At 65.3% G+C, this 57,671-nt stretch carries 33 protein-coding genes and 2 pseudogenes (2 of these 35 cut by a window edge); 9 read left to right on the forward strand and 26 right to left on the reverse strand.

The features are described 5' to 3' along the window. Positions 1–680 carry the 3' portion of a sigma factor-like helix-turn-helix DNA-binding protein gene (locus W823_RS57380; RefSeq protein ID WP_081729832.1) on the forward strand. The gene continues 271 nt to the left of window position 1, outside the view, so only the last 680 of its 951 coding nucleotides appear in the window; its start codon lies off the left edge, out of view; the stop codon is at positions 678–680. Between the two features lie 1,016 nt (positions 681–1,696). On the opposite strand, the gene W823_RS47835 is transcribed toward W823_RS57380, so the two are convergent. From W823_RS47835 to W823_RS47845, 3 genes are all read right to left on the reverse strand, one after another. Continuing rightward, a complete protein-coding gene (locus W823_RS47835) occupies positions 1,697–2,647 on the reverse strand; it encodes an AMP-binding protein (RefSeq protein ID WP_023960152.1) in 951 nt (316 codons plus the stop codon). Between the two features lie 146 nt (positions 2,648–2,793). Then, positions 2,794–4,629, reverse strand: a complete 1,836-nt coding sequence (locus W823_RS47840) for a siderophore-interacting protein (protein WP_023960154.1) — start codon at positions 4,627–4,629, stop codon at positions 2,794–2,796. A 28-nt stretch (positions 4,630–4,657) separates the two neighbouring features. Further along, on the reverse strand, positions 4,658–10,885 hold the full coding sequence (locus W823_RS47845; RefSeq protein ID WP_023960156.1) for a non-ribosomal peptide synthetase: 6,228 nt from the start codon (positions 10,883–10,885) through the stop codon (positions 4,658–4,660). 24 nt (positions 10,886–10,909) lie between these two features. On the opposite strand from W823_RS47845, the gene W823_RS47850 reads away from it, so the two are divergent. After that, positions 10,910–11,635 (forward strand): formyltransferase family protein, encoded by a 726-nt coding sequence (locus W823_RS47850; RefSeq protein WP_081729833.1) that lies wholly within the window; start codon positions 10,910–10,912, stop codon positions 11,633–11,635. 98 nt (positions 11,636–11,733) lie between these two features. On the opposite strand, the gene W823_RS47855 is transcribed toward W823_RS47850, so the two are convergent. The 12 genes and pseudogenes from W823_RS47855 to W823_RS47910 all read right to left on the reverse strand — a co-directional run bounded on the left by W823_RS47855 (position 11,734) and on the right by W823_RS47910 (position 43,612). Next, entirely contained in the window at positions 11,734–12,702 is a 969-nt protein-coding gene (locus tag W823_RS47855; protein ID WP_023960160.1) for an ABC transporter substrate-binding protein, read from the reverse strand. 56 nt (positions 12,703–12,758) lie between these two features. Then, the gene (locus tag W823_RS47860; RefSeq protein WP_023960162.1) at positions 12,759–13,007 is read right to left on the reverse strand and encodes a hypothetical protein; all 249 of its coding nucleotides are present in this window, start codon (positions 13,005–13,007) and stop codon (positions 12,759–12,761) included. Beyond that, a complete protein-coding gene (locus W823_RS47865) occupies positions 13,001–33,718 on the reverse strand; it encodes a non-ribosomal peptide synthetase (RefSeq protein ID WP_023960164.1) in 20,718 nt (6,905 codons plus the stop codon). The genes W823_RS47860 and W823_RS47865 overlap by 7 nt, the downstream gene beginning before the upstream one ends. 65 nt (positions 33,719–33,783) lie before the next feature. After that, on the reverse strand, positions 33,784–34,191 hold the full coding sequence (panD, locus tag W823_RS47870; RefSeq protein WP_023960166.1) for an aspartate 1-decarboxylase: 408 nt from the start codon (positions 34,189–34,191) through the stop codon (positions 33,784–33,786). Positions 34,192–34,227: 36 nt separating this feature from the next. Next, positions 34,228–34,503 carry an MbtH family protein gene (locus W823_RS47875; RefSeq protein WP_023960168.1) on the reverse strand — a complete coding sequence of 92 codons (276 nt, stop codon included), beginning with the start codon at positions 34,501–34,503 and terminating at the stop codon, positions 34,228–34,230. Continuing rightward, positions 34,484–35,827: a lysine N(6)-hydroxylase/L-ornithine N(5)-oxygenase family protein gene (locus W823_RS47880; protein WP_023960170.1), complete on the reverse strand. Its 1,344-nt coding sequence runs from the start codon at positions 35,825–35,827 to the stop codon at positions 34,484–34,486. The genes W823_RS47875 and W823_RS47880 overlap by 20 nt, the downstream gene beginning before the upstream one ends. Before the next feature lie 114 nt (positions 35,828–35,941). After that, a pseudogene (locus W823_RS47885) lies at positions 35,942–37,568 on the reverse strand ((2,3-dihydroxybenzoyl)adenylate synthase). Next, a complete protein-coding gene (locus tag W823_RS47890) occupies positions 37,565–38,437 on the reverse strand; it encodes a sugar phosphate isomerase/epimerase (RefSeq protein ID WP_235189602.1) in 873 nt (290 codons plus the stop codon). Before W823_RS47890 ends, W823_RS47885 begins: the two are co-directional and overlap by 4 nt. An 8-nt stretch (positions 38,438–38,445) precedes the next feature. Next, positions 38,446–38,751 (reverse strand): phosphopantetheine-binding protein, encoded by a 306-nt coding sequence (locus tag W823_RS47895; protein WP_031332754.1) that lies wholly within the window; start codon positions 38,749–38,751, stop codon positions 38,446–38,448. 187 nt (positions 38,752–38,938) lie between these two features. Then, positions 38,939–40,753 carry an ABC transporter ATP-binding protein gene (locus W823_RS47900; protein ID WP_023960176.1) on the reverse strand — a complete coding sequence of 605 codons (1,815 nt, stop codon included), beginning with the start codon at positions 40,751–40,753 and terminating at the stop codon, positions 38,939–38,941. Further along, positions 40,750–42,549, reverse strand: coding sequence for an ABC transporter ATP-binding protein (locus tag W823_RS47905; RefSeq protein ID WP_023960178.1), 1,800 nt, complete (start codon positions 42,547–42,549; stop codon positions 40,750–40,752). The genes W823_RS47900 and W823_RS47905 overlap by 4 nt, the downstream gene beginning before the upstream one ends. Positions 42,550–42,631: 82 nt before the next feature. Beyond that, the gene (locus W823_RS47910; protein ID WP_152538108.1) at positions 42,632–43,612 is read right to left on the reverse strand and encodes a histidine kinase dimerization/phospho-acceptor domain-containing protein; all 981 of its coding nucleotides are present in this window, start codon (positions 43,610–43,612) and stop codon (positions 42,632–42,634) included. 9 nt (positions 43,613–43,621) lie between these two features. On the opposite strand from W823_RS47910, the gene W823_RS47915 reads away from it, so the two are divergent. Next, positions 43,622–44,200 (forward strand): SDR family NAD(P)-dependent oxidoreductase, encoded by a 579-nt coding sequence (locus W823_RS47915; protein ID WP_023960182.1) that lies wholly within the window; start codon positions 43,622–43,624, stop codon positions 44,198–44,200. Here W823_RS47915 and W823_RS47920 read toward each other — a convergent pair. Next, positions 44,197–44,997, reverse strand: a complete 801-nt coding sequence (locus tag W823_RS47920; protein ID WP_023960184.1) for a HugZ family protein — start codon at positions 44,995–44,997, stop codon at positions 44,197–44,199. The two genes, W823_RS47915 and W823_RS47920, sit on opposite strands and share 4 nt — an antisense overlap. Positions 44,998–45,093: 96 nt before the next feature. Here W823_RS47920 and ligD point away from each other — a divergent pair, with 96 nt between their 5' ends. After that, positions 45,094–46,053: a non-homologous end-joining DNA ligase gene (gene ligD, locus W823_RS47925; protein WP_023960186.1), complete on the forward strand. Its 960-nt coding sequence runs from the start codon at positions 45,094–45,096 to the stop codon at positions 46,051–46,053. Positions 46,054–46,067: 14 nt separating this feature from the next. On the opposite strand, the gene ykgO is transcribed toward ligD, so the two are convergent. Then, positions 46,068–46,190: a type B 50S ribosomal protein L36 gene (gene ykgO, locus W823_RS47930; protein WP_023960188.1), complete on the reverse strand. Its 123-nt coding sequence runs from the start codon at positions 46,188–46,190 to the stop codon at positions 46,068–46,070. A gap of 128 nt (positions 46,191–46,318) precedes the next feature. On the opposite strand from ykgO, the gene W823_RS47935 reads away from it, so the two are divergent. Further along, the gene (locus W823_RS47935) at positions 46,319–47,095 is read left to right on the forward strand and encodes a SagB family peptide dehydrogenase (protein WP_023960190.1); all 777 of its coding nucleotides are present in this window, start codon (positions 46,319–46,321) and stop codon (positions 47,093–47,095) included. Here the strand turns inward: W823_RS47935 and W823_RS47940 are convergent. The 7 genes from W823_RS47940 to W823_RS47960 form a co-directional block, all read right to left on the reverse strand. After that, on the reverse strand, positions 47,009–48,235 hold the full coding sequence (locus tag W823_RS47940; RefSeq protein WP_023960192.1) for an MFS transporter: 1,227 nt from the start codon (positions 48,233–48,235) through the stop codon (positions 47,009–47,011). The genes W823_RS47935 and W823_RS47940 overlap by 87 nt on opposite strands. Continuing rightward, a complete protein-coding gene (locus W823_RS47945) occupies positions 48,232–49,614 on the reverse strand; it encodes a YcaO-like family protein (RefSeq protein ID WP_023960194.1) in 1,383 nt (460 codons plus the stop codon). Before W823_RS47945 ends, W823_RS47940 begins: the two co-directional genes overlap by 4 nt. Then, entirely contained in the window at positions 49,611–50,513 is a 903-nt protein-coding gene (locus W823_RS56735) for a CocE/NonD family hydrolase (protein ID WP_235189603.1), read from the reverse strand. The genes W823_RS47945 and W823_RS56735 overlap by 4 nt, the downstream gene beginning before the upstream one ends. After that, on the reverse strand, positions 50,417–50,950 hold the full coding sequence (locus tag W823_RS59685) for a CocE/NonD family hydrolase (protein ID WP_081729837.1): 534 nt from the start codon (positions 50,948–50,950) through the stop codon (positions 50,417–50,419). Before W823_RS59685 ends, W823_RS56735 begins: the two co-directional genes overlap by 97 nt. Beyond that, positions 50,947–51,660: a hypothetical protein gene (locus W823_RS47955; protein WP_023960196.1), complete on the reverse strand. Its 714-nt coding sequence runs from the start codon at positions 51,658–51,660 to the stop codon at positions 50,947–50,949. Before W823_RS47955 ends, W823_RS59685 begins: the two co-directional genes overlap by 4 nt. A 92-nt stretch (positions 51,661–51,752) precedes the next feature. Further along, complete coding sequence (gene amiA, locus W823_RS59335; protein ID WP_023960198.1) at positions 51,753–51,875, reverse strand: streptamidine family RiPP; 123 nt, start codon at positions 51,873–51,875, stop codon at positions 51,753–51,755. 120 nt (positions 51,876–51,995) lie between these two features. Further along, positions 51,996–52,931 carry an ABC transporter substrate-binding protein gene (locus tag W823_RS47960; protein WP_023960200.1) on the reverse strand — a complete coding sequence of 312 codons (936 nt, stop codon included), beginning with the start codon at positions 52,929–52,931 and terminating at the stop codon, positions 51,996–51,998. 156 nt (positions 52,932–53,087) lie between these two features. Between W823_RS47960 and W823_RS58975 the strand changes: the two are divergent. The 3 genes and pseudogenes from W823_RS58975 (at position 53,088) to W823_RS0129960 (ending at position 55,757) form a co-directional block, all read left to right on the forward strand. Further along, positions 53,088–53,983, forward strand: a pseudogene (locus W823_RS58975) (FecCD family ABC transporter permease). Continuing rightward, entirely contained in the window at positions 53,980–54,975 is a 996-nt protein-coding gene (locus W823_RS47970; protein ID WP_023960202.1) for an iron ABC transporter permease, read from the forward strand. Before W823_RS58975 ends, W823_RS47970 begins: the two are co-directional and overlap by 4 nt. Beyond that, positions 54,972–55,757 carry an ABC transporter ATP-binding protein gene (locus tag W823_RS0129960; RefSeq protein ID WP_031332767.1) on the forward strand — a complete coding sequence of 262 codons (786 nt, stop codon included), beginning with the start codon at positions 54,972–54,974 and terminating at the stop codon, positions 55,755–55,757. The genes W823_RS47970 and W823_RS0129960 overlap by 4 nt, the downstream gene beginning before the upstream one ends. Positions 55,758–55,769: 12 nt before the next feature. Here W823_RS0129960 and W823_RS47975 read toward each other — a convergent pair whose 3' ends face one another. Both W823_RS47975 and W823_RS47980 read right to left on the reverse strand, forming a co-directional pair. Continuing rightward, the gene (locus W823_RS47975) at positions 55,770–56,648 is read right to left on the reverse strand and encodes a siderophore-interacting protein (RefSeq protein ID WP_023960204.1); all 879 of its coding nucleotides are present in this window, start codon (positions 56,646–56,648) and stop codon (positions 55,770–55,772) included. A 15-nt stretch (positions 56,649–56,663) separates the two neighbouring features. Then, a complete protein-coding gene (locus tag W823_RS47980) occupies positions 56,664–56,882 on the reverse strand; it encodes a hypothetical protein (protein WP_023960206.1) in 219 nt (72 codons plus the stop codon). A 229-nt stretch (positions 56,883–57,111) separates the two neighbouring features. Between W823_RS47980 and W823_RS47985 the strand changes: the two genes are divergently transcribed. Further along, on the forward strand, positions 57,112–57,671 hold the beginning of the coding sequence (locus W823_RS47985) for a cytochrome P450 (protein WP_023960210.1). 820 nt of this gene lie beyond the right edge of the window; 560 of the gene's 1,380 nt are visible here — the first part of the coding sequence; it begins with the start codon at positions 57,112–57,114; its stop codon lies off the right edge, out of view.

Below are 57,671 nucleotides of genomic sequence, written 5' to 3' on the forward strand. Positions count from 1 at the left end.
CGCTCGAGTTGGAGCCGGACGCCGTCTCAGCGTTGCACGACAACAGCATTCGAGACGTTTCGAATGTCCTTACACACTCGGCCGGCCACCTCTTGCACTTGCCTGGGGTCGGCCGTGCCATTGTCATCGACGTCGTCGCAGCCCTGGTGGCCGAGGCGACCCGGGCACCGCACGGTGAGGACAACCGGAGCGGCGGCCGGGTACTGGCAGATCCTCACCTGCTCGAGTTCATCGAGTCCGTCGATGAACGCGACCGCGTGATCCTCCACGAGCGCATATTCGCGGCCAAGCCCCGCACCCAGGCCGACCTGGCCAAGGAACTCGGGTTGTCGCGCGAGCGAGTGAACCAGCTCGACCGAAGTCTGCGGCTGCAACTGTCGGAGACCGTGGAGAGTTCGGTGGACCTGCGCCGCTTCTCGCCGAGACGGTGGCACTGGCCGATCCGGTGGCGGACTCTGCCCGGGTGGCCGAGACCCTGCCACTCTTCGCCACCGCGATACCCGCGCTCGGGGTCTCCGTGGGACAGCTGCTCATCGCCGGATCGAACGACCTTGCCGGCGTGGACGGATGGATCATCAGCCGAACCCCCGCGCAGATCGCCGACCTTGTCGAAGACGTCCTCGATGCGCACGCGGGTGAGGAGGCGCTGGTCCCGGTCGGCATCGTGGCCGCGAAACTGAACCTGTCGGAGTCCGAGGCGACGAGATGGTTGAACAGCAGCGGATTCACCGTGCTCGACGACCATGTGGTCAAAGGCTCGACGTCCACTGCGGATCTGGTGTGCGCGGTCTTGTCGATCGCCGGAGCGCCCCGCACATTCGAGGAGATCCTGACCGGACTCGCCGGCAAGCCACGCTCCCGGTCGAGCGTCCGCAATGCGTTGGTCACCGACGATCGGATCGTCAAGACCGATCGCACCACCTATGGACTGCGTCGATGGGGCGGTGATCAGTACCAGCCGGTCCATCGGCAGATCGGCCACATCCTCGACGCTGCGGGCGGCAGTATCGGCATCAAGGATCTGGTGTCGCAGATCAGCGAGAAGTACGACGTCACCGAAACGAGCATCCGGGCGTACGCGGGGGCCGGCGAGTTCGTGACGCGAGATGATGTGGTGACCCGGCGCAGCGAACGCTATGTCCACAGGAAGTCGCCAGCAAAGACCCGATGTCTCTATTGCGAGGGCGACGTCATTCGTTGGGCCACAACGGTGTCCGGCGCGCACCTCAAAGGGTCGGCATTTAACATCCCGTCAGCCCTCGCGGGCCTGATCGGAGTAGGCCCGGGGAATCCGTTGAAGCTGCCGTCGCGACTGGGGCCACAGTCGCTGATGTGGGTGTCCGTGCAGGCCCGAGTGGGAACCATCAAACGCTTCGTCAGCGACCTGGGCCTGGCCCTGGGCGACGAGATCTTCCTCGAGTTCTCACCGGACGGGTTCGACGTCGTACGTCGCTCGGTAAGCGAGTCGGCAGAGCCGGTCGATCAGATCTTTGCTCTGCTGGGCCACCGGAACCCTGCGCCGGCTGATCGCGACGACCTCGTCGCGGCAATTGCCACGTCGCTCTTCCTGCCCGACGACTCGGATGTGGCAACCGTCGTCTCCACACTGGAGCACCGCAAAGAGGTTGAACTGGCCGCACTCGTCACCGCAGCTCTGAGCTGACGATTCTGCGTGGTTGACAATTCGGCGGGGTCTTCAGGAGACCGGGCGCAATTCTGCTGATCTCCGGCCGTAGCCGGCATGATCCGCAGGATGCCGGTCGGCAAGACCAGACCGGTAGACAGGCGGGTCATCGCAGGTCTGACGAGTCAGACCCCGGCGGCGCAGCAGCACATCGGGAAGCACCTCACCGTCGGGCAGGACCATCCGCGGGCGCCTCGGGCCCCAGGTCCAGGGGTCTGCTGCACGCATCAGGTCGTGCATGACCAGCGGCGGGGCGAAGACCACCGACACGTCACCCTCACCCAGCGCATCGTGCACCGTCACGGAGTCATGCACGTGGTCGACAACATGCACGCAGGAACCCGACGCTGCGCAGGCGAGTACCAGCATCACTGCGGAGGGGCAACTCCACGGGCCACAGACCACGGCACGAGCGTCCTCATCCAGGTCGAGATCGGTTTGCAGGCCCCCGATACGTTCGGCCACTTCTCCGTTACCCCAGAATCGGAACCCCAGGTCGTTGAGGATCAGACCGCCTTCGGCCTGCAGGGGCGACCGCGGCGAAATTGCGATCAAACGGAACTCTTCTGCCACATCAAATGTCGGGGGTATTCGGTCGCCGCACATGAGCCCGACATTCTCTTCGTGAAGAAAGTCCTCCGCGCAATGCGTGAGAACAAAATGCAGGTCCAGTCCGGCAGCAGCGGTCACCGACGTTTCGTCATAGGGATCGATCGGCACCACCACGGCGTTCAACCGCACCAATGCGTGGAATGCGAGCAGGAACTCCCATCCGCCGCCTACACAGACACCAACCCTTTGACGTGCGCCGATACCCCGCGACGCCAGGTCTTCGCCGAGCCACTGCACTGATTCATCAAAACGCTCGAAGTCGGTCTCGTGCTCACCGCACGCCACGGCCGGGCGGCCGAAATGGCGAGCAACGGTGTTGTCGAGAAATGTGTTCAGCTGCGCCGCACCCATTGGATACACCCCTCTTCCAAGTAGCTTCGCAAAGCTCAATTCGAAGCCGAGTCGGAAATGGCCTGCATTCACCCGGCTTACGTGGGCCTCCACCCACAATTGAGGTAAGGCTAGCCTTGGAAGAGTTCAAAAGTCTAGACGGGTTATCAATTCGCTCGGTATTCGACGACGTACGCGCCCCACCCCAGTGGCCCGACGTGCAGTGCGCCGACACCGACCGAGTTGATGAGGGCGCACATTTCGGCCTCCGTGCGAGAGCCCGACCCGAACACACACATCCGGAGAAGATCTTCTTCCGTCTCGTAGTCGTTTGTCGTCTCCGGGTCCATCAGCCGAGTCGGGATCACCACCCGGCCGGCAGACTCCGCGTACGCCGTCAGCGCAACCGCCGCGTCACCGTCGGGCAGGGTCTCTACGACGCCTGCCGCCACGAGGAGGTCGACCTTCGTCTGCAGCGGCGCGACGTGACTACCTGCGACGCGCCTGACCAGAGGCCGCCTCTCGGTGGTCACGTCCCCGAGCATGCGCTCGGTGAGCGACGGCATGCCCACAACACTGATCTCGAGCGACGGATACGCGCGCAGCATCGCGTCCACGTAGGGACCACCGCCCTCGCCGACGACTGCGACAGTGCGCACACCGTCGAACGAGATGGCCTCGGTCAACGCCGGCGCGAGATACGTCGGCCATTCGACCATCTCACCGTGAAAGTCATCGGCCCGGTCGGGGTCAATCGTCCAATCCTCGACCGACAAACCCCCGATTCCGACCGGATCACCGGTTCGCACCACGTCGAGAAGTCGGAGAAACGACAGCTGCATCTGCGTCTCGGCGGAGTCCATCCGCAATCCCTCGACCCACGGGGTGTCGGGGTCGGCGAGCACCGCGCCCACGTCGCTGAGTGAGTAGATGTTCCCCTCTCGGACCAGCAGGCCCATCACCACGAGATGACGCACCAGCTTGTGCAGCGGGTCGGGACGTGCCCCGCAAGCAGCGGCGATGTCCTGCACGGTGACCGCACCCGCGTCGACTTCTGCGAACACCCCCAGCGTCACTGCTGCGCGTAACGCACATGCAGGCAACAGCTCCGAATACTCGTGGACGCGCTCGAAGGGGTCCGGCGCCTGCGTGGCGACGTCGATGACCTCGGGATCGCCCGCGACGGTGGCGACCGCTCGCTCACGCCAGTAGCCGGCGATGTCGGTGAACTCCTTCGGTATCCCCTTCTCTCGCTTGGCCCATCTGCGGAGCGGCTTGATCACCATGGCCTCCCCCGCGACCCACAGGTATGGCTGACCGTCACGCCACGGGACCGACTGGAGTGTCTCGGCCAGCCGCGACCTGCCCTCGGCCTCACTGCGATACAGCCAGGTGATGTGTACCTCTGCGGCGCTGGGTAATTCCTGATGATGTGAAGGGTCTGCCACTTCGATCACCACCGTCGCCGGTAGCGATGACGGCAGCATCTCGAGGCAGTGCCCGATCGCAGGCAACGCCGTCTCGTCCCCTCCGATCAGCATCCAATCGGCTGCTGTCGGCAGTCCCGCCGAGTGCTTGGGGCCGGCGACCAGGATCTTCTCCCCCGGCACCACACGACGGGCCCACGTCGAGGCGAGTCCGGTCTCGTGGAGGGCGAAGTCGATGGTCAACTCGCCTGCACCAGCGTCGAAGGCGCGCACGGTGTATGTACGGGTGTACTCGAAACTGCCCGGCGTCCAGTCGATCAGGCCCGCACCGGTGTTACGGGGCACCTCGAAGGGGAACCCTCCGGTGACCGGGTCGGGAGGCATGATCTTCACGTCGTCGTCGAATCCGCTGGTCTGCACCGGGGGCAGGACAACACCGTCGCGTGTGTGCTCGCCGATGGCCGGACCTCCGAGAACCACACGTCGCATCCCCGGCGTCACGTCCCACACACGCAGAACATCGAACTCGCGCAAGCAGATCGGGCTCACTGTCAGATCGCGCACCGAACCGGCCACGGCTCCTCCTTCGTCGGTCGTGCCACACTCACGGGTTCAGGGCGGCGGCCCAACGGTCCGCCATGTCGGCGGCGTCCAGGCCCAGAACATGTAATTCCACGCGATCCCCGTGGATCGCATACCGGCCGACCACTCCGTAGAGCGCCTCGAAACCCTCCCGCCGAGCGGGATCGGCGAGCGGGCCGAAGACTCGGGTCAGCAGCACTCCTGCAGTGGGTGCCCGCCGCAACTTCTTGCGTCCGACGCTGTGCTGGAAGCGCCACAAGTCGTACCAGGGCGCATACGGTGGCCGTTCGAACCCGTTGACCCCCGGCCACACCGGGTACACGGCGGTGAACGCACCCGGTAGGCCGTCGTGTGCGTCGGAATGAACGTCGTTCCCGTACAGATGGTTTCGCAGGTTCCATTCGAGGTCAACCGTGCGTACGGCCGATGGCCCTTGCGCGATGGCCGCGACGAAGGCGGCCTCCACTGCTTCGGCAGACCTGTCCATGTGACCGGGCAGCTTCTCGACACGTACGACGAGTCCAGCGTCTCCGTCCACGTGTCCGTCCACGTCGTCGGCTGACGGCATGCCGAGCAGCAGATCGATGGAATCAGCCAGTGCGGCATCGGCATCGGCAGACTGGGCACGTTCGGCCAACGCGACCGTTGCGTCCGCGGTGGACCCCACGGTCGGCGCACCGGAGTTGGATCCGTCCAGCAGTGCGGCCAAGCGATTTGTCACCTGGTGGACGGTGAACCGGTCTGCGACCACCCCGTGTACGGCCACGATGAGGTGGGTGCCCTGCGAAGACCGCAGGAGTGCGACATGCAGTGGCCGTCCTGCCGTGATGTCCACCCGCTCGACCACCTGGTCACGCGCTGCCCTGACAGCACCTTCGGCGTTCGTACCGGACTGGTCCAGCGTCGCAACGCTTTCCGACGCCAATTGGTCTGCGTACGGGAGTGCGTCGGTGTTCCACAGCAATCGGTGACGTGGGTTCACCTGCCACCGCAGGCACTCGAACTCGCGGAGCACCGTGTCGACCGCCGACGCCAACTGCGCGGGCTCCACAGGGTGCGGCAGATCGATGACCTCGGTGAGCACGTGCTGCTCGATGTCGAGACCGGACTGACGGAGCCGATGTTGCTCAACCGGGGGAACCACCGGCACGGGCTCTGGTCGCACGGACGACTCGGTCGTATCGTCGGGTGCCACGGTTCGACCCTCTGCCAATCGCGCCGGCGCGCGCAGCGCGAACACGTCACCGATGGTGAGGTCCAGACCGCGCTGCCCGGCCCGCCGAACCACCGCGATCGAGGAGATGCTGTCGCCTCCCAGGTCGAAGAAGTCGTCGTCGACACCGACCGCAGGCAGTCCCAGCGCCTCTGCGAATGCCGACACCAAGATCTCCTCGGCGGCGCCACGGGGCTCTCGCGATGCTGTGGTCAGTGAACTGAAATCGGGTGTCGGCAGCGCCTTTCGGTCGACCTTCCCGGTAGGCGTGAGAGGTAGGGCGTCGACGACCAGCACGATCGGTACAACGTGTACAGGCAGAACAGCGGTCACCGCGTCGCGAACCGTCCGGCCGTCCAGGTGCGCGCCCTCTGCCGCCGTCACATAGCCCACCAGCCGGCTCGACCCGCCCGTTTCGTGAACCGTTGCAGCCGCCGCGGCCACACCGGGTACAGCGGCGAGCGCGGCCTCGACCTCCTCGAGTTCGACGCGGACGCCGTTCACCTTCACCTGGAAGTCCCGGCGGCCCAGATACTGCAGCAGGCCGTCTGTGGTCCAGCGGGCCAGATCGCCGGTTCGGTACAGCCGGGTGCCTGCCGGGCCGAAAGGGTCGGCCACGAACGTGGCAGCAGTCAGGGCCCGCCGATCGGCATAGCCTCGGGCCACCTGCGCCCCGCCGACGTACAACTCCCCGGTCACTCCAGGTGACACCGGACGTAGCCAGGGGTCGAGCAGATAGACCTGGCTCCCCGGCACAGGTGCGCCGATGGTGATGGGTCCGGCGATCGCAGCGGATCGCGAGGAGAACGCGACGTCTCCGGCCACCTCGGAGGAACCGTAAGAGTTGATCACCGTTGCACCCGGTGATGCCCGGTTGATCTCGTCAACGACAGCCGAGGACAGCGCCTCACCGCTGCAGATCCATTGCCGGACAACACCGACCCGTGCCGCTCCCACTTCGGCGACGGCCCGCAGCAGGGTCGGCACCCCGGTGAGTTGGGTGATGCCGTGACTCTGCACCAGGTCCGCCAGGCGGTCCGCGTCGTTCGACTCGGATTCGTCGGCGATCACCAACCGACATCCGGCCAACAGCGCACCCAAGATCTCGGTGGACCCGTCGATGAAGCCGATCGAACTCTTGGCGAGCCGGACACCTCCGAGGGGACTGTTGCCGTCGGTCCAACTCGCAGTGGACCATTCGAGACGGTTGACCAACCCGGTGTGAGATCCCACCACAGCCTTGGCGTTACCGGTGGACCCCGAGGTGTAGATGACGTAGGCGGCGTGATCCCCGCGCAGCTCGGTCTGCCTGTCGGCGGCGCCGACGGGCCCTGCCGGCAATGCTGACATCCGGCCGTTGATCGCGACATCGTCCAGACAGATCAGCTCACCCGGGACGTCGACGCCGGCCCTCCGGAGCGTTACCGCACTTGCCTCGGTGGCCAGAACCACGGTCGGGGACGAGTCGGACAGGTGGTGGCTGATCCGCTCGGTCGGATGACGTGGATCGATCGGGACATACGCGCCACCGGCAACGATCACGGCGAGCAGCGCGGTGACCAGATCGGGCGAACGCGGGAGGAGCAACGCCACCCGGGCCTCCGGGCCGACGCCCGACTCGATCAGCAAGCGGGCCAATCGATTGACCCGCTCTCCCAGCTGACCGTAAGTCAGGGTGACGTCACCCTGAACCAGGGCCGCCAGCTCCGTCGATTCGGCGATCCGACGTTCAATGAGCTCAGCCACCGAGCGCGGCAGTTCCGCAGTCTTCGACGGCGGGTTCCAGGTGTGCACCACGGTGCGATGGTCAACCGGGGACGTCGCGGTGATCGCGCGAAAGGCGTTGGTACCCCGATCTGATCCGGTGACGATCAGCTCCACCACACCGAGGTAGAGATCCGAGAGCCGGTCTGCCACCGCGTCGTCGATAGCCGCCCGGTCGTTGGTCAATGCCACCGACACCGACTCGTGCAGCGTGACCAGCGCAGTCAGCCGGTAGTGAGGGGCCTGGACGTACTCGATGGCCCCGAGTCGCAGATCGCCGACATCTTCGGGACGTTCGAGGTTCTCGATTGAGAACAGGGTGTCGAACAACTCGCGAACACCCAACGCCGAATGGAGATCCAGGAGCGGAACATGTTGGTGGTCGAGCACTTCGGTCTCCGCGCGGACGAAGTTCTGGACCACGTCGTCCATGGTGTCCCGCTTGGTCCAGCGCACCCTGGTGGGCACGGTGTTCAGCAGCATCCCGACGATCCGGTCGATGCCGTCCACATCTTCGCCACGACCCGCTGTGGTGGAACCGAACACCACATCGGTCCGACCCATGACGCAGCCCAGCAGAACACCCCATGCCGCGGTCATCACGGCACCCTCGCTGACCGATCGTGATCGGGCGTACGCCGTCAGGGCCTGCCGGTGATCGGGCCCCAGCGTGCGACGGCGCCGACCGAAGCCACTGCCCGGACTGCGCGGCAGGTGGTCGGAGATCAGTGTCGGATCTCCGATGTCGGCGAGGTGGTTCTTCCACGCTTCCACCTCGCTCTGTGGGGTTCGCCCCTGCGTCCACCACCTCAGGAAGTCGCTGAATTGCGGTGCGCTGGAGTCGAACGGTTCGCCGCGATATGCGGCCGTGATGTCGTTCCAGATCAGCGCGACCGACCAACCGTCGGCGATCAGATGGTGCACCGTCTGGATGAGCCGGTACCGCCCCTCCCCGATGGTGATCAGGGTGTAGCGCATCAGCGGCGGCCGAGTGAGATCGAACTTGCGGCTGCGTTCCTCAGACGCAACCCTGTCCACGAATTGCGCTGCCTCCAGCGTCGATTCATCAACAAAACTCAACGTCCGGAACTCCGGTGCGGGCGTCGACCCCACGGTCGAGACGACCCGGCCCGACCGCGTGGTGCGAAAGCCCGCCGCCAGTGCCGTATGGCGGCGGATCACCACGTCTGCGGCCTCGGCGAGCCTGTCGACATCGAGTGGCCCGGACAACTCGACGATCTGCTGAACCATGTAGGGGTCGTGATCATCCACCGCAATCGAATGGAAATAGATGCCGGATTGGACGGCTGTCAGCGGCAGCACCTCACGCAAACCATCTACCTGGGAATGGATCTCGTCCGACTCGTCGTCCTCCAGTTCCACTCGAGGCGCGTCGGTTGTCGGGGCTGTCGTCGTCGGACCCGCCGCTGTGAGTGCCGTGGCCAGATGTTCGGGCGTGCGGTGAGAGACGATGTCCTGTGAGCGCAGCCTGAATCCCTCCGGCCGCAGCGCCAGGGCAACCTTGACCGCCACGATGCTGTCTCCGCCCAGAGCGAAGAAGTCGTCATCGACGCTGACCTTCTCCACCCCAAGAATTGTCGCGAAGATGTCACACAGGAGCTGTTCGTGGGGTGTACGCGGCGCGATGAACGCGCCTTGCCGGGTGGGGGTCATCGCAGGCAGCCCGCGGCGGTCCACCTTGCCGTTGGCGGTGATGGGGAAAGCGTCCAGGACCATCAGGTTCGACGGCACCATATAGTCGGGCAGATTGTCGACGCACCAGGACTGTAGGTTCCCCACATCCACAGTGGCGCCCGGGTTCTCGGTCACATAGGCCGACAGACTGTCGGCGCCGGCGGTATTGCCCGTCAGTGTCACCACCGCTTGCCGCACCTGCGGGTGGCCGGAGATGATCACCTCGATCTCTTCGAGTTCGACCCGCCTCCCGCGGATCTTCACCTGGTTGTCCGCCCGGCCGAGGAACTCCAGCGAACCGTTGTCGCACCAGCGGGCCAGGTCGCCCGTGCGGTACATCCGTGAGCCGTCGGGGTCGAACGGATTGGACACGAACTTCGACGCAGTCATCGCGGCGTTGCCGACATATCCACGGCCGAGCAGGAATCCGGCAGCATACAGCTCACCGCCCACGCCCACCGGAACCGGCTCGAGCTGCTCGTCAAGCACATACAACTGGGTGTGCGGATTGGGACGACCGATCGAGGTGGCGATTCTCTCGGCCTCGTCGCGGTAGATGACGTGCGATACGCCGATCGTCGCTTCAGCCGGTCCGTAGCCGTGATAGAGCGTGGTGGACAGCTGCTGCCGGAATCGCATGAAGAGATCAGGTGTCAGAACCTCTCCGCCACACCAGATGTGCCTGACCGATGCCAGCGCGGACTCCGACCTGGTCGACCGATCGCGATCCAGTGCCAACAGGGTGTCGAGCATCGAGGACACCAGATACAGGTAGGTGACCCGTTCCGAGGCAATCAGATCCAGAAGGTAGTCAGGATCCTTCTCACTTCCGGGCGCCGCCACCACCACGTATCCACCCGAGACAAGGGGCAGCAGTATCTCGTTGATCGAGATGTCGAACGCCAGAGGCGCTTTGAACAGTGAGGCATCGTCTCGTCCGAACATCAATATCTGATCACGTTGCCACACAAGTCGTTCGCAGATCGCCTCGTGCCGGATCATCGCCCCCTTGGGAGTCCCGGTGGACCCGGAGGTGAAGATCACGTAGGCCAACTGGTTCCCCTGCACGCGCAGCGGGGACGCGTCCGGCACACAATCACCGAACCGCCAGTCGGCGAGGCTCACCGAGATCGTCTCCGTGCCCCAGTCCGTGCGGTCGTCGGCAGCTGTCAGTGCGATTTTCACCGATGCGTCGGCGCTCACCTGCCGCCGACGGGTCTCGGGCCAGTGCGGGTCGACAGGAACGAACGCGCCACCGGCTGTCATCGTGGCCAGCACGGAAACGACCATCTCGGCCGAGCGGGACATACCGATGGCGACCACACCCTCGGCGGGTAGCCCCGACTGACGTAGACGTTGCGCCAATTCGCCCACCTTGAACGACAATTCGCGGTACGTGAGTCGGGTACGCCCATCGACGAGAGCAAGCGCATCGGGCGTCGATCGGGCTGCGGCCGCGAACAACTCCGGAACGGTTGCGGTGGTTGTGGGTGTCGTCCGGTCATTCCATCGCTCGTGCAGCTCCGAAATGTCCACCTGGACCGTGGCCGAATCCCCGGGGTGCCCGAAAGTCGTCATGAAGTTTAGGCTACCCTAGGTTCGATGGGGTTCGAAGACCGCGGGCGAAGGGGAGTTCTCGTGATTCTGGTCGGCTCGGGAGCTCTGCTGTGGCGTGCCGCGGGTCATGCCGCCTCGGTGGGCACACCGGTCGACGTTGTCATCCACCCAGAAGGCGAAGCGGTCCCCACGTGGGCGACCGATCTCGAATGCGCCGGCACCGACGACGTCAACGAGCTGGCTGACGGCATCGACGAGATCTGTACGGACGGACTGGTGTGTTCGACCGGCAATCCCTTCATCTTCCGTCAACCGATCCTGCAACTCGGCGTGACCATCGTGAACATTCACGGCGGGCCGCTGCCGCAGTATCGAGGCCTGCCCATTGCCGCCGCAGTCTTCGCAATTCTGAACGGCGAGAGCGAATTCGGAGTCACACTTCATCGCGTCGACGCGGGAATCGACACCGGCGACATCATCGACAGACGGGCTATCGCACTCACCGAGTCCGTGACGCTGGAGGAACTGTCGATGGAGGTGACGCAGGCTTGCCACAACATCTTCGTCGACAACATCGACTCTCTCGGTCGAAGCCCGGTGCCGGCGTCTGTGGGCCACTCCTCGTCTCCCGCAGGCTATTACGGAATGAAGCAACTCGCCGACATCGGCAACTATCGGGACCATCCGAACTTCGTCCGGGCCACGGAACTCGGCGTACTGGAGGACCACTACCCGGCGTACCGGGATCTCTTCGCGCCATACCGGGCCTGACCTCCTCCCACACCGCAGTTTCCGGCAGTGGCCAATCCCGGCGGACACAACGATGGCGCCGGCAAACGCCGGCGCCATCATCGATCTGACTCAGGTACTCACTTCTGCGGGAGCTTTTCCAACTGCGCTTCCAAACTGTCCAGGCTGGCCATTCCTGATGCGTAGGTGAACGGATCCGTGTATGCCACAGCCAGAACCCGTCCGGCCTGTACTGCGGGCAGACTCTTGAACAGCTCGGAGTCGAGCATCGCCTGCACCTCAGGTGTGGTGGTCCCGTCTGCGCGGGTCGGGTAGACGATCACGTCGTAGTCGTTGAGCATTCCCAGCTGCTCATACGAACGTTCCTGTCCCTCGCCCGTGGGGAAGGTCAGACCCGCGGCCTCGAGCTTGTGTGGCACATACGTTCCGGCGTTCTGATCCCAGAAGGTGCCCGGCGACCACGAGGCAACCGCGACGAACTTGGTGCCGTCGATCTTGTCGGCGTACTTCTGGTGGATCTCGTCGGCGCGTGCGTGGAACTGCTTCTTCTGCTCCTCGGCCTCGGACTTCATGCCCGCGATGTCGGCCGCCTCGTCGAAGGTCTCGTACCAGTCGGTGACCAGCAATGACCCGCCCTCGAGGTTCACGACCGGCGCGATTGCCTTCAGCTTCTCCTTGTCGATTGCTTCCCAATGCTTTTCGAGAACGTTGCCGACGATGAGGTCGGGCTCGAGCGCGAGAATTGCCTCATAATCCGGTTGCGCGATGGTGCCGACCTTGGGCAGGCTCTGGTACTTCTCCCAAGCGGCCGTGTCGTTGCCGAAGTAGTCGGCCGTGTAGAGATCCGGTACGCCGACGACCTTGTCGCTACCGAGGCTGAGCAGCGCTTCTGCCGAGCCACGCAACGCCACGATGCGCTGAGGGTCGGTCGGGATCTCGACAGGACCGTCGACGGATTCCACCGTGCGGGTCTCGCCCGAGGCCGAATCTTTGTCGGAATCGTCCGAGCATCCGGTCAGCAGGACCACAAAAAGCAGTGGCAGCGCGGCCAACAACGCCCACAGCCGCAGTCTTCGAGATTTCTTCATTGTCAGTTCTCCATTCTTGCTCCGGAGATGTTCCGGAGTGTTCATCAATAGGTCTTTCAGCTTCGGGTATCAGAGATGAACCGGCGCAACCGATCTCCCCAATCCGCGACGACGTCGTCGTCAAGCATCTCGCGATGCCCCTTCATAGTCGATGAATATTCCACCTTTCCAACGATGTGATGACGCCAGTTAAAGGTGTCTAGATTGCCGTCCACCCCTGCCTGCAACAGCAAAGCATCCGCGTGTACCTGTCCTTGCGTCGGCCTCGCCAGATGCTCGGTGGCGGTCGCGCCCGACTTCAACATGCCTCGTACGTCGGACTTTTGGATCCCCGGCCACAGGGGCGCCACATCGACGGCGTGATCGACGAGCTCTTCCACCGTCGAGAAGCTCCAGGGTGGTCGATGCTGAATGCGTAGCAGAAGTCGTCGATCGACTCCTGTAGCGACATCGCTCCCGTGATGTAACCCGGTTCCGGTGTCGGGCCCGAGTCGAGCAGCGTCAGGCTGATCAGTCTCGAGTCGCTCTGCTTCTCTATCAGTTTGGCGAGCGCAAACGCCAAGTGCGCGCCGTACGACCAGCCGAGCAGATGGATGTCGCCACCACCGGCCACACGGTCGACGAGGTCGAAGTACCAGCGCGCCGTCGCATCGAGATCGCCCATGTCCATCTCGGGATCGAACAGCGAAACGTTCTGCAGCCCGTACACGGCCACGCCGTCCGGTACGTGGGCCACCAATCGGTCGTACATCACGGCTGACCCCGACGCGGGATACGCACAGAACAGGTGCTCGGTGTACGCGGCCTCGGCCGTCGGAGAAAGCCTCAGCAGCACAGAGTCCCGCAGATGATCGGTATCCGAGTGATCGGTGGACCGGTCGATCAGGTTCGCTATCGTCGAGACCACCGGGCTCTCGAAGATGTTGCGAACGCCCACCTTCACACCGAACTCCGCAGCTATTCGGGATGCCAGCCGCACAGCGGTGAACGAATGCCCCCCGAGATCGAAGAAGTTGTCGTCGGCCGACAGTTCGACGTCACCGAGTCCCAGCACCTGCGCAACCAATTCTCCGACGGCTCTTTCGGTTCCGGGGGACAGAGCCCGCCCGTCACGGCCGTGTCCGCTCACCTCCACCGCGGGAAGAGCGGACCGGTCGAGCTTCCCGTTCGCCGTCACCGGCAACACGTCGAGCATGGTGAACGCCGTGGGCACCATGTGAGCCGGCAGTCGAGAACCGCACCAGTCGCGCAGATCATCGTCGAACGCGGTCGGGTCATCAGTGACCTCGCCCGTTGTGTAATACGCGGCCAGCGTCTTTCCCGACGATGGGTGGTCGACTGCGATCACGGCGGCCGACGACACCAGGGGGTGGCCGTCCAGGATTGCAGCGACCTCGCCGGGCTCCACACGCTGGCCTCGGATCTTCACCTGGTCGTCCACGCGCCCGACGTACTCCAGCACACCCTTGCCGTCGGTTCGCACCAGATCCCCTGTGCGATAGAGGCGTCCACCGCTTCCGGTCGGATCTGCGACGAACCGAGACGCAGTCAGCCCAAAACGATCGTGGTAACCACGGGCCAACTGCGCGCCTGACAGGTACAGTTCGCCCACCACACCTGCCGGGACCCGGCGTAGCCACGGATCGAGCACCGTCACAGCGCAATTGGCCACCGGCCATCCGATCGGGACAAATCCCTCACGTTGTTCACCGGGTACCGCTCCACAGTCGAAGTACATCACCTCGCCCGACTCCGTCGGCCCGTAGATGTTGAGGACGTTGGCGCCCAGTGACGACTCGACCGAGTCGGCCAGACTCCAGCGAAGTGCCTCACCGGCGAGCAGGACCTCCGCCACCTGGACCCCGGCGTCCGCGTCGACGTTCTCCACGAGGATGTCGGCCATCGACGGCACGAAGTTCACGCGTTCGATGTCGTGGCGGGTCACCGCGTCGACGATCTTCCACGGATCGCGATGATCACCTGCCGCGAGAACCACCACGGCGTGCCCCTCCACCAGCGGCGAGAGCAGTTCGGGCAGTGACACATCGAACCCGATCGGCGTCTTGACAAGAATCGGCCCGGTCAACGGGTACTGCCGGCGGCCCCATTGCAACCGGTTGGCCAGCGCCCGGTGCGAGACCACAACGCCCTTGGGCTGCCCGGTTGTCCCCGAGGTGTAGATCAGGTAGGCGGCGTCATCGGCGAAAAGAGCTCGGCTCCGGTCGTCGTCCGTGATCGGCGCAACCGATTCCCCGGCACCGCTGCCGATTGCCAGGACGTCGATCACCGGGATGTCGTCGGCACCGGCCGAAGCGTTCCAGTCCGGCGAGTTGGTCACCACCACAGTCGGAGAGGAGTCCTCGAGCAGGTAGGTGATCCGCTCGTCGGGATAGGAGGGATCGATCGGCAGGTAGACGCCGCCGGCGCGCAACACCGCGGCCATCATCACCGGCAGCCATTCGTCCCGTTGAGCGACCACGGCGACGTGGTCGCCGACGCGTACGCCCGCGCCGATCAGATGGCGGGCCAACCGGTTCACCCGGCCGTCGAGCTCTGCGAACGACCACTCGATCGCGCCGTGTACAACTGCGATGCTCAAGGCGAATTCAGTTGCAGCACTCCGCAACAACCCGTCGACCGTGATTTCCTCGTGGACGGTCGTCACCCCAGGGGCCTGAGCGGATCGGGTGATGTCGACGTACTCGACGGGTACCAACTGCGCAGCAGCGAGCGAGGTGTCGAGATCCTCGGCCACCACTTCGAGTACCTGCACCAGTGTCTTGATGAAACGCATGATCGTCGATTCCTCATAGAGGTCGACCGCGTATGACAGGTTGGCATCGATCCGCTCGCCGTCGTCGACGAAGAAGACGTCGAGGTCGGCCTTGACCACTCCGAGACTGCCACCCAGTGGATCGAGCAGGGCCAGACCGGCTTTCGCCAGGAGGTCACGCTCGTGCGATCCGCTGGACTGGGCGACATAGCTCACCAGCACCTGCACCAACGGGTTCGCGCCGGCGACGTGTGCGCCGTTCCCCGCGGCGACGATCTGGTCGAACGGTACTCGTTGGTGTTCGAACGCGGTCAACACGTTGTTCCTTGTGCGCTGCAACACGGTTCGTAGGCTGTCCTGCGGAAGCAGTCGATGCCGTATCGGCACCGTGTTCACGAGATAGCCGACCGTATCGGCGACGGTCTCCTCTGATCGGCCGCCCGTCGGCGATCCCAGCACGAGGTCGGTGCCCGAACCCAGCCGGTTCATCGCCACGGCGACCGCCGCGTGCAGGGTCATGAACATCGAGACGTCCAGCCTGGCCGCGGTCTCGCGAACACGCGACACCAGTCCGTCGTCCAGCGAGATCTCGAGATCGATCCCCTTGAAGCTTTGCCTGCTCGGCCGGCTGTGATCCGGAGGCAGGGTGGACAGTTCCGGTGCACCGGCCAACTGGTCGTTCCAGTAGCGCACGGACTCGTCGAATCGGCCGTTGTCGAACAGCGATCGCTGCCACACCGCATAGTCGGCGAACTGCACTGCGAGAGGCTCGAAGACAGGTGCCTCACCGCTGCGACGTGCGCAGTAGGCATTCCAGAGATCTCCGGACACCGAGCCGATGGATCCCTCGTCGACAAAAGCATGGTGCAACGCCATGCCCACAACGAACTGGTCGTCGCCGCGGCGAATGATCACGCCTCGCAAGGTCGAGTCCGCAGCAACGGACAGTGGCCTGCTCCCCCACTGCTCGATGCGCGCCACGGTCTCGTCGTCGCTGCATCCGACCGCGTCGACGTGGTCGATCTGCAGCCACCGCTCGACTGAATCCGGCGACGTGATGACCTGCACGATCGAGCCGTCGTCGGCCTCTGACAGTCGGGTCCGCAGCGGCTCGTGGCGGACGACGAGGTCACGCAGGGCGGCCGCCCACGCGATGGGTTCGAGGCGGCCGGAGACGTGCCACAGGATGGTCACCGTGTAGGTCGACCCCGCGCCCGCCATCTCGTCGATCACCCACAGTGCCTGCTGCCCATAGGAAGCCGGGATCTGGTCCGGCCGTTCGATCTCGCCGATCCGCGGCAGTCCGGGTGCCTTCTCGACGCCGCCAGGATTGTCGTGGCCGTCGATGGCGGCCGCCATCTCCGCCACGGTCGGGTGATCGAAGATCGCGCGCACGGAGATCGGTTGACCCAGTGAGTTGCTCAATCGTCCGGCCAGACGCATCGCGAGCAACGAATGACCACCCATGTTGAAGAAGTCCGCATCAATCGACACCTTAGATATCCCGAGGGTGTCTGCGACGGCGGCGGCGATCGTCTTCTCCAACTCGCTCCGGGGCTCCCGCGCAACCTCTTCTGCCAGTTCGATCTCGGGTAGAGCGCGTACGTCGACCTTGCCGTTCACCGTCAGCGGGATGTTCTCGACAACCCCGATCGCTGCGGGGACCATGTAGTCGGGCAGCCGGGCCGCGAGATGATCACGCAGGTCGGAGACCTCGATCTTCGCCTCCCCCGCAGCAACGACGTAGGCGTGCAACGCCTTACCTGACGAAGTCTTGCGAACCACAACCGTGGCGCGCGACACGTCGTCACGGTCGACGAGGGCACTGGCGATCTCCGCCGGTTCGATGCGGAACCCGCGGATCTTGATCTGATCATCCGAGCGCCCCAGGTACTCCAGCGACCCATCGGGCTGACGCCTCATCAGGTCGCCGGTCCGGTACATCCGTTCGCCCGACCGCCACGGGTGGGCGATGAACGACGCGGCCGTCAGATCAGGCCGTCCCTGGTAGCCCCGGCCCATTCCGGCACCGCTGAGATACAACTCGCCGGCCACGCCGTCCAGCACCGGGGTGAGCGACCGGTCGAGCAACAGTGCCATCGTGTTGAAGATCGGCTCGCCGACATTCGGGCGGTCACTGTCGGCGAGATTCGCGCCGAGCGCATTGATCGTGTATTCCGTTGGGCCGTATAGGTTGTACGACCACAGACCGGGTCGCTCACGCAGCGTCGCCCACAGCGTCTCCGGGACCGCCTCTCCTCCGAGCGAGAAGAACGAGATGCCGTCGTAGCCGGGTTCGGTATGGGTGAACAGGCTTGATTCGACCAGGAGTTCACCGTAGGAGGGCGTGACGTCGAATCCGTCGATGCGGTTCTGCGCGTAGTAGGACAGCAGCGCAGCAGGATCTTTGCGCATGCTCTCACTGATGACGTACACCGAATGTCCGTCCAGCAGCCAGAACAACTGTTCCCACGAGGCATCGAACGAGAACGACGTGGTGTGCGCGATCTTCATCGGCGCGCCGCCCCGGCCTTCGGTGGCCGGGCGGAAGATGCGCTCGACGTGGTTGTAGAACATGTTGATCAATCCGCCGTACGGGACCGCAACACCTTTCGGCGTACCGGTGGAGCCCGACGTGTAGATGATGTACGCCAGGCCTGCTGGATCGACGGCGCGCTGCACCGTCTCGGGCACCGGTGTATCGGCCCTGGACAAGGTCTCACCCACGAGCAGCAGTTCGCGCGTTGTCTCGGGAAGCGATGACGCCAGCATCGCCGAGGTGCACACGATCGAAGACTCTGAATCATCGAGGATGTATCCCACCCGGGCAGGAGGCAATTCGGGGTCGATCGGCACGTAGGCAGCGCCGATCTCGAAGACGGCGAACATCGCGATGGCCATGTTGTGGTCGCGCTCGAGGTACAGGGCGACCCGGTCCTCCGATCCGATACCCCGTCGGACCAGTTCGGCCGCCAGCGTGCGGACGTGCGCCGACATCTCCTCGAACGTGAGGTGCGTGCGGCCCGACACCAGCGCAGTCCGGTCGGGATGTGCCTGCACCTGACGGGCCAGCAGCGACGCAATGGACTCCGTCGGGATGTCCTGGCGCACCAGGCCGGCGGTGACACCGGCAACAGCCTCGTCCTCGGACAGGACCGAGATCCTGGCCATCGGTGCATCCACATCGTCGACGAACCCGCGCACGACTCGCACGAACCGTGCCATCAGGGTGGCGACCTCGTCTGCGGTGAGAAGGTCACTGCGATAGGCACATCGGAGATGAATGGTTCGGCCGGGATGACAGGCGATCGACACCGGGTAGTGCGTCGCGTCCTGCAGCGACACATCGTCCACCGAGACCGAGCCGTCCGGACCGATCTGCGACCATTGCGCGTCGGTGTCGATCCACTGGTGATTCTGCATCACGAACAGCGTGTCGAACAGCTGGTCCACGCCCACCGCGCTGTGCAGTTGCGACAGCTGCACATAGGGGTGTTCGATCGTCTCGAGCTGGCTGTGCTGCTGAGCGCGTAGGTGTTCACGGACCGTGTTTCCCGGGCGCACCGTGGTGCGCACCGGAACCGTGTTGAACAGCAGGCCGATGATCTGGTCGGAGTCCTGCAGATCCGGGCTGCGGCCTGAGGCCACCGTGCCGAACACCACGTCGTTCTGGCCCACGAGCTTGCTCAGCAGTACACCCCACGCTGTATAGAGCAGTGTCGCAACGGTGACGCCGGCATCAGCTGCCACGGCGCGTATCGACGCCGACAGCGTCTCGTCGAGATCCATCTCGTGGTCCCGCGCATGCGAGGCGCGGGCGGGCTCGGTGACGCCCGGACGGATCAGGGTAGGCGATTCGATGCCGCCCAGTTCGCGAGCCCACACTGCGTAACCGGATGGGGTGTCACGGGTCTGGAGCCATTGCAGATAGTCCCGGAACGACGGCTCTGCGGGGGTGATCCGATCGGGCACCACATCGGCGGCGATGTCGATCTCGTTGTACAGCCTGAACAACGCCTCCAGCATCAGGCCGCTCGACCAGCCGTCCATGAGCAGATGCTCGAAGACGACGGACAACGTCCACCGCTCGGAGTCGTTCTGCAACAGGGCGAACCGCATCAGAGGCGGAGCGTCCGCAGCAAACGGCCGGCGACGTTCTTCCCGGAGGATCGAGTCGCGCCCGAGCCGGGCGGTATCTGCCTGCCGATACCACGTCCAGGGCACCTCCACCTTGGCCTGGACGATCTGGAAGGTGGATTCACCGTGCACATGGAATCCGGCCCGCAGGTTCGGGTAGCGGTACAGCAATGCCGTGACCGCGGCGTGGAACCGATCCGGGTCGACTGCGCCGGCGAAGTCGATGACAAACTGTGACGAATAGACGTCCGTCGAGTCGGCAGCCTCCGCCGTCAGCAGGTGGAAGAGCAGACCCTCCTGGAGTGGACTGACCGGAAGGATCTCGGCGACCTGGCCGAACGTGGCCGACAGTTCTTCGGTGAGGTTCGCACCGACCTCCACCAGTTGCGGCGCGGCAATCTGTTCGTACACAACACCGTCGGCCCACGGGTCGGGTGAGGTCGAAAGGCCGACCGCCGACCCGGTTGCTGCCAGGGCGGCGGCAACTCGTTCTGCCAGGCCCACCGCGTCGACCGCCAACGTTGTCACGACGTCCACGGCCACGGCCACCCCGGAACTCTCCGTACCGGCCACGACCACATCGAGCACCAGCGGGTGGTCGCCCGGTGATGCGGTGATGCCCGGCGCCACAGGAGAACCCGCGTGATGGAGCCGTATCGCGATCTGCGCGTCCGGAAGGTCATCGAAGACGCCGATGGTCGCAGGGCTGTGGTCGCGCAGGATCACATAGCCCTCGGCCTCGGCGGCGGTCATCGCCAGGGCGTCGAGGGTCTCGTCGGCCAGGCGACCTGTTTCCGAAGCCCACCTGACCAACACGGGGAACGTCCGCCGCGCTCGCCCGATGATGTACTGCCGCATGTCTTCGCGCGACGGTTCTTCGATGTCGATGATGACACCTTTGGAGACGAGGTCCGCAGGGGTCAGGACATCGATGGAGGTCAGAGCGTGCACCGTCGACGACACCACCGACGCACGCAGATCTGCCAGGGCGACCGGTCCGGTTGCGGCATCAACATTCACGATATTGCGTCCGCTGCGCCGGTCTCGGTCGTCGCCGGTCAGGGTGATCGGATCGGCGAGGTCGACATCATCTGCGAAGGCCAGCCATCGGTCACTGTGGTCGTCGACGCGGTCGCCCGCGGCGTCACGCTCGGCGTCGATAAGGCCGGCCGGTGGCAGATCGATCTGCAAGTGATCCGCATCAGGGGCTTGTAATACCGCAAACAGAAAAGTCTTGATCACGCCGACCGATTCGAGGTCGAAGCGGCCGTCACCGGGCACACGGATCTCGAAGTCGTAGGCGTGCACGCCGTCGGAGGTCGAACACACGATCAACGGAGTTGTCGCCGCCGGTCGCGGTCCGTCCCGATCCACGGCGAGCGGCATCTGCACCACGCCGGACCCGGTCAGGCCCCAGCCGAGGACCCGTAACGCAGCCTCGCGTACGTCGCTGACGGTGAACCGGGAGGCGGGCAGCCGGACACTCTCAGAGAGAACGGCTTCCGCTTCCAGGTCACCGGTTGGCATTCCGCCGGGTCGCGACCGCTCGGGTGCGATGTACTCCGAGCACAATTGCTGCACTGTCGCCGTCGGCGACTGACTGCCGGCGATCAGCAGGAATGCGGTGGTCGCCATCAGGTTCTCGATGGTCGCGGGCTCGAACAGGGCAGATGCGTAGCTGAACCACAGAGTCCAGGCGCCGTCGTTGTCGATGATGGCAACGGTGAGATCAAACTTCGCAACCGACTCGGAGCGCCCGGCATCGAGGACATCGATCGCGCGACTGAGATATCGGTGGGACTCCTCAGGTGCCGCTGCGCGGTACGCGGTCAACACCTGAAAGACCGGCGATGTGCTCTCGGCACTCACGCGCAGGCCGGGTGACGATGCCACGAACTCGAACGGCACATCTCGGGCGTCGAGGGATTCGAGCAGGAGCCGACGCGATTCAGCGACGTTGTCGGAAAAGCTCGCGGATGGTTCGGTCGACACCGGCACCGGAACCGTGTTGAGGTAGTACCCGATCGACTGCTCGGCATCGGGACCCTGGCGCAGGGTCGCCGGCGTGCCGAAGACGGATCTGTTCGCGGCGCCGTGCGCTGCCAACGCAGCAGACAGTGCGGCGTTGAGGAGCATCAGCGGCGTGACACGACTCCGGGCGGCGAATTGTTGTACCTGTTCGACGAGTTGTTTCGGCACAACACATTCGGCTTCCGCCGCCGTCGATGCCGCAGGCCGGCCAGGGCCCGCGTGGTCGTAGGGCAGGTACGGGTATACCACGTGGTCCGCGAGCCGCGTCGTGATCCGATCGATGAGTGCAGAGTGCCCGCCCGCTGCCGAGTCGAGCACGGACCGTTCGTGGATCGCCCAGTCGGCGAACTGCCGCAGACGTCCCTGACTGTCGGCAAGCTGTTGTCGCGCAGGGTCATCGTCATTCTCAGCCCGCAGAGCGAGGTCGAGATCGGACAGGAAGACGTCGAACGACGTCTCGTCGAACACGATGTGGTGCCCCGCCACTAGCAGCCACTGACGACCGGCACTGCGCAGGTGCACGAACTCGACAAGCCACTCCTCCGAGCCGTCCCGTGGCCGTCCGAGGCGCTCGCCGGCCGTGCGCGCAACGTCAGCCTCCGCGACGTCGACCACGTCGTACGGGACACCGTCGGCGTCGCGTGCGTCACGGATGACCTGAACCAGGTCTCCTGCACGCCAGTCGAAGTGAGTCCTCAGCGCTTCGTGACGCCGCACCACCGACACCACAGCCCGTCGCAGGGTCTTCGCATCAAGACCCGGGTCCACCTGTAACGCATCACCGATGACGTACTGGCTGCTCGGCCCGGTTGCCTGGCCGATCGCCCAGAGCGCCTGCTGGCCATACGAAGCCGGGATGTGCGCCGGCCGTTCGCTCTTGCCTGGCCGCGGATGCGCGGCCGGTGCGGCGGTCTTCATCGCTGCGTCCACGGCGGCGCTGAGCTCGGCGATGGTCGGGTGATCGAACACCGACCGCAACGTCAGATCAGATCCACACCGGTCGTTGAGCAACGCGACCAGCCGTGTTGCCGTCAACGAGTGCCCACCGAGGGCGAAGAAGTCGTCGCCGGCGGCCATCGCGACGTCGGCGTCCACACCGAGAACCCTGGCGACAGCCGTCGCGACCACACGTTCTGTATCGGTTTCCAGCTCGCGTCCCCGGCCGATCGGGACACCCGCGTCCACGGCAGGCAGGGACCTACGGTCCACCTTGCCGTTGGCAGTCGTCGGCAGCACGTCCAGACGCATGAAGACCGACGGGACCATGTGGGCCGGCAAACGGGCGCCGACCCACTCGCGTAGGTGTTCTGTGAATACCTCGTCGGCGAGATGCGCACCATCGCCGAGCGCGGTCACGTACCCCGCCAAGGTCACTCCGGCGACAGGATGTTCGACCGGCACCACTGCGGCGGATCCGACCCAGCGGTGGCCGCCCACCACCGCGGCAACCTCACCGGGTTCCACCCGCTGGCCCCGAATCTTCACCTGATCGTCGACGCGTCCCAGATACTCCAGAAGGCCATCGGCATTCCATCGGGCCAGATCGCCCGTCCGGTACATGCGACCGCCGGACCCCCGTGGGTCGGCGACAAAGCTCCCGGCCGTCAGTCCTGGGCGGCGGTGGTACCCGCGCGCCAATTGCACGCCCGACACGTACAGTTCGCCGACGACACCTGCCGGCACTCTTCGCAGCCACGAATCCAGCACGACGGCAGTGGTGTTGGTGAGAGGACGCCCGATCGGAAGGGTCCCGTCCGAATAGTCGGCCCCGGGGTCGAACTGGCCGAGCACAACCTCGATCGTCGCTTCGGCCGGTCCGTAGATGTTCCATGCCCGCACACCGAATCGCGTGTGCAGATCACGGGCAAGCGACAACGGCACCGCTTCGCCACCCAGCGACAGAACATTGGGGGCCAGCTCCGTCAAGGTGCCCTGCCGCAGCACCTCCTCCATGAGCGACGGGGTGAAGTCGATCCAGGCGAAATGGTTGTTGTTCAACAGCTCAGCGATATACGCCGGGTCGGCGAACTGGGTGTCATCCAGATAGTGCACAACACCACCGAAGACCAGCGGCCAGAACAACTCTGCCGCCGCCGGATCGAAACCTATTGCCGTTCTGGCCATCACGACATCACCAGGAGCCAGTTCGCAGAGCTCCTGGCGACGACGGATCAGCTCACCGAACGCCCGGTGCGTGATGTCGACCCCTTTGGGTCGCCCGGTGGTGCCCGAGGTGTACACCACGTAGACCGAGTCGTCGGCATGCAATCGACGCGAGCGTTCGTCATCGCCGACGGGCGAGGAGTCCATGATGTCGATCCGCGACGTCACCGCTGGATCGGCCAGATCAAATGGGTTGGTGTGGCCGTACATCGAACCATCGTCGTCGCGACCGGCGGTGATCAGCACCGCAGCCCCGCTGTCTTCGATCAGAAACCGGATTCGTTCGAGTGGGTAGGCGGGGTCGATGGGAACAAACGCGGCGCCGGCACGCACCACCGCGGCCATTGCAAGGGGCAGCTCCGGGCGCCGGTGGATCAGGACCGCGACACGGTCCCCGACCTCGACGCCGGATCGGATCAGGTGGCGCGCCAGCCGGTTGACACGCTGATCGAACTGCGCCGAGGTGCAGGTCTGTTCGCCGAAGACCAGCGCAGGTTCCGACGGACGCTCACTGGCGGCGGCCTGGAGCATGGCGTCCACGGTCAGGTGCCCGGCGGTCAGGTCCTCGGCAGCCAGGTTTTCGCTGCGTCCGGCATCCTGCAGCGGCACGGGGCCGAACTCGACGGCGCTCAGCGGCTTGTCAGGAGCGTGGACCATCACGTCGAGGACGGCGGTGAACACGTCGACAAAACGGTCGATGGAGGCCGGTGTGTACAGCTCGGCGGCGTACGAGACACCACCCGTCAGAACGCCGTTCAGCACTTGGAACTCGAGTTCGAGGTCGGCCTTGACGGTCTTCAGGACACCGCCGACCCGCTCGAAATGGGACAGGCCGGCGGGCTGGAGGGTGTCGTCTCTGATCTGTTCGTGCTCGGTCACGAAGTTGAGCAGCACCTGACACAGCGGGTTCGCTCCCGGAATCCGGCCGACGCCTGATTCCGCCACAACCCTGTCGAAGGGAATCAACTGATGGTCGAGAGCTCCCAGCACTGTTTCCCGGGTGGCGCTCAAGAATTCCCTCGGCGTCCACATCGGTTGCAGGCGGTGCCGGACGGCCACGGTGTTGATGAAGTAGCCGACCGTGGACATGACTGCCGCGTCCGGACGTCCCGCGGTCGGCGAGCTGAGCACCATGTCCGAATCGGCCCCCAGCCTGTGCAAGGTCAGAGCGACCGCGGCGTGGACGAGCACGAACATCGAGGCATCGATGTCGGCAGAGAGTTGCTGCAGGGCAGCGGTTGTCGCCGATTCGACGACAAGTCCGGTGTGGCCGCCCTGGAAGGTGGGTGTTGCCGGTCGCGGCCGATCGGATGGAAGGGTGGACAACTCGGGGGCCCCAGCCAGGGTATCGGCCCAGTACTGAGTGCCTTGCTCAAAGGCAACGGTATCGACGAGCTGCTGCTGCCAGACCGCGAAGTCCGCATACTGCAAAACAACCGGCGGCAGAGCCGGTTCCCGGTTCTCGCTCAGGGCGCCGTACGCCGCCCAGAGCTCGCTCGCGACAGTGGACATCGACCACTCGTCGACAAACGCGTGATGTATCGCAACCGCGAGGATGTAGCCGCCATTGTCACGCGGTGCGACGAGCGAGCGGATCGGCATGTCCGTATCGAGGGAGATCGGACTCTGCACCCAGTTCTCCACCGTGTCCCAGTCGGTGCCGACATCGGACCCGTCCAGGTGCGAATGGTCGGTGGTCAACCACCGGCCCACGGAGTCAGCGGGTTCCACGATCTGGACAAGACCGTGTTCCCCGGCCTCCACCAACCGGGTCCTCAGCGCCTCGTGGCGGCGGACGACCACTTCGAGGGCTCGTTCCCAGGCCGCCTGGTCGAAATGCCCCTCCACGTACCACTTCACCGGTACGACGTACCGGCCGCTCGCTTCCGAGAGGCCCTCGATGGCCCAGAGAGCCTGCTGGCCCGAGGAAGCCGGTACGTGCTCCGGGCGGTTCACGGCCACGAGCCGAGGCAACGCCGAAGAATCACCGGGGCCACCCGCCGCATCCACTGCCCCGGCCAGGCCGGCGATGGTGGGGTGATCGAACACCGAGCGCAACGTCAATCCCCGGTCGCATCGCGCGTTGAGCAACGCGATCAGCCGGGTTGCCAGCAACGAGTGCCCGCCCAGGACGAAGAAGTCATCCTCGGCCGACAACTGGACTTCCCCGAGCCCGAGGACGTCGGCCACCAGCGCGGCAACGGTGTGTTCGGTCTCCGTCGACAATGGACGGCCACGTCCACCGCCTGCCCCCAGATCGATTGCCGGCAGCGCACTTCGATCCAGCTTCCCGTTCACGGTCACCGGGAGCTCATCGAGCCGAACGAACGCCGCGGGCACCATGTGGACGGGCAATCGCGACGCTGCCCACTCGCGCAGGTCGTCGTCGAACCCGTCGGTCACCGACGCGACAGCGTGTGCGTCGGACGTCTCGGTGCCGGACTCTGTGTAGTAGGCGGCGAGTATTGTGCCCGACACCGGGTGTTCGACCCCCACCACGGCCGCGGACGAGATGCGTGGGTGCGAGCCGAGTACCGCAGCGACCTCACCGGGTTCCACACGCTGGCCCCGGATCTTCACCTGGTCGTCGGCACGGCCGGAGTACTCCAGGACGCCCGCGGTGGTCCACCGGGCAAGATCGCCTGTCCGATAGATTCTCTCGCCCGAGCCGACGGGGTCGGCGACAAACCGGGATGCCGTCAGACCGGATTGCCCACGATAGCCGCGAGCCACCTGGACACCCGACACGTACAACTCACCGACGACACCAACGGGTGTCGGTCGCAACATCGGATCAAGCACCAGCACAGCCGAATTGGCAACGGGAAGGCCGATGGGCACCGAACCGTGCCCGTCCGGCGACAACAAATGAGTGGTCACGTCACCGGTGACCTCGGTGGAGCCGTAAAAGTTCGTCACCGCCGCATCCGGCCACGCAGACGTGAGCTGCTCGACGGTCGGGACATCGAGTCGCTCACCCGACACCGTCAATCGGCGCAGACCGGCCTGTGCCGCACCGGAAGCGGCGATGTTGCGAGCCAGGGACGGGACCATCACCGCATCTGTGACACCCGCCCGCGCGCACAGCTCCGACAGTTGTGCGGGGTCTTTCGCCTCGTCTGCGGTCGCGACGATCAGGCGACCTCCGACCACAACAATGTGCAGCATCTCGGTGAGTGCGTCGATGAAGCCGAGACCGGATTTGGCAACGCCGACCACATCGTCGCTGTTGCCGATGAGATGGGCGCCCCAGGACAGGCGGTTCACCAGGGAGCGGTGCGACACTTCCACCCCCTTGGGTGCACCCGTGGTTCCCGAGGTGTAGATCACGTACACCAGGTCGCCGGCGAGCAACGGCCGGTTTCGTTCCGACTCGCTGAACGGTTCGCTGGACACCGCAGCAATCGTGTTGAGGGTCAACTCATCCCGGAGGTTCACGAGTCGCCCGTCGCCGAACAGATCGTCCTCGGCACCCGGGAAGTCGGGGCCCAGGGAGTCGGGGGCCACCGTGCTCAGGATGGCGGTGGGTGTGCACTCGGCCAGGATGTGGTTCCGGCGTCGCCGGGGATGCTCGGGATCCACCGGGACGTAGACCGCACCCGCGCGGATGATGGCCGCAACACAGATGGGTAGCCATTCATCGCGACCACCGATCAGGGCCACTCGGTCACCGACCTGGACACCGGAGGCGAGCATGTACCGGGCCAGCCGGTTCACCTGCGCGTCGAACTGCGCGTAGGTCATCTCCACACCCCGGTAGACCACCGCGGTCTGGTCATGATGGGACTGTGCAGACGCGACCAGCAGCGAATCGACCGTCGTGTCCGGAGGTACCTGTAACGCGGGTCCGGCCGAGAGCTGTTTGATCACCGAAGCTTCCGAGGCGCCCACGGTGTTCAGTCGCGCGATCTGTGTATCTGTCCCCGCTCCGAATGCCTCGAGAACACGGGTGAAGATGTCCAGGATCCTGCGGGCGGAATCGGCGTCCACGCCGGCGGGGTGGTAGGACAACTCGACAGACAATTCGTCGGCGGGAACGACGCGAAGTGTGAGCGGATAGTTCGTCGAATCGCGCCACTGCCGTAGCTCGAGAGAGAGTCCGGTGGCGCGTTGCAGTTCACCCAGCACGGCGTCGTCGTTGACGTAGTTCTCCATCACCACGAGCGTGTCGAACAATGCCGGCATCGCGCTGAGACGGTGGATGTCGGTGAGCGAGACCTGATGACCCTCGAGCACCGCCACGTTGAAGGCGTGCACGGTGTCGAGCACTGCATCGATTGTCATGTCGGGTGACACGGTCACGACCGTGGGAATGGTGTTGACGAACATTCCGACGGCGGTGTCGATGCCGTCGATGTCCACGGACCGCCCGGAGACCACCGACCCGAAGACCGTTGTCGCCGAACGTGTATGGATCTGCAGTGTCAGCGCCCACGCAGCCTGGACGACGGTGTTCAGTGTGATCGATCTACGCTTGGCGAGGTTTGCGAGTTCGGCGGTCACGGGCGCGGAGAGAACCGTGTCGGCAGTGTCGGGGAAAGACGTGTCATCCGGTTGCCAGCCACCGGCCACCAGGGTCGGTTCGGTGACCGCGGACAGCGGACCCTGCCAGACATCGATGGCGTGCTGCGCGCCCGACTCCGCCATCCGGCGCACGAAACGGAAGAACGTGTCGTCCACGTGCAAGGCAACGGTTTCGGGCGCTTGGTAGGCCCGCAGCAGGTCTTGGACGAGCAGCGGAGTGGACCAACCGTCGAGTACCGCGTGGTGCGACGTGAGGACAAGAACACCTGCCGCGTCGGCGGTGAGCAGCAGTGTCAGACGAATGGGTGAGCCATGCTCCACATCGAAACCCCGTGCCCGATCGTCCTCGATGAACGCGGCGGCATCGTGTTCCGGATCGGCACTCGCCCGGAGGTCGATCACCGTCAACGGCTCGTCCACGGTCACCGGGATGACGGCGACGGGAGTGCCGTCGTGTGCGGTCCGCACAGCCATCGTCAACTGCGGATATCTCGTCAACACCGCTCGCCATGCGGCGCGGAGCCTGTCAGGCTGTACCGGGCCGGCAACGTCGCGAACGTGTTGCGCCGTATACAGATCGACGCCGCCGGACGCATTGAGGGCTGAGTAAAAAAGGACACCGCGCTGGGCCGGCGTCAGTGGGTGCACCCCGAGAAGTTCCCCGTGATCGCGCTCCCACGTCGATATGTCGTCCGCCGACACGTCGACCAGGGGAAAGTCGCTGGGCGAGTGTGCCACAACCGCTTGCGGTGAGGTGGCGTACTCCGCGAGTGCCGCCAGCGCCGTCGTCCATCGGTCGGCAAGTGCACGCACTGCGGCTTCGTCGATGACCGACTCGACGTAGGCGAAATCTGCGTGCAGCTCGACGCCGGAATCGGAGACGACTGCCCTGGCGGTGATGTCGACGACCGCCGGGGCCGGCATCTCGTCGGCCGCGTGCAGACCCAGTCCAGCTGTCTCCGGGGCGGATTGCCATGGCAACTCGCTGTCGACGCCATTAACACCGGCGCCTCGGAACTGGCCGAGGTAGTTGAACGCAATCTGCGGGTGGTCCAGGGCGGCAAGCTCAGTCGCCGGTCCGGTGGCGAGGTGGCGAAGAACTCCGTAACCGATGCCCTTGTCGGGTATCGAGGAAAGCGTCTCCTTCACGGTGAGGACTGCATCCAGCGCGCGCTTCCCGTGCAACCCGTCGGCTTCGGATCGTCCGAACTCGCTGCTAGGTAGCGGAAGCCGCACCGGGTACCACGATGTGAACCATCCGACTGTTGTCGACAGATCCGCGCCGTCGACGACTCCCTCTTCGCGGCCGTGACCCTCCAGTCCGATGACCATCCCGTCGTGCGACAACTCATCACGATCGGTGAACAACTGGCTCAGCGCCGCGGACAGCGCGCCGAGCAAGACGTCGTCGACAGTTCCCGCGGCGATCCGCGGGACGTCCGCCAGTACCGCGGACGCGGTGAGCGCAGGTATCGTCACACTCACTCGCCGCACATGGGCACAGGTGTCACGCTGCGGATCGAGTTGCCGATGCCCGAGGACGGCCTCGGTCTGCCCGGCCATCGCCAGCCACAGCGGTCTCTGATGATCGAAAGCGCCTGCGGCGGCCTGGGTTGTCAGCGCTTGGGCCCACGCCACCAGTCCGGTGCCTGCGGTGGACAGGCCGACATCAGGCGAGTGCACATCGGACGCGGCAGCCAGGTCGTCGGCGAGAATCCGCCAGGAGACCCCGTCCACGACGAGGTGATGGATCACCATGACGAGGCGCCCTGTGGTGCTTGCCGAATCGGTGACCCACCGCGCTCGCCACACCACGCCTGCTGCTGGATCCAGCGCGCCCGCGAGGTCGCTCGCGACTTCTCTCAGGTGCTGCTGCCACTTCTCGGTGCTCCACCGAGTGAGCTGTCCATCGATGCGCTCGTCACGATCGAGCCTGTCTGCCGCATCCGCGGCGACGGCACCGACCTCGAGTTGGCGTGCTTCGCCCGATCCGACGACCCGCGCGCGCAATGCCCCGTGTCGTCCGACCACTCGGTTGAGCGCGTCGTGGAGCTGCTCCCATGTCAGATCCTCGGGGGTCACGAACACAAATGTCTGTGCGAAAGAATCGAATCCGGGTACATCGATCAGACGGTGGGCGATCGGCATCAACGGAGCGAGGCCGCCGTGGCCGCCTCCCGCCGCCTGGTCCCGTCCGAAGATCTCACGGCCATCAACCGCAGGAACAGCCGAGGCCGCGATCGCCGCAACCGTGCGTTGCTCGAACACCATCTTGGCTGTGGTCACCAGTCCTGCGCGCCTGGCTCGCGATACCACCTGGATGGAGACGATGCTGTCGCCACCGAGGGCAAAGAAGTCGTCGTCGGCCGACAGCTGGGTCGTCGAGTCGAGGCCGAGTACGTCGAGGAAGACGGCGGCGATGTTGTGCTCTGCAGCAGTGCTGAGTTCGCGCCCGTGGCCGCTGCGCGCGCCGAGATCTATTGCGGGGAGAGCTTGGCGATCGAGTTTGCCGTTCGCTGTCATCGGCAATGCGTCCACCCGGACGAACACCGACGGCACCATGTGGGCGGGCAGCGCAGTCTCGGCCCAGACGCGCAGTGCGGCATCGAGTGGCTGTCCTTCGGAGTCGGACTCTACCGCCGCGCAATAGTAGGCAGCGAGAACCGTTCCTGCTGCGGCAGGTGGGTTCGCGCCACTCGATTCGGCACCCCGATCGACGGCGACCACAGCAGCTGCCGTCACATCCGGGTGCGATTGCACAGCGGCGGCGACCTCACCCGGCTCGATACGGAATCCGCGGATCTCGACCTGGTCGTCGATGCGGCCCAGATACTCCAGCTCGCCCGCGACGTTCCACCTCGCAAGATCGCCGGTGCGGTACATACGGGTTCCGGACCCGTTCGGGTCGGCGACGAATCTTGTTGCGGTCAGCGACGGACGACCGCGGTATCCGAGACCGACCTGCGGTCCGGTCACATACAGTTCTCCGACGACGCCGATCGGCGTCGTCTGTAGATGAGGGGTGAGGACGTCGGCACGCAGGCCGGGCAGCGCCCGCCCGATGACCGACGCTCCTGCGACATCGCCGTGCGACGACACCACGGTGTGCGTGACGTGCACCGTGGTCTCGGTGATGCCGTACATGTTGATCAACGTCGGCGTGGTCGGGTGGCGATCCAGCCATGGCGCGAGTCTGGCCGCATTCAGTGCCTCGCCGCCGAATACGACCGTTCGCAGTGCGAGGTCTGGGTCGTCGGTTCGGTGCTGTTCGGTGTCGATCAGAACATAGAACGCTGACGGTGTCTGATTGAGGACGGTGACCCGGTGCCTGCGGATCGCATCTCCGATGAGGACCGGATCGCGCAGGACATCCTGGCCGACGACTACAAGCGCAGCCCCGGTGGTCAAGGGCACCCACTGTTCCCAGACGGAGAAGTCAAAGGCGTACGAGTGCAGCAAGATCCATACGTCGTCGGCGCGGAAGTCGAAGTGTGTGGTGGCGTCGAACAATGCGACGACGTTCGCGTGACTGACCATGACGCCCTTGGGACGACCGGTCGTGCCCGAGGTGTAGATCAGATACGCCGCATCTGCGGGGAGCAGTCTGCGAGTGCGGTCGGCGTCGCCGACCGGTTCCGGCGACACGGTGTCGAGGTCCCGCACCACCGAAGGGTCCGCGACGTCGATAATCTGCGTCCCCACGATTTCGGCGAACCGCCCGATGTCGAGAGCGTCGCCACAGTTGGTCAGCACTGCACTCGGTGCGGCGTCCTGCAGCAGGAACTCGATCCGGCCGTCTGGATAGTCCGGGTCCACCGGAACGTACACGGCGCCCGCGCGCATGACTGCCGCGAGCATGACGGGCAGCCATTCGTCGCGCGCCGCCATCACCGCGATCCTGTCGCCAGTGCGCACACCCGATGAGAGAAGGTGCCGGGCAATGCGGTTCACCCGCGAATCGAACTGCGCATAGGTGAGGTGCCGATCATCGACGGCCACCGCGACGCGCTCCGGATGCTCCCTGGCTGCCGTCTGCAACAGCTCGTCGATCGTCACCTCGCGGTTGACCTCGGGGTGCCCGGACACCCACTCCGACAACAGGTCGGTGTCGACCGGGTCGGCAGGTGCCAGCGCGCGCAGACGATCGTCGGCCGACAGCGACGACAGCCTGCGGACCGCGCTCTCGATCCGTCGCAGATGCACCCGCAGTTCTGATTCGTCGTATCGGGTGGGGTCGGCCTTGAGTTCGAGCGCGAACCCCTTCACCTTGTCGTTGTAGACGAACAGATTGAGGTCGTCGGCCGGCCCGGTGCCGAGTTCCTCGGTGACCGCGGCCGTTCCCGCGAAGTCGGCGTGGTAGTCGAACACATGCAGATTGATCTGCGAGAGAGCAGGTTTGACACCGTCGGACACCTGGGTGAGGCGCTCACCCCGGTATCGCTGATGCCGGCGCACGCCGTTGAGTTCGGCCGCCGCACGGGTGATCCACTCGCCCACGTTGTCGTGTGGATCGATCTCCAGCGACACGGGCAAAACGTAAACGTTCACCTGCATCATCGGGGTACGCAGGCCCACCCCGCGCCGCGCCATCATCGGGATACCGATTGTCGCCTTGGTACTGCCCAACCGATGAGAGTCATACCAGGCCCAGAGGGCGATCATCGCCTCACCCCAGGTGGCGCCGACCGATCGAGCCAGTTGATCGACCCTGTCGATGACCTCCCGGTCGATCGACACGGAGACGCCGATGGGCATGTTCGCGCTCGGCGACGCCGGCACCAGCGATGCTGCGGAGTCCGCCAGCGATTCGGCGAAGGCACTCCAGTACTCACCATCGCGCTCGGCGACATCACTGCGCTCGTATTCGTCCTCCGCCGTGATCATCTCGGCCACGGTGCCGAACGTCGACTCCGGTACGGCCACACCCCGCGACAGCGCGGTGTACACCTGCGCCACCCGACGGGTCAGCAACGACAGCCCGTACGCATCGAGCAGTATGTGGTGCGCCTTGAACTCCCACACGATCCGCCCATCGTCGAGCGACCACACCGTGGCGGCGAACAAGGGACCGTCAGCGAGGGGCAGCGCCTCGGACATTCGCGTGCGAGCCTGTGCCCGAAGTGAATCGGCGGTGCCCACGTGGTTGCGCACCTCGATCGACGGCGGGGTAGCCGGCACCTGGACCGACTGCAGCGGTCCCTGCGGCCCGGTGTCGAAGCGGCACCACAGAACGTCGGCGTCGTGAACGGCGATGCCCACGGCGCGAGCCAGGGTTTCGCCATCGCACCCCGCAGGCAGCCACAGGAGCTGCCCGATCGAGAACACCGGCGACCGAGGCGCCAATTCCTGAGCGAACCACACGCCCCACTGCGCACTCGAGAGCCTCATGCCACGTCCCATCGCCAAACCACATTCCCTTGCGCTCGCCGATGCGAGACGGTCGTCGATCGTGTCTAACGGCTCGACAGTTGATCGGTCGCACCCGGAACCGGTTGCGCTGGATCATTTCCCAGAGCCACGATCGCGTTGTCCGAGTCGACGTGGACGACCTTGGGTTCGTGCACGATGACCTCGGCCTCGTCGAGTTGCAGGAACGACATGATGATCACCAGGTCACCCGGGTTCACCAGATGAGCCGCTGCCCCGTTGATGCAGATGACCCCTGAACCGGCGGCGCCGGTGATCACGTAGGTCTCCAGTCTCGCGCCGTTCGTGACGTCGACGACCTGAACCTTTTCGCCTTCCACGAGATCGGCGGCCTTCATCAACGTCTCGTCGACCGTGATGGAGCCGACGTAATGCAGGTCGGCCTGAGTGACTGTGGCACGGTGGATCTTACCGTTCACCAGAGTGCGGAGCATGTTTCTGTCCTCGGTTCGTCAGAAGCTGTGAGTTGTTCAGTGAGAAACGCTGTGGCGTGCCCGCGAATCCGTGGCGCCCAAATCCGTGGCGTCCGCATCCATGGCGTCACGCAGGCTCTTCGGCCGCATGTCCTTCCAATGCTCGTCGACGTAGTCGAGGCATTCCTGCCGGCCGGCGTGACCGTTCGCTCCGTGGACGATCCGCCAGCCCTGCGGCACCTCCGCGAACGTCGGCCACAGTGAGTACTGTTCTTCATCGTTCACGAGCACATAGAACGTGCCCTCGTCATCATCAAAGGGGTTGGTAGACAAAGTCGCCTTCTCTCTGCTCGCTCGATTCAGAAGTGATGTGGACGGTGGCCTCCGCCTCGGTTCGCCTGACCGAGGCGACAATCGAGTCCACCAGCTCTCCCGAACGCACTGCCAGGTTCGACAAGAGGGTCGACGTGAGGCCGTGGGTGTGCTCGGTGTTGCCTTGCAGGTAGATCCCGCCCTTGATGCGTCCGCTGGTGGTCACCCGGTATTGACGGTCCACGACGGGGCGACCCTGGTCGTCCACATCGCAGGCCGCTGCCAGCGGGCCGAGCAGCTCGGCGAGACTGACCGGTTCGAAACCTGTCGCGAAGATGACTGCGTCGCAGCTGAACTCGTCGACACCCTGGGACGGTCGATGGCGGATCTGCACGGATACTCCGTCATCCGTCTCGACCAGTGAGCTGATCTCCGACGCACCACGTACGAACAACCTCCGGCGCCCTGACACCCGCTCGCCGTATTCGCGGCGGTACAACTCCTCGATCAGCGGTGGATCCACTGCCGAATAGTTTGTTCCACGGTGATAGCTGAGCAGTTGCGCGCGGAGTTCGTCGGACGACTGATGGAAGTCGACAACAGCGTCCGGATCGAAGATCCGGTTGGCGTAGGGACTGTCGTCGGCAGGTGTGTACCCGTATTTGCCGAAGACCGCATGGATCTCGGATTCCGGATACGTCTCGTGCAGATAGGCGGCCACCTCTGCAGCACTCTGTCCGGCGCCCACCACGATCAGCCTCTGGTGGCGCATGCGCGGCAGTTCCCGGAGGTGCTCGAGTAAGCGGTGGTTGTGGAACACACGCGCGCTCTGCGTGACACCCGCGGGCACCTTGGAACGCAGGCCGCCGGCGAGAACCACGTTGTGCCCGCGCACCGGGGCCGAACCCGGCACCTGGACCTCGAACACGTCGCCGGTCCAGTTCACCGAGCTGACCTCGGTCCCGTAGGCGATGGGCAGCGACACCTTGGCGGCCGCCCACTCGAGGTAGTCGTGGAACTCGAGCCGGGTGGGAAAGAAGCTCTGCTGGTTGATGAAGTCCGTCAGTCTGCCACGCTCGGACAGGTACTTCAGGAATGAGTAGGGACTGCAGACGTCACGTTGGGTGGCAAGGTCTTTGAGGAAGGAGATCTGCATGGTGGTGCCGGGGATCAACATGCCCCGGTGCCAGCCGAACCGCTGCTGTTTCTCCACGAACTTCGCCGTCAGGCGGTCTGCCGGACGGGCCCGGTCGTTGTACTCCTCGATCGCGATCGCCAGCGCGAGGTTCGCCGGTCCGAAACCGACGCCCACCACGTCGAACGGAGCACTCTCATCGGTGGTCATGAAGCGACTCCTCCTGCCGGGCTCCCAGCGGAACCGACAACTCGAACGATCATTGGGATCACGACCTCACATCTCACTCGGGTAAGTATAGGCTAACTTAAGTACAAGGTGAAGTCAGCGTGCACGTTGGTGGCGTTTGCTGACCTTGCCCACCGCGGTCCGTTCGAACTCGTCGACCAGTTCCACGACGTCCGGGATCTTGTACGCGGCAAGACCTTTGTCGGTGAGGAATCTCCTGATGGCCGCGAGCGACAGCGCCGACCTGTCGCTTCCCTCCCGTGGGATGACAAACGCTTTGGTGCGCTCCCCGAGCAGCTCGTCGGGCACTCCGACCACCGACACATCGTGAACCGATTCCGATGTCAGAAGGACGTTTTTCGACCTCCTCGGGGGCGATCTTCTCTCCGCCCCGGTTGATCTGGTCCTTGGACCGCCCCACCACCGTGAGGTAGCCGCGCTCGTCCGCGCGGACTATGTCGCCCGTTCGATAGAACCCGTCGGCGGTGAAGTTGGCGGCGTTGTGCTCGGGCGCGCGGTAGTAACCGCGGATGGTCGACGGTCCGCGCGTCAGCAGATGGCCGGAGGTGCCTAGCGGCACCTCATGTCCCTCGTCGTCCACCACCAGCACCTCATCGGCCTCCAGCGTCGGGCGGCCTTGCCGGGTGGTGATCGTCTCTTCGTCCTCGTCGAGCCCGGTGAAGGTGGTGAGCCCTTCGGCCATCCCGAAGCTCTGCTGCACGGTCGCACCGAGCTCCGAACGCACCCGGCGGGCGGCCTCTGCACTGAACTTGGCCCCACCCACCCGTAGGACCTTCAGAGTGCGCAGGTCATACCGGTGTTTGAGCGACGAATTGAGCCACACAAGCGCGAGCGGTGGGACCACCGACACGTCCGTCACCCCGTGTTGCTCGATCAGAGGGAACGTGACGTCGGGACTTCCGTTCGGGGCGGGCACCACGGTGCCGCCTTTGTAGAGCACCCCGAGGAACCCCGGCGAACGCATCGCAAAGCTGTGGCACATCGGCAGGACCACCAGTTGGACGGTGCCATCGGTGATCCCGCCGATGTCCGCACTGGCCCGGACGGAGGCCAGGTAGTCCTCGTGGGTGTGGGGAATCACCTTGGGCTGACCGGTGGTACCGCCCGACAATTGCAAGAAGGCGACGTCCGACGGCAGAGACCTGCGTCGGTGCACCGACAGTCCGCGCGAAAGCAATTGCTCCACATCATCACCCGCGCCGTCCTCGGACAAGACGACGGTGTGGAGCCGGCCCGCCGACGACTGTCTCAGCTCCCTCGCCAGTGACCCGAAGTCGTTGCCGGCGTGGGATTCGACGGTGACATAGGCGACCGCATCGGTGAACCCCACGAAGTACTCGATCTCATGCCTGCGCAGCGCGGCAAGGGCAAGGACAGGAACCGCCCCCAGCTCGAACAGAGAGAATAGGATCGGCAGGTAGTCGGGCACGTTCGGCAGGTGCACCACCACACGGTCGCCACGACCGACACCGAGAGCTTCGAAGCCCGCCGTGAACGCCAGCGTCCGCTCCCCGAGCGCGCGATAGGTCATCCGGGTGTCTCCGGCGATGATCGCGATCTGATCGGGCGACCGTTCGATCGTCTCGAACAACATCTCGGACAGCGTCTGGTCGGTCCAGTAACCCTCATTGCGGTACCGGTCGGCAAAGTCGGCAGGATACGGTACGACCCCGTCCAGTTCCAGCGGTCGCAGCCCGCTCACAGCGAACCCACCTGTGCCGAAAGACGTTGCACACCATCGCCTGTCCACGTCGAGGGCGGGATGTTCGCCTGTGTTCCCAGCTCATCGATGAACTCGCCGAGCGCCATCGCCCCGGCCCTGGCCACATCGTGCGTATCGCGTTCGCGATAGCCAGGATTGAAGATCTCGAGCGAGAGGGGTCCGTCATACCCCGATGCCAGAACGGTGCCGATCGGGGCGAGGAGATCCATCTGCCCCTCGCCGGGGAAACAGCGATGCCCACGGCTCCATTGCATGAGGTCCATGGAAAGCAAAGGCGCATCGGCCAGTTGGAGAAATCCCACCGAACCGGCTGGGAGTTCGGACAAGATGGTGATGTCCTCGCCGCGAGCGATCAGGTGGAACGTGTCGACCACCAGGGTCAGGTTCGGATGATCGGCGCGCTGCAGCACTTCCCACGCATCTGCGACCCGGCTGATATGGGTACCCCACGCCAGAGCTTCGAACATCACCGTCACGCCGTGCTCGGCGGCCACGTCGCCCAGCGCCGACAGCTGAGCCACCGACATGTCACGGCTGCTGTCGGCGTCATCGTCGGTGTTGGAGACCACGAGTATGGAGTCGGCACCGATCTCGCCCATCACCTCCAGCTCGCGTCGAAAACGAGCTTGCACAGCACCGAACTCGTCGTGGGACACGCCTTCGGCTCGTCGGAACGGCTGATACAGGTCGATGGTCAATCCGAGGTCCGCACAGCGGCGTGCACATTCGCCCGGGGACATCGCCGACTCTCGAAGGTCGGCATCCAGCAACTCGATACCGTCGAACCCGGCGGCGGCAATCGCATCGATCTTCTCCTCCAGGCCGCCGCCGAGAGACACCGTTGCCATGCACGTCTTCATGAAACAACGCCCTGGCCGGCGTCGTCAGCACTCGTCTCGGCTTCCGCCGACACGAGATCCGACAGCAGGACCTCGATCCACGTGCCGACCACCGGGTCGGAGGCGAGAACGGGAAAGTCGACGTGGGCCGAGCCCGCGCTGCGCCACTTCTCCACCAACGACATCAGCCGGATCGAATCAAGACCGGCGTCAAGGAGATCCAGGTCGTGCGTGACCTCGGCGGGAGCCATGCCGAGAGCTCCCGCGATGTCGGCAACGATCTGCTCCTCCGACAAACTCGTGGACACATCTTGCTGACTCAACTGCAGCTCCTCACTCGCGATGTCGGGGCGAAACGCCACCGGGACAACGGCATTGCCGCCATGTCAGGCGCGAGAAGTCGCAATCGACTCCGACGATGGGGCGACACATCGTACCGCCGCGCTTACAACTAAGCCTATACTTATCTGGCGAGTTATGGAAGCGTGCGAAATGTGAGGTGGGCCAAGCTCAGCCCTGCGTGCGGCCCCGTGACCATGCCCGCCAGAGGTTGCCGTAACGACCTCCGAGCGAGACGAGTTCGGCGTGTGTGCCCACTTCGACGATCCGTCCGCGTTCCATGAAGACGATGCGGTCGGCGCGAGCCGCCTGGCTGAGGCGATGCGCCACAATGAGTGCCGAGCGTCCACGCAGGGCCGCTTCCGCCGAGGCCTCGAGGACACCCGCACCTGCGCTGCCGGCGTCGGCGGTCGCCTCGTCGAGTATCGCCATCTCGGGATCGAGCAGAACTATCCGGGCCAGGGCCAGTTGTTGCGACTGCATCGGTGTGAGGTGGTGCCCCTGTTCGCCGACAACCGTCTCGATGCCATCGGGCAGCGCACGTACCCACGGACCTGCATCGACGAGATCCAGTGCGGCCCAGAGCTGATCATCGTCGGCGTCCGGCGCGGCGATTCGAAGGTCCGAGGCCAGCGTTCCGCTGAAGACGTGCACCTCCTGGGTGACCAGCGCTGTCGAACGCGCCAGTTCGGTGCGGTCGATGGACGTGATGTCCCTGCCGCCCAACAGCACACATCCTTCGGACGGCACGTGGATACCGGCGACGATGGTGGCCAGTGTTGTCTTCCCGGCGCCCGATGACCCCACCACGGCGATGTGTTCTCCCGCTGCGATCGACAGCGATATGTCGTGCAGCACCTCGTGCTCCGGCGAATACGAATAACTGACGTTGCGGATCTCGACCAGCGGTGCCCCCGGCGCAGGCCGGCCCGGCCGGGTGTCGACGGCCGTCGTGGTGGTCGCCGCGCGGTCCGCCTCCTCGATCACGCCCACGATGCGACCGAGAGCGGCTGCGCCGGACTGCAGGTCGTTCACCAGCAACATGACCCGACCGATCGGGTCGAACAACAACAGGAAATAGAGCATGGCTGCGGTCACTGCGCCGACGGTGAGCGAGTCCGACCCGACCAGCACGAACCCGATGATCAAAATGGTTGTCATGCCGACGAACTCGCCCAGGTTGATGCGGGCACCGAGTCGGTTCTGCAGCACGATCGCACGCATGAACCAGCGGACCACCGACCAGGAATGACGCTCGATCCGGCCGTTCAGCGACTGCGACAACTCGAATGCGTGCACGGTGTCCAACCCGCGGATCGAGCCGAGTACGTGATGGGCCCGCTCGGCGGTGGCAGCCCGCTCCGCGGCAAACATCGCCGGTGCCTTCTTCAAGAACATCCGCACACCGTTCACATAGACCGGCATGACCACCACGAGAACCAGCAGGAAACGCCAATCCAGCAGCGCCAGGCCGACAAACGTCACGGCTATGGTGAAAGTGGCTGTGAGAAGGGCGGGTACCACCGATCCGATGGCCTGGCTCACGGTGCTGACATCGTCGGTGGCCCTCGACACCAGGTCACCACTGCCGGCGGCCTCCACGCGCGCAAGCGGCAGCCGCAGCGAGGCGGCCAGCATGGTCTCTCGCAGATGCGCCAGAATCGTCTCGAAAATCTTCGCGGACAGACGGACTCCGAGTCCGGCGAGCACCGCGGCACCCACCGCCGAAGCGGCCATGACCCCGGCCAGGCGCCATATCTCGCCGGTGGCGCCACCTTCGTCGGCGATGTCGACGATCTCCCCGAGGGCTCTCGGCGTGACGAGCCCCAGTGCTGCTGCAGCCGTCATGATTCCGGCGAGCAGCACGAGGGGCCAGATCTGTTTACGCACCTCGACGCCCAGGTAGCCCATCGTGGTGCGAAAGTTCGCAATCGCGAGTTTCTCCGTCGAGACCTCTGGTGTGGCATCCCCGGTTTTGGCGCTCATCGGCCGGCCTCGGTCGATCCGGCGGGCAGCAGGCCCGCGCCGGCCAGATCGCCCTGGTAGACCAGTGACCCACCGGAGATGATCACCACGTGTTCGGCCGCTTCGAGGAACGCCGGCGAGTTGGTGAACACCACCGTGCTCAGACCCTCACGGGTGAGATGGAGCCGCCGCGCGACTGTGGCCTCGGTGACCGAATCCACTGCTGTGGTGGGGTCGTTGAGGATCAGTACCTTCGACTCCGCGGCCAACGCGCGGGCCAGACCCACACGTTGGCGCTGCCCGCCCGAGAGCATGCGGCCGGCCTCGCCCACCGGCGTGTCGAGGCCCGCGGGCAACACCTCGACGACGTCGTCGCAGGCGGCCGCGAAGATCGCGCGGGTGACGCGGGAATCACGGTCAGCGACATCGTCGTCCACACCGGCCTCGATGTTGTCGAGCACCGAACCCTCGAACAGATCCGCAGAGTGCGGCACTGCTCGCACCAGCTGATGTACGACGTCGTGGCCGAGGTCGAACAGGTCCACATCACCGAGCCTCACGACGCCGGACTCGGGTGCCTTCTTGCGTGCGAGAACGGCGACGAGTGCTTCGGTTTCCTCAGGGGCGCAGACAATCGCGACCAGTCCCGCCGGGGGCAGTTCGAGGGTCAATCCGGCGACCGGCCCGGCCGTCATATCGTCGAAAAACAACGGACCTTCGGCGTTCCGGACGGACCCGGACTCGATCGCCGATTCGGCCTGCAACACCGACAGCACCCGTTTAGCACAGGGAACCGCACTGTTCCAGAGAGCGCCGAAGTTGGTACCCAATGCGTTCAGCGGCCCCATCACGAATTGGGTGAGTCCGACTACCGTGATCAATTCGCCGAAGCTGATCTGCCCTTCGACTGCCATCAGGCCCGCCGCGATCCCCACTCCCACAACAAACAACGCGGAGACCATCTGCATCACGCCGATGTAGGTGCCCTGCGATCCGGCAGCGCGGATTGCACCGACGCGCGCACGACTGCTGGCCATCCGGTATCGCCGGCCGGCCTCGGGTTCGGCACCCAGTCCCTTGACGATCCGCAATCCGGCGACCAGATCTGCGGCCGTGCCCGCTGCGTCGCCGGCGAGTTCTTGTTCGTGCTCGGTCCGCGCCCGGAGCGGTCCACCCGCCAGGTCGAGAATCCACAGGAGGGTCGGCGCCCCGAGAAGGATCGCCAGCCCGAGCGGCCAGGAGATGAACAGCAGGACGGCGCCCGCCACGATGACCGCGGCGAGTTCCCCGATGGGGAAGACGGCGATGAACACAGCGCTCGACAATCGCATCACGTCGGAGGTGGCGATGTTGAGGGAGACGCCCGGCAGTCGTGCCGGGCCGGCCATCCCCCGAGGGTCGAGAAGACGATCGGTGACCCGCATCCGGAACTGGTGCTCCACCAGACCGTGCGCGTACATCGTCAGACGCTCACCGAACCGCCAGGTGTGCGACAGCACGAGGAATACGGCGGCCAGTGCGACAACCCAGGCGATGAGCGACCCGACATCGCCGGTGGACACCGCGCGGTCGATCGCCAATCCCATGACCACCGGTACCAGCGCTTCACCGACGAAGTGCCCGACCATCAGGATCATGCCCGGCAGCGTGTACTTCCCGGCTCCGAAGATGGTGCGGATGACCAACGTTTTGGGTGTGGTGTCGGCATCGACTCGGATCTGCTTGCTGCGCACCGGCTCTGCGGGCGGCACGAAGAACACCGGGAGCCGCGAGCCGGTGTCGATCGTGAGCCGATCGGACCGCCCAGAGTTCAACACGTGATTAGGCTATCCTATCTTCGGGCGGCCGAGCGACTCCCCGGTTGAAGATCTTAGGATGCCCTAAGTAGCCGCGATCACCTTAGGAACGCCCCATCGACGGCGGCCGTGCCACGTCCACCAGGTCGGCGACCAGCGCAGAGAACTCCTCGATCTGATCGATCACATCCGACCGCAGTTCTGCCATGTCTTCTTCGGACATCGCCGACGCACCGGGCTTGCTCGCGGCGATCAGCAACTCGAGGTTTGTCCGCAACGAGGTGAGCGGGGTCCGGAGCTCGTGGCCGGCGTCGGCGATCAGCTGCGACTGCCGATCACGCGAATCCGACAAAGCGGCCAGCATCGTGTTGAACGTGGAGGCGAGGCAGGCCAGTTCATCGTTCCCGGCCACCTGGATCGGGCGGAGATCATCGGTTCGGGCAACTCGTTCAGATGCTCGTATCAATCGGTCGACCGGGCGAAGGCCTGCCTGCGCGACCGTTGTACCCGCCACCCCGGCCAGGATGGCACCGCACCCGCCGATGATGCCGAACACCCAGGCGAGCCGGGTCAGCACTGCATGCGTGGAGGTCAGGTCTTTGGAGAGGACCAGCGTGACCCCATCGGTGAGCCTCTGGGCGAGAACGCGATGACCGTCGACATTCGACAGCGACGATTCCCGCTTGCCCTCGATCACATCGCGTTGACCGGGCCCGATCGGAATGGGGCCGGTGCGAACGGTCAGCCCGTTCTGCAGCACGAGTCCGAAGTAGATGCCGTTGTCGCCGTACCGGATCGTCTGCGCGACCATCTCCAGTGATGCCTGGTCCTCGATCTCGATCCCCTGGTTCACCCAGGTCGTCACCGACAGAGCCCGCGACTTCAGGTTGTCGTCGACACGTTCGTTCAGCCCGTCGCTGACCACCAGGTAAGCGGCCAGGGCCATCACCGCGGCGGCCACCGCCACAACCGCCCCTGCCAGCACGGTTATCTGCCAGCGCAACGAACGTCGCGGCGCGCGCCCGGCGCCGCGACGACGCACGGCGGTTCGACGCGCGAGGCGACGCAACGGACTGACGATCACGATCCCAGTGTGGTCCACGAAGGTAAGAGGGAACTGAACCTTTGCACTCGACGTCACCGACGACGGTCCATCCGAGCTGCCGCCGAACTCGCGAGCGACACCACGATCGTGATCAACAACGCCGGAATCCTGGGCGGCGACAACCTGAGCACCACATCGATCGAGACCATCCGCGCAACCTTCGAGGTCAACTTCTTCGGCGCCATCCAGGTGGTGCGAACATTCGCGCCGGTTCTGGCCGCGAACGGCGGAGGAGCATTCCTCGACGTGCACTCGGTACTGAGCTGGATCGGACTCGCCGCGGACTACAGCGCGTCCAAGGCCGCGTTCTGGTCGGCGACCAACTCGTTTCGGATCGAGCTCGCACCGCAGGGAACGCACGTGATGGGGCTGCACCTCGGTTACACGGACACCCCGATGACCGCCGCCGTCGACGCAGAGAAGAACGATCCCGCCGACATCGTCCGGCTCGCCTACGACGGGCTCGCGGCAGGCGATTACGAGGTGATCGCCGACGAGATCAGCGCGAGCGTCAAGGCCGGCCTGTCGGCAGGCATCGAGACGCTCTATCCCCAGCTCGCCGGCTAGAGAGCAGCACGTGCGCGGCGTGCGAGTTCCACCGTGGCCGAACGAAATTCGTCGATCGAGTTGATCGGCGATGCGTACCCCGCGCGGGTGTAGGCCACGCCTCGCGGCGTGGTGACGCGCAGATCGAGTCCGTAGCGGTCGGCGCCGGTACAGGTCACCTCGGTGGTGTCGGGGAAACCACCGAGTGTCTGGGCCATGGCGAGCAGGGAGTCGCGGTGGTCGTTGTTGAGGTGTTCGATCGCGCCGGCCGCGTTGGGGATCACCGGGTCGGGTGACGCTGCGGCATAGGCCTCGGCGGATGCCGAGTCCATGCGGCCGTACCCGCCTACCCACCGCACGCGCTCGACGCGCAACACCCAGAGGGAGAAATCGCTGTAGTCGACGTAGTACTTCGCAGCGGGCACTCCGTCCAGGTGCGCTTGGCGGGCTGCCGCGTACTCGGCCTCGCTCGGCTTCTCCACATGACCGGCCAGCGTGATGCGGGCGCTGGCCAACGGGTCCGCCTCGGCGTTGGGCGTGACCACGGCGATGCTGGCCCGGGGATTGCCCGCGAGATTGCGTCCGTGTTCGGCCATGTGCGAGACGCACAGAACCGGCGACCCGTCGAGCAGACCGTAGGTGATGAACGAGGCCCACGGGTCGCCCTCTGCGGTGAGGCTGGCGAGCGTGCCGATGTTCGTCGACGCGACAAGCGTTCGCGCTTCCTCTGCCGCAGACGGCCGCGTGGTGTCGGCGATGTCTGCCAGTGGAGGTGGCACAGAAGGAGCGTCGCCGGGGTCACCGTGATCGAGAGCCATACGCCGAACGCTACTCGACCGGACCCTGACCGGGTCAACCTTTCCCGCTGGATGCGGGCTGGTGCCATCCCTCGCCTCACGGCAGACTCGAACGGTATGACAGACGCACCGCTTCCGATGCTTGCCACCCTCGGCACGCCGCCCGCTGGTTCCGGCTGGGCGTACGAGATGAAGTGGGACGGGCAGAGGGCAATCGCGGTTGTCGACTCGGCCTCGGCGAGGCTCGTCAGTCGCAATGCCAACGACATCTCCGGCAGTTTTCCCGAACTCATCGACGCTCTGCCCGAAGCAGTGGCCGGCCACACAGTTGTACTCGACGGCGAGATCGTGGCGCTCGACGACAAAGGCCGGCCGTCGTTCGCGCGCCTTCAGCAACGTATGCACGTACTCAGACCCAGCACACAGCTCCGCAAGGACGTACCCACGACCTTCTACGTGTTCGACATCCTCGAGCTCGACGGCGACGACGTCGCGGGCCTGCCCTACCTCACGCGGCGCCGACTACTCGACGACCTCGGGCTGGAATCGAAACGGGTTCGCGTTCCACCCATCTGGACCGAGGTCGACGGTGAGACGATGCTCGACATCGCCCGGCAGAACGGCCTGGAGGGCGTGGTGGCCAAGAAGATCGATTCGGTGTACAGACCAGGCCGCAGGTCACCCGCCTGGATCAAGACCCCGCTGCGCAGCAACACCGAAGTGGTTGTCGGCGGGTGGGTTCCAGGTTCTGGCGCCGCTTCGGGCGGAATCGGCTCGCTGCTCCTGGGCGCTCACAACGCAGATGGCGAACTCGTCTACATCGGCCACGTGGGTACCGGATTCTCTTCTGCGATGCGGCGGGAACTACTCGAGATGCTCAGCGAGATCGAGACGTCGACTCCGCCGTTCGCTCAGACTCCCCCTCGGGCCATCGCAAAAGACGCTCACTGGGTGACGCCGAAATACGTCGGAGATGTCGAGTACCGCGAGTTCACCGGCAAACTCCGACATCCCAGCTGGAAAGGATTGCGTGACGACAAGTCACCCGCCGACGTCGACTGGCCAGGCGACCACTGAATTCCCTTCGTCGGCTACCCCTGCCGAGCCTTGAACCGCGGGTTCCCCTTGTTGATCACATAGATTTTGCCGCGACGGCGCACGACCTGCGAGCCGGGCTGGTTCTTCAACGACTTGAGTGATGCACGGACCTTCACGGTGCTCCAATGTCCATGCGCGGCAGGGTGTCCTGCTGCGCGCCTTCATCCGCGACCGACTTTCGGTGCATTCAGGACACTACCTGCCCGGCGAACTAATGACAATCGTTGTCATTAGACTACATGCCATGGATGGTCTGGTGGGTACAAGAGTCGAGCGCGCACGGGCAGTCCACAGCGCCCTCACCGACCCCGGCCCTCCGGTGTCGCCGATCCAGCTGTCCGAGGGCGACGGGGTGATCACGCTAAGTGAACCCGCGGACGCGCCATCGGTTCCCATCGACGGCGTCCTCCGCGACCGGCGCTCGCGGTACAGCTACGGCCCACTCGGCCACCCAGACCTGTCGGCATTGCTGCGGTGGGCGCTCGGTCCACAGCGCGCCGTACGAACCGGCGACGGCGAGGAGCGCTTGTTGACTTTCCATCCCAGCGCCGGTGGCCTGCCGTCGACCACCGTTTACGTGGTTGCGCTGCAAGCACTCGACGAGATACCCGTGGGTGTGTACGAATTCGACCGCGGCCACCACCGGTTGCTCCGGCGCAGAACAGGCGACGTACGCGGCGCACTCGCACAGGGTCTCGTTCAACCGCAGTTCGCCCGACGCGCTCCGGTTGTCGTCATTCTCGTCGGCGAACTCGACGCGACACTGAACAGATATTCTGAGCGGCACTATCGCACCTTGCATGTCGATGCCGGCCTGGCTGCAGCACACCTGTACCTCATCGCCACCGCACTCGACCTCGCCGGCTGTGCGATATCCGGGTTCTATGACAACCGGATCAGCGAGATGCTCTCGTTGCAGCGCAGCCAGGTCCCACTACTCGCCTTTGCCGTGGGCGCCCGGTGTGAGGTCGGCAAGCAGCGGGAGCCGGGCGACCCCCATCCGCCAGCCGACGAAGGCTGAACACAGCAGGGCCACCGCGCCGGCGGACACCGCCACACCGACACCGCCGACCTGCGCCACCGCCCCACCCATCGCAGCGCCGAACGGGGTACCGCCCATGGCGATCATCCGCGCCGTCGTGTTCACCCGCGACTGCAACTCGTCAGGCGTGATCGATTGCCGCACAACGATTCCGTTGACGATGATCATCGTGTTGGCAGCCTGGTACACAACCAGGATCACCAGCGAGACGACAAACCAGGGCGTCTGTGCCCACAGCAGCATTGCCCCGGCGGACACGGCGATCCCGGCGAGGGTGATCTTCCCGGTGTCCACGACACGCTGGATCTTCGCGCTGACAAGGCTGATGAGGAACGCACCGAGCGCGGTGGCCGCGTACAACGCACCCAGTCGGGCGTCGCCATCGTCCAGGCCCAGTCGCCGGACACCCACCACCACCATCAGTCCGACCACCACGCCGTTGGCGAGGCTCACACCGATTCCCACCAGAGTCAGTGCGCGCACCACCGGCTGCTGCCAGATGTATCGCAACCCCTCACCTATCTGGTCCGAGATACGACGGCCCGGAACGGCTTCGATGGCTTTCGGGGGGATCGCAATGGTGGCGGTGAGTGCCGCTGCAGACAGATAGCAGCATGCATCGATCGCGATCGCACCGGCGGGACTGAGCACAGTGGCCGCCACACCACCCAGCAACGGTCCGGCGATCCCGATGACGGTACCCACAGACACCAATGTCCCTGTGGCGTCGGCTATCCGGTCCCGCCCGACCAGAGCGGGCACCACCCCGAACGACGCCGCATCGTAGAACACGAACAGCGTCGACACTCCGAAGGCAACGGTGAGGGCGTGCACGATCAGGACGTCCCCAGCGACATTCGCCAGCGGAATCGACGCCAGCGCAACCGCACTCAGCATCTGGGCGGCAACCAGGATGGACTTGCGGTCGAACCGGTCCGCCACCGCGCCGGCGAAGAACCCGAACAGCAGATAGGGCAGCGACTCGACGGCGAACGTCACACCGGACAGCAGTGCCGAGCCGCTCTGCTGGTAGACGAGAAGGGGCAGTGCCACCAGCGTGACGGCGTTGCCCGCCCAGCAGATGGCGCGCGCGACCACGAATGTGCGAAACGGGTTCATAGACTCGGAGGAGCCACCAGCAGCAACGAGTTCGGGTCGTCCGGATCGCGGCCCGTCGCCTCTGCTCGCGCGACCTCCCGCCAGCGCGGCAGACCGAAGTAGGGGAACCCCGCCGGGGCGTTCGGAATCAGACCGGCGGCGCACACCCGCGCCACCCGCAGCGGCGTCAGTGCGATGTCGGGCGTGGTGATGTCGCAGACAACGATCTGGTGACCGGCAGCGCGCAGTCGGTGCTTGAGATCGAGGAGGTCGCCGGTGGGCAGTTCGTCGATACCCACCGTGGTGGCCGGTTCGGTGAAGCGCGGCAGCAACGCTTCCTGCGTCAATGGATCCAGCCACACCTGCGCCTGCGCCCCGAGATCGCGGACATGCTCACTCCGCACACCGGCGGCATCGAGGTAACTGCGGTCCGCCCGATGGTCCAGATACAACCCGCGGGAGAGGACCCCGGCCTCCATGGAGCCGAACACCCAGCCGTCGGGCTCCAGCAGGCCCCGCGTGAACACCCAGCTGTGAATGGCCTCGAGGACCGCCTTCCGTGCGGTCTCGGCTGGGTCGAGCTTGGCGGAGAAACCCCCCGCCACGATGCCCAGTTCCGGGTCGTGGATCACCGCAGCGACCACCGGGACACCGAAGTATGCGGGCAATTCGAGCAGGTGACAACGTAATCGCGTGTCACCGAGGTCGTCGGCCAGGCCTGGCACGCTACCGATGTCGATACCGCGGGCGGGCAGGTTCAGATGCCACCACAACGACAGTGAGTCCCGTTCCACGAGTTCGAGCAACCCTCGGGCGGCAGCGTCGTCCAGGCCTGCTCCGGTGGCGATGCCCGCGTAGTTCAGATGGTGTAGCCACGGGTCGCGCTTACGGGTACCGGTTCGCCAGTTGAGATAGACGTACGACGCAGGCACCAGCGTCGGTTCTCCGTCGTCACCGCGGCCCTCACACCAGGCGATCACCGTGTCATGGGTGAACCGCGCGAACGGGAACCTCGGCGTCTCGAGTTGCCACTCGGCGAAGAAGTTCAGTTCATCGGGCCCCAGATGGCGCACACCCGCGCTGCGTAACTCCCGAGATGTCGCCCGCGGCAGGTCTTTCGGCACGTAATTGCCGCAGTACCGCTCGACGGCCTCGCCGATCGCCGCGATACGGGCACCCGCCTCGTCGGCGAAGGTGGTTCCGAGGGACACCAGGTCACTCGGCCAGTTCCCATGCGTTCTGGTGTCGGCGATCTCGGCGGTCAGTCCCACATACCGTTCGGGCATCGCGTCGAGCCGATCCACGGGGTGCAGGGCCCGGATGACGCCGGCGTACGGATCGATCAAGTCCTCGGCCGACAGGACGGTTGATGTGTTCTGTTCTGCCGCAGGCGGGTTCATGCGGGCATGTCCAACGTCACGGACTCGACCTCGCGAAGGACTGCACGCGTTTCGGTGCCGGCGAGGTGGTCGTTGCGCGACTGGAGATCCCGCGCGTGGCGAGGGAAGGAATGCGCCGAGAGGATGAGGACCATCGATTCTCCTGTGTCGAGGTGGGCGGCCACCGGGGTGAGGTGGATCGTCGTGTGCGTGGACATGCCGTGCGCCGCCTGTTCGAGTCGACCGTCGCGGCGCCGGATGGCGAGCAGAGCGCCCCAGTGTCCGGCTCCGTGAGTCGGATGCACTCGTACGGTGGGTGTTCCGATGAGTGCGGCAGAACGGTTCGGCAGGTCGAGAACAAGGCAATCCGGCCGCGCGGCCGCCTCGCTGAGGTCTGCCCCGTGAGCCATCGAAGGGAAGGGATCGGTGGGGTCGGCGGGAAATCGCCCGCCTGGCAGAACAGTGGACGCCTCGGTGCTCGGCCACCGGGTCAGGTCAACCGTCCCTCCAGGGAGGCCGAGCACCTGCGCTCCGGTTGTGGGGGTGCCGGCACACACGTCTTCAATCCACGACTCCATGCGGCGGGCTCGGTCGGAGCCGCGCAGACTGTGGTCCCAGGGACCCATGACCAGCGCCGCCGGGCCACCCCAGGACGTCCAGAGGTCGACAGTGTCCTGCGCAAACCAATCCGCCATGCCACCGACGGCAAACAGCGGACAGCGAAGGCGCGAAATCTCCTTGCCGCGTTCACGATCTCGACGATCGGCCAGAATCACTTTTTCCCATGCCGAGATCAGCGGTGTGGCGCGGCGGCCGATGTCGGTCACCGGCAGCGTGTCGAGCAGGCCGTCAGGGATTGCGGCGCCGGGCGATTCGGATCCTTCACCGTGTTCGAGCCACCAGCCCACCCGCGACTGCAAGTAGAAGCATCCATCGATGTTGCGTGCCGTCTCACCGAGCCGAGCGCGGGAACCGCCACCGACACCCCGCCGACGGCGTCGACCCCCGCCTCGGCCGCGGCGATCGCCGTCTCCACCGCGCAGTGCGCGGAATACGACGTGCCGTACAGGATCACCGGTGCGCCGGCCCACGATCGGCTCGCAACCCACTGCAGGGTCGCGAGCCCATCGGCCCCCTCGTTCTCGAACGGCCGAAAACGACCGCGGGAACGGTGACGTCCCCGGACATCCTGGGTGACCACTCCGATTCCCCGACGAACCCACGCGTGCGCTTCTGCCCGATAGGCGCCGGCATCGTAGGGCGTGCGGATTATGAGGACAGACCTCGGCGCGGTATCCGGCAGGAAGACATTTGTGTGAAGTCCGTCGACTTGGGTCTCGGTCAGTGAACAAGTCATTGCGGCACAGCGGGAATGGGCAACACGGGTCGCGGGACCACCCGCAGGGTGCGTAGGTCGACAGTGGTCAGCAGATGCCGCGAGCGGCTCGCCGCCGACTCGGTGATCGACCGATCCTGTCGCTCGTCGATCTCGGTGACGATGAGGTCCGCGATCACATCAGCTGCCCGATCAGACACCGGATGCAGGGACGACTCCAGCCGCAGCCCGCCGTCAACCGGCCGGTGATGCGACTGCATCCGGTCACGATGAATGGCGCAGGCACGACGCCGGCCGACCACGTCCGCGATACCGACCGCCTGCGGAGTGATCACCTGGATGATCCCGTCGCGATAGCTGGCCAGGTCCACGGCGCCGACCTCGGCCGGATCAACGGGATCGTCGCTGACGTGACAGACGACGTCAGCGCTCACGCTTTCACCGGACACGCGCGCTCCCAGCCTCTTCGAGGTCGCAGCCGCGATCTTGCCCTGCCCACGCACTGCCACGGTCGGCCGCGACACGGCGGTGACCACGTGACCTGCGTCGACCAAAGCACTCAGGGCGGCACGGACCCTGCCCGAGGCAGGTGACGCGTTGCCGGACAGCACCGACAAGAGCTCGTGCACCTCGGCACCACCCAGAGTGAGTTCGAAGTGCTCGTCGTCGGCGGTGCGCAGGACAAAGCCCTGATGTGCTTGATATATGGCGGTATTCGGGGACAGCTGCACGGGTCTCGCTTCTCATCCAGTCCCGCGTGCCACCCGGGACGTCACTCGGATGGCACGCGGGCTCTTGACACATCAGGGGATGCGAGGACCTATCAGTCCTCGGAATCCTGTGCGTCGTCGAACGGGTTCTCGACGAGCGCATTGCTGTGGCCCGCGGAATGGGTCGCCAGGCTCACCGGCGCCTGGATGGAACGGAAGAACTCATTGTCGTTCATGAATCTCCTTCGCTTTGTTGTGAATTCGGCTGCATCGCAACCGAATCGGCCGCTCGTTGAACAGCCAGGACTCACGCTAGGCTATTTGACAATCATTTTCAATAGCGTGGCCGCCATCCGTCAGGACTTTGCCAACTCGTCCGTCACCTCATCGAGAACAATGCCCAACGACACGGTCCCGCGGCCGGTGGCCCACACGCTCGCCTCCACCTCGACCACGCGGTTGTTCTGCGCTGCCGCGATCGAGGGCCAGATCGGATTCGTCGCCAGCCTCGCCGACAGCGGTTCCGCGTCATCGCCGGACGAAAATGCCTGCGCGAAGATGACATCGGGGTTGACACCGGCGATCTGTTCAACCGACACGGTTGCGAAGGCGTCGGTGCCGGCCGGCCACGGGTAGTCACTGACCTCGGCGAGAAGCGAACCGACCGGCGTCTCGACGGAGTCGACACCGAGACTGCCCGGCTCCCCGTACATCGACAACGTGGTGAGGTCACTGCGCTTCTGGTGCGCGGTTTCGACGCGCTCGACAAACGATTGGGCCGCAGCGTCTGCCTCTGCCTGCTTGCCCGTCAATTGCCCTACGGTGCGCAAGAACTCGACCGAGTCCTGCCACGAGGACGGATCGACCAGATACAACGGCGCGGACTCCTCGACAGCTGCTCGCAGCCCGTCTTGTACGCCACCGAGCCCGATGACCAGGTCGGGCTCGGACATGGCGATGTCTTCTACGTTCTCCTCACCGAAGCCGCCGGTGATCTTTCGCATGTCCGCGTCGGGCCCGAAGAACCGCTCATCGAGGGCCAGATCCTCCCGGTAGGCAACGGGGGTGATCCCCACTTCCTTGAGAGCGTCGACGCAGATCATTGTCAGACAGGCGATTCGGTCGGCCGGGCCCGCCAGGGTGACCGTGGTGCCGGTTGCGTCGGTCACGACGATCGACTCCGCGGCCGGCTCGTCACCGTCGGTGCCGCAGGCTGCCACCCCCAGTAACGCCAATGCCGATGCGGCCGCGACGAGACCTCGAGTGGTGGACAGAGCGATGGACTTGCGCATTCGATCTCCCTTGCAGATGATGTTGAGTGAAATGATAACCATTGTCAATACGACTGCCCAGAGGCGACCCAACCGACGGCTCATCGGCTCGTTGCTGCTGGGTACGGCCGCGATCGCAGCGTGGTGGTGGTCGCCCTGTGCGCCGGAGACCCGGTGGTGACGCCGCTCAAGGCTCTCGCCGCACTCACCGACGCTTCCGATCCCCTTCACCCTTACGTGGCGGATTCCCGGTTGCCACGAGCACTGCTCGGCGTGATGTGCGGGGCCGCCCTCGGCCTGACGGGCATCTTGATGCAGGACGCGATGCAGAACCGCATCGCCGGCCCCGAACTCCTGGGCGTGTCCTCGGGCGCTGCCGTGGTGTTGACCGCGGTGACCGTGCTCGCGCTGCCGGTGGGGCTGCACCAGCTGCCGTACGTCGCCCTGCTCGGCGCCGCAGTGGCCGGCTCGACGGTGCTCGTGGCAGTGGAAAAACCCACGACCCCACCACGATGCTGCTGATCGGCTCGGCGGTCACCGCGTTGGCGTCTGGACTCGTGATCGCGCTCGTGAGCCTGGGCACCGAGGGCAACCTGCCATTGCTGTTCCGCTATCTGTTGGGAAGCCTCAGCGATCGCGGCTGGCCACACGTCGCGGTGGTCGCTCCCTGGCTCGCCGTCGCCGTGCCGGCAGCCCTGTTCCTACGGCACCGCGTGGCAGCACTGCCCCTCGGCGACGATGTTGCGGCGGGTTTGGGCATCAACGTGTTTCGTGCACGGCTGTCGGCGCTCGGGTGCGCCGGTGTCCTGGCGGCGGTTGTCGCCTGCGTGTGCGGCCCGGTGGCGTACGTGGCCCTGTTGGCGCCGCACCTGTGCAGGTGGGCGTTGCGCACCACCAGTGCCCGCCGGGTCTTCTGGCTGACACCGGTCGCGGGCGCACTGTTGCTCACCGCCGCTGACCTCTTGTCCCGAATTACGCTGTATCCCATCGAGATCCCGGTGGGTATCACCACCACCCTGATCGGCGTCCCGACCCTGCTCATCGCACTACGCCGCCAGGACTCGGCGGCATGAGGGAACCGATTTTGCTGCGCCCCATCCCCCTCCTGGCCGGCGGCGCAGTCGTGCTCGTCGCACTCGTGATGGCGCATCTGATGATCGGGCGTTCCGACCTCGGCGCCGCCGACACCTTCCGGGTACTGAGCGGCACGTCGGAGATCCGCGCACACGAGGTCATCGTCCTCAAGTACCGCCTCCCCCGGGTACTCGTCGGCATGGGTGCCGGTGTCCTGCTTGCTCTCTCGGGCGCACTGCTGCAAGCCGTGATCGGTAATCCACTCGCCGAACCGGGAACCACCGGAGTCGGGGCGGGCGCGGCACTCGGTGTTGTCGTGGCCATACTCGCGTTCCCAGACCAGGACATGGCGGCCATCGCCTCGTTGGTCGGCGCAGTCGCCGCCGGTGTCTTGCTGTACCTGGTCGGCCGACGCTCACTGGCGGTGGCGGGAATCCTGTTGGGCGCCATCCTCGGCGCAGTCACCTCGTTGCTGCTTGTCGTCGACGCGCAGCCGATGGGCGTGGTGCTCCGGTGGCTCATCGGATCACTCAACGCGCGTACGCAGTCCGATTGGAATGCCCTGTGGCCCTGGGTCCTCGTACTCGGGGTTTGTGCTCTGCTCGCATCCTCGCGGGTCAATGTCCTCTCGCTCGGCGACGTCACCGCCACAGGTCTGGGATTGCGCACGGCGCGAACCCGTTTCGTGCTGCTGATGGTCGCGGTGCTCGCGGCAGCCGCGGCCGTCACGGCAGCCGGTGCGGTGGCATTCATCGGGTTGATGGCACCACATCTGGCACGCATCCTCGTCGGCGGCGACTACCGGGATCTGATACCCGTCAGCATGGTGCTCGGGGCAATCGCTCTGTCGGCCGCGGATCTCCTGGCCTTCAGCATCACACTCGATCTGCCCGGGAGTGGCCCGGCGGTCACCGGCCTCCCGGTCGGCGCCGTCACCGCGTCACTGGGTGCGCCGTACCTGATCTGGCTCGTCCGAAAGGAACGCAGATGAATCAAAGTCCGCCGCTGCTCGAGGGATTCGACCTCGAACTCGGCTATCGCGGACGTGCCGTCGTCGACGGCCTGAACCTGCGGATCGAGTCCGGTACCGCAACAGCCCTGGTGGGGCCCAACGGCTCGGGCAAGTCCACGCTGCTGATGGCTCTGGCCCGGGTACTCACGCCCCGCCATGGCGAGGTTCGACTGGACGGTCAACCCATCGCCACGCGCAAGACGGTCGATGTTGCACGCAGGCTTGCGATCCTTCCGCAGACCTCCACGATCCCGGCAGGACTGCGGGTTCGTGAGCTGGTGGAACAGGGGCGGTATCCGCGGCTGGGCCCCCTTGCCATGCTCAGTCGCCGCGACGACGAAGTGATGGCCAGGGCGATGTCGATGGCGGGAGTGACGTCGATGGCCGAACGGCGCCTCGATTCGTTGTCGGGCGGTGAACGTCAACGGGCCTGGATCGCGATGGCACTTGCCCAGGACACGGGCGTGCTGCTGCTCGACGAGCCGACCACGTATCTCGACATCCGTCATCAGATCGATCTGATGGAACTGATCGTCGAACTCGTTCGCGCACATGGCAAAACCGTTGTGATGGTGCTACACGACGTCAACCAGGCCGCGCGATACTGCGATCGGATCGTCGCGATGCGCGACGGCACGGTCCTTGCCGACGGTCATCCGGACGACGTGCTGACCGCCGACCTGCTGCACACGGTGTTCGACGTACGCGCCCGGATCAGCCGTGACCCGGTGTCCGGGCGGCCGATGTTCACCGCGGAATGAAGCGCGACGAGATCAGAGCCCAGCGCGTTCGAGCGCGTCGTCGAAGATTTCCGAAGCCACCTTTTCACTCTTGCCCTCGGCGAGCGCTGCCGCGTACACCGCGTACAGCTCACCACCGACCTGCTCGAACCTCTTGGCCCAGGCTTCCCCGTCGAATCGCCAGTAGCCGATGATGTCGCACTGGTCGGCCTTCCAGCCGAACTGCTTGCGGAAGTGCTTGCGAACAGCCCGCGATGCCTTTGCCTCGGCGGCGAACCAGCAGTACCCGCGGCCCTCGGGGTGACCGAACCGCTCGACTGCCTCGCCGAGTCGGCTGTCGCCGTAGCCGTTTCCGCTGCCGACCAGACTGATCAGGTCCACGTTGTCGCGCCGGGGCAGATAGTCGAGGTCGGACTCGTCGACAACTTCCACGATGGCGGTGACCCTGGCCTGCGCAGACAGTCCTTCGATGATCCGGGCGAGCGCGGGCAGACCCGCGAGGTCGGCGACCAGTAGTTGCCACTCGGTGGTTGCCTCAGGGCGGTACCAGCCTCGAGCGTGGGACATCCCGACCTCGTCTCCGACCTGGGCACCCTGCGCCCACAAGGTGGCGACGCCGTGGTCGTGCACCACGAAGTCGACCACCATCGTGTTAGCAGTCCGATCGACAGAACGAACCGTGTAATTGCGACCCTCCGGCGGGGTCTCCTGATCGTAGTAGCCCCAGACACCGTCCCGGTTCTCCATGGCCGGGGGGCGGCCGCCACCAGCGGTCGGAAAGTAGATGCCGACCACTTCGTCCGCCAGGTCAGGCAGTTCGAGGACGGCGACATCGGGTACGGAGAAAACGACTCGGCGGAGCCGCGGGTTCAGCTCGGTGTTCTCGACCACCCGCGCAAACGAAAATCCCATGCGGGGAAGGTTACCCTAACCAACTGTTGTTGGGCAGTCGCGATCTTCGTCCAGGACGTTCTGCTGGATCGCCGCGAAGGCCGTGGCGCATGACGGACACAGGGTGTGGTGGTCGCTCACCGACCAGCCGTTCATGGTCGCCACAGCAGCAGCGGCCACCGGATCAGCAAATCTTGACGCCGCGAGCTCGAATCCGCACCACAGGCACAGGATCGATGACGAATCCCCACGCATCAGACAGTCCACCTCGATAAGTCACCCCGGTGAGCCCACGGCATGCGAGCACACAGCGCATCGCGCTCGGCGAAGTGTGCCCACAACGGCACCACTTCAAACCCCATCGATCGGGTTTAAGCCCATCAGCAGTGGGAATTCGGCCACCACATGCACGCAGGCCCAGACCATCCGCAAGTGGGTCGACTCCTCGAAGTCGAAGCGCTCACGCCAGAGAGGACCACAGCCCATGACCGAGGCGACATCCGCGCACACGACCGCCGGGCACACCACTCCGGTGCCCCGGATTCGCGGTGCCGGTGCCCTGCGCGTACTCGCGGAGCTCGGCTTTGCCGCCGTCGCTGCCGGTGTCATCGTGCGCCGACCGCTGGTGATGGCCGGGCTCGAGCGAGTGCAAGCCGACTCCACCGCACTCAAGTGCGCACGCCGACTGCGCGAGCAGTACGGGTCCGGACCCGTCGAGCTGGTACTACCTGGCCGTCGGATTCTGGTGATCCTTGATCCTGCCGACGTCCAGCGGGTGCTCGAGGAATCGCCGGATCCGTTCAATCCGGCGACACGGGAGAAGAAGGCCGCGCTCAACCCGTTTCAACCGCATGCGGTTCTCATCTCGGAGGGACACCTCCGTGAGCAACGACGGCTGGTCAACGTCGCCGCGCTCGACACCCCGCGTGAACTGCACAGGATGGCAAGCACGATCGCGGACGTGGCCGGTCAAGAAGCAGACGTCCTTCTCTCTCAGATGACAGAAGCGGGGTCCATGAGCGCCGACGACCTGTTGATCGCCTG

The sequence above is a fragment of the Williamsia sp. D3 genome (assembly GCF_000506245.1).
Taxonomy (GTDB): Bacteria; Actinomycetota; Actinomycetes; order Mycobacteriales; family Mycobacteriaceae; genus Williamsia; species Williamsia muralis.

Bases quoted from the DNA above. Each gene is read 5' to 3' on its own strand.
- ligD (WP_023960186.1), top strand. From the start codon at position 45,094: ATGACAGACGCACCGCTTCCGATGCTTGCCACCCTCGGCACGCCGCCC.
- W823_RS47920 (WP_023960184.1), bottom strand. From the start codon at position 44,997: ATGGCTCTCGATCACGGTGACCCCGGCGACGCTCCTTCTGTGCCACCT.
- amiA (WP_023960198.1), bottom strand. From the start codon at position 51,875: ATGAACGACAATGAGTTCTTCCGTTCCATCCAGGCGCCGGTGAGCCTG.
- W823_RS47980 (WP_023960206.1), bottom strand. From the start codon at position 56,882: ATGCGTGGGGATTCGTCATCGATCCTGTGCCTGTGGTGCGGATTCGAG.
- W823_RS47890 (WP_235189602.1), bottom strand. From the start codon at position 38,437: ATGGCAACGGTGTCTCTCGGCGGCGGCCTGGAGGAGAAGATCGATGCG.
- W823_RS47835 (WP_023960152.1), bottom strand. From the start codon at position 2,647: ATGGGTGCGGCGCAGCTGAACACATTTCTCGACAACACCGTTGCTCGC.
- W823_RS0129960 (WP_031332767.1), top strand. From the start codon at position 54,972: ATGAATCAAAGTCCGCCGCTGCTCGAGGGATTCGACCTCGAACTCGGC.
- W823_RS47900 (WP_023960176.1), bottom strand. From the start codon at position 40,753: ATGAGCGCCAAAACCGGGGATGCCACACCAGAGGTCTCGACGGAGAAA.
- W823_RS47855 (WP_023960160.1), bottom strand. From the start codon at position 12,702: ATGAAGAAATCTCGAAGACTGCGGCTGTGGGCGTTGTTGGCCGCGCTG.
- W823_RS47850 (WP_081729833.1), top strand. From the start codon at position 10,910: ATGGGGTTCGAAGACCGCGGGCGAAGGGGAGTTCTCGTGATTCTGGTC.
- W823_RS47880 (WP_023960170.1), bottom strand. From the start codon at position 35,827: ATGACCACCGATGAGAGTGCTCCGTTCGACGTGGTGGGCGTCGGTTTC.
- W823_RS47940 (WP_023960192.1), bottom strand. From the start codon at position 48,235: ATGAACCCGTTTCGCACATTCGTGGTCGCGCGCGCCATCTGCTGGGCG.
- W823_RS47975 (WP_023960204.1), bottom strand. From the start codon at position 56,648: ATGGGATTTTCGTTTGCGCGGGTGGTCGAGAACACCGAGCTGAACCCG.
- W823_RS47865 (WP_023960164.1), bottom strand. From the start codon at position 33,718: ATGAGGCTCTCGAGTGCGCAGTGGGGCGTGTGGTTCGCTCAGGAATTG.
- W823_RS59685 (WP_081729837.1), bottom strand. From the start codon at position 50,950: ATGACTTGTTCACTGACCGAGACCCAAGTCGACGGACTTCACACAAAT.
- W823_RS47845 (WP_023960156.1), bottom strand. From the start codon at position 10,885: ATGACGACTTTCGGGCACCCCGGGGATTCGGCCACGGTCCAGGTGGAC.
- W823_RS47935 (WP_023960190.1), top strand. From the start codon at position 46,319: ATGGATGGTCTGGTGGGTACAAGAGTCGAGCGCGCACGGGCAGTCCAC.
- W823_RS47860 (WP_023960162.1), bottom strand. From the start codon at position 13,007: ATGTTGAAGTCGGGCGCGACCGCCACCGAGCATCTGGCGAGGCCGACG.
- W823_RS47945 (WP_023960194.1), bottom strand. From the start codon at position 49,614: ATGAACCCGCCTGCGGCAGAACAGAACACATCAACCGTCCTGTCGGCC.
- panD (WP_023960166.1), bottom strand. From the start codon at position 34,191: ATGCTCCGCACTCTGGTGAACGGTAAGATCCACCGTGCCACAGTCACT.
- W823_RS47970 (WP_023960202.1), top strand. From the start codon at position 53,980: ATGAGGGAACCGATTTTGCTGCGCCCCATCCCCCTCCTGGCCGGCGGC.
- W823_RS47960 (WP_023960200.1), bottom strand. From the start codon at position 52,931: ATGCGCAAGTCCATCGCTCTGTCCACCACTCGAGGTCTCGTCGCGGCC.